Below are 57671 nucleotides of genomic sequence, written 5' to 3'. Positions count from 1 at the left end.
GCTTTTTCGGCGACGGTCTTGATGCCGAAGCGTTTCATGGCCCGGCGCAGGGCGGCGGCGTAGGCCTGGTCGTCGGGCGTCTGGCCGACGATCAGCAAAGCCCGCTGCCATTTGCGCACGACGCTGAACTGCACCAGGGCATCGGCGAGCATGGCCCGGTCGGGCAGGCTGTGCAGCACGTTGCCCAGGCAATCGGTGGTGCGCAGGCTGTCGTCGGGACTGCCGGCATTGAACAGCAGGCTGTCGGGCAGGGCGGCGCTGAGCTGGCGCAGGCTGTCGGCCGGGGCGTTGACCACGAACAGCCGCAGGCCCTGTTCATGTTGCGCGCGAGCGGCTTGCACCAGCGCTTCGGGGCTGTCGACGCTGGCGCTTTGCAGGCGGTAATCGTGCTTGAGGAAACGCCCGGTACTGTTGCTGTCGACGATCGCCAGCTCGGCGCCGCGCAGCCCGGCGTCGGCAGGCTCGGTAATCACATTGGACAACAACGGTCCTGGATCGGGGCGATAACCCAGGTAGCCGATGCGCACTTGCAGTGGCGCGGCATCGTTCGCGTGAGCGGTTGCCGCTGCCAGCAGTGAAACCAGGGCGTAACTGACGAGCCGGCGCATGACATCCTCCATTGCGGGTAGCGCCAGCATAGGAAGGCCGGGGGCATGGGGAAATATGCAGAAAGTACCGCCGGGGCAGTACCAAGGTAGTAGCTCGCCGTCGCCGCCAGGGTTTTAGGATGCAGGCAATCGTCATCGACCAGGAGTGGACAGACCGTGCGGATTTTAAAGGCCCTGCTGCTGCCGTTTCTGCTGATCCTGAGTCTGATCGGGGTGGATCGTCCCAAAGCCTGTCACCGCCCAGGCCCTCCTGTGGGAGTGAGCTTGCTCGTGATAGCGGTGGTTCAGTCGGCCTCGGTATTGGCTGTGCCGCCGTCATCGCGAGCAAGCTCGCTCCCACAGGGTATGGGTGTCAACTTCGGGGCGGAACGCTAGTCATGTCGGCCCTCTGGCGCATCAATCTCTGGGTCACGGTGTTTTTCGCCCTGGTGACCCTGGCGTGCTCCCTGTTGTCGCTGCAGCAGGCCATGACCGATGTGAAGCGCGAGCTGCAATCGGCCGAATCGGTGGTGCATTACCTCAAGGAAACCGCCGAGCGCGACCCGGCCAGCCTGCAGACACGCCTGACCGGCAGCCTGCGGCATGTGCGGATACGCTGGCTGACACCAGGGGAAGAATTTCCGGCAGGTGCCGACAGCGGGCTGCAGGCCTGGCTCGGCCATCGACTGCTCGCCGATGGCCCGGCGCCGCAGGTGGTGGATCTGCGTGATGGGCGGCGGGCCTGGATCGCTGTCGATCCGCGGGACGAAATCGACGAAATCCTCGATTCACTGGTGCAACTGCTGGGCGTCTGCGCCATGGCCCTGTTGCTCAGCCTGTTGGTGATTCGCTGGGCGGTGCGCCGGGTCATGTCGATGCTCGACCAACTGCTGGGGGCGTTGCGCCAGGTGTCCAACGGCGACCTGAATGTGCACTTGCCCGCCGAAGGCATACCGGAGGCGCGGCAACTGGCGGGGCACTTCAATCGGATGACCGCCGCCCTGGCCCAGTCCCAGGCCGATAACACCCGGCTAACCCAGGCACTGCTGGCCGTGCAGGAGCAGGAACGTACGCATCTGGCCCAGGCGCTGCACGACGACCTGGGCCAGTATGTGACGGGCATCCGCGCCCGGGCCTGCCTGCTGCGCCTGGTCACCGGCCAGCCGACCGTGCTGGAGCAGACCGTCAGCCAGCTCGAAGCGGATTGCGAACACCTGCAACAGGGCTTCCGGGCCTTGGTGCACGACTTGTATCCGGTGGTGCTGCAGCACTTGCCGCTGGAAGAAGCCGTCGAATTGCTGGCACGGCAATGCCGCGATACCCATGGCATTGCCTGTGATTTGCGCATCGAAGGGGCCTTGCCGGCATTGTCCGGCTCGGACAAGACCCACCTGTATCGCCTGTTGCAGGAAGCGCTGACCAATGTCGCCCGCCATGCCAATGCCACCCGGGTAAGGATCCGCCTGGGCCAGCGTGCCGGCCGCTTGCGCCTGCTGGTGCGGGACAACGGCCGAGGGGCACAGCAGCCGCCCCGACCGGGTGTCGGCCTGCATTCGATGTGCGAACGGGCCCGCAGCCTGGGCGGCGAGCTGCGGGTGATCTGCCAGCCCGGTGCCGGCTGGGCGCTGGCCTTGAATATTCCCCTGGAGGCACGATGAACATTTTGTTGGTGGATGATCACGCGGTGGTCCGGCAGGGCTACGCCAGCCTTCTGCGAGCCTTGATGCCGGACCTGCAGGTTCGGGAAGCGACCACCGGCGAAGAGGCGTTGAGCCAGGTGCAGGAGCAGGTGCCGCATCTGGTGATCATGGACTTCGGCCTGCCTGGCATCAGCGGGCTGGAAACCACCCGGCGCCTGCGTCAGCGCCTGCCGCAACTGCGGGTGCTGTTTTTCAGCATGCATGACGAACTGCCATTGGTACGCCAGGCGCTGGATGCCGGCGCCTCGGGGTACCTGACCAAGAACTCGGCGCCCCAGGTGCTGGTGGAGGCGGTGCGACGGGTATTGGCCGGCCATGCCTATATCGAACAGTCCCTGGCGACACAACTGGCCTGCGCCAGCTCCCGGCATGACGCCGACCCGCGCCTGCAATGCATGACCCAGCGAGAGCTGGAGATCTTCGTCATGCTCGCCAAAGGCACGCCTGCGCGCACCATCGCCGAACAGCTGTGCATCAGCGCCAAGACGGTGTCCAACCATCTCACGCTGCTCAAAAGCAAGTTGCAGGTCAGCTCGCATGCCGAGCTGGTGCACTTGGGGATTGATATGGGGGTGGTGCGGGTGGCGGGATGAATCCCGGGTTCCACTGCGACGGTCAACGGTGGTGAGGGGATTTGGCGGAACGTCGCAACGTCCCGCTGGGCTGCGAAGCGGCCCCTCTTCAGTCGGTTCGCCGAGTTAACCGAACTGGGGCCGCTTCGCAGCCCAACGGAGATAAAAAATCCCCTTGCCACAGGTGTGTGCCGAAAGGCTCTCATCGATCCCAGGATTGCGGGCATCCCTTGCAACCCTGCATGTTGGCGTCCTGGAAATTCCCGTAATGCTGACGCGACCCACTCAGGTCAGCCTGCTCCAGGTTGCTTTCTCCCAGCTTGACCTCTTGCAGATTGGCGTCGCGCAGGTCGGCGCCCTTGAGGTCGGCCTTGCTCAGCCAGGCCATTTCCAGGTCGGCGGCTTGCAGGTTGGCATCGTGCAGGCGAGCGCCGGACAAGCGGGCGAACTGAAGATACGCGCCGGTCAGGTCGGCACGCTGGAACTGCGCACCCTGGGCGAACAGCCCCCATCCCTGGATCGCCTTGAGCGTGGCGCCGCTGAAATCGGCCAGGCGCAGATTGCTCTGCTGCAGGCTGGCACGGGTCAGGTTGGCGCCTTGTAGCTGGGCTTTCTCAAGGTTCGCCAGGTCCAGGCGCGCGTGCCGCAGGTCGGCGTCACGCAGGTCGGCACCACTGAGGTTCATCTTGCGCAAGTCCTGGTTCGCCAGTCTTGCGCCCCGCAGGTTGGCGCCGGGGCATTGGCTGGCTTCGGCAATGACGCAGCCGTTGAGGGTGAGCGGGGTGTCGAGGTCGTCGGCGTTGGTACATGCCGCGATCAGCAGCAGTACAAGAGGCAGGTAGTTCATGGCGGCTAGCTCGCAGAGCGGTGTGGGAGCGAGCTAGCCCGCGATGGCGGAGCATGAGCTGGCAGTAATGTTGACTGCCGCGGCGCTATCGCGAGCAGGCTCGCTCCCACAGAGGGTTGGTATATCGATCGCAGTTCAGGTGGGGACGGGCTACTTCTGCGCCGTCGCCTTGTCCCAACTCGGAATCTTGAACACCCAGAACGACCCGCCCTGGGCTACCGGCTTGGTCAGCTCGGCCATGTCGCCGCCCCACAACGGCACCGCGCCGCCATAACCGACAGTCACGCCGATGTACTGCTCACCGTCCTGCTCCCAGGTGATGGGCGGGGAGACGATGCCGCTGCCGGTCTGGAATTTCCACAGCTCCTTGCCGGTCTTGGCATCGAAGGCCTTGAAGAAGCCGTCGCCGGTGCCGGTGAACACCAGGTTGCCCTTGGTGGCGAGCACGCCGGCCCACAGCGGCAGCGGCTCCTTGTGCTCCCAGACCACCTTGCCCGTGGTGGGGTTCATCGCCCGCAGGCTGCCGACGTGATCGTCATACATGCGCTTGATGCGAAACCCCATGCCCAGGTAGGCCGAGCCTTTCTTGTAGTTCACTTCCTCGGTCCAGTATTCCTCCTTCCACTGGTTGCCGGGGACGTAGAACAGTCCTGTGTCCTGGCTGTAGGCCATGGGGTTCCAGTTCTTGCCGCCCAGGAACGGCGGCGAGACTTCCACCGGCTTGCCCTTGGTTTCGCCGGGCAACGGCTTGGCCGGACGCTGGCCGGGATTCTCCACCGGCCGGCCGGTCTTGAGGTCGATGTGGCTGGCCCAGGTGATGTTGTCGACGAAGGGGAAGGCGTTCTGCAGCTTGCCGTTGTTGCGGTCCACGACATAGAAGAAACCGTTGCGGTCGGCATGGGCGGTGGCCTTGATCACCTTGCCGTCCTTGTCCTTGTAGTCGAACAGCACCAGCTCGTTGTTGCCGGAAAAATCCCAGGCATCGTTGGGCGTGTGCTGGTAGAACCATTTCACTTCGCCGGTGCTCGGGTCGACGCCCACCTGGCCGGAGGTGTAGAGGCTGTCATAGTCGTGGGGGTTGCCGTCCTTGGCCGTGCGGGCCCAGGTGTTCCACGGGCCGGGGTTGCCCGCGCCGACGATGATGGTGTTGGTCTCGGGGTCGAAACTGGCGCTCTGCCACGGGGCGCCACCGCCGTGGCTCCAGGCCTCGACCTTGCCGGTTTCGGTGGTCTTGTCGTCTGGCCAGGATGGGGCCTTCACATCGCCGGTGGGCGTGCTGTCCTTGCCGTTGAGGCGACCCATGTGGCCTTCGACGAAGGGCCGCATCCAGACTTCCTCGCCGGTGTCCGGATCGCGAGCGAACAATTGCCCGACCACGCCGAACTCATCGCCGGAACTGCCGTGGATCAGCAGCACCTTGCCGCTGGTCTTGTCCTTGATCAGCACCGGGGCGCCGGTCATGGTGTAGCCGGCGGAGTGATCACCGAACTTCTTGTTCCAGACCACCTTGCCGGTGTTCTTGTCCAGGGCGACCACCCGCGCATCCAGGGTACCGAAGTAGATCTTGTCGCCATAGATGGCTGCGCCGCGATTGACCACGTCGCAGCAAGGACGAATGTTGTCCGGCAGCCGGTGGTTGTAGGTCCACAGACGCTTGCCGGTCTTGGCGTCGAGGGCGAACACCCGCGAGTACGAGCCGGTGACGTACACCACGCCGTCGCTGACGATGGCCTGGGATTCCTGGCCGCGCTGCTTTTCGTCGCCGAACGAATAGGACCAGGCGGGCGTGAGCTTGAAGACGTTCTTGTCATTGACCTGGGCCAGCGGGCTCCAGCGTTGGGCGTTGGTGCCCATGCCGTATTGCAGCACGTCGCGGGTGGTCAGGTGGTCGTTGGCGATGTCCTCCCAGCTGACTCCCGGCGTGGCGGCGCTGGCCATGGGGCTCAACGAGAGACTGCCGGCCAGCAGCAAGGCGTGCAAGGCCACGGTCAGGGGGGAGAGGGCGGGTAGCGTTCTTATTGTCATGGTGGCGGTTCCCAGTGGAGGTTTTGGCCTGACTAGGTTCGGTCGCGCCGGGGGCCGGCCGATACGGAAAAAGTCCCGCCCTTGCCGGGAAGACTTCCTGAACCGGCTGTCTTTGCGACCTGCGTCGGATGACCCGATACCAAGGAACTAGGACCCGGCCACCAAAGCAGCATTCGGCTGGTGCGGCACGGTTCCTAAGATGACGGCACGGCCTCTGCAGAGAGGTCGGCGTGCAATCCAGAGGGCATAACAATGACAACAAAACGCAACGCCATCATCGCTACCGCATTGCTGATGGGGCTGACCGGCGCAGGCTCCGCATGGGCCCATGGCAACGTAGTGCCCCAGGCAGTGGAAACCAAGGGCCTGACCCCGATCAAGGACACCAACCTGCCATTGGACGGCGATGGCTGGGCTTCGCAGAACCCTTATCGCAATTCTCCCGAACGTGAAAAGGCCGTGGAGATCGGCGCTTCGGCGTACAACCAGAACTGTGCCGCGTGCCATGGCCTGGAAGCCAAGTCCGGCGGGATCGCACCCGACCTGCGCATGCTGGACGCCGCCGAAGCCGGTGACGAGTGGTTCGTCGAGCGCGTGCGCCACGGTGCGGTGCGCGATGGCCGGGTCTACATGCCGAAAATGGCCGACTACCTGAGCCAGGAAGCGCTCTGGGCGGTGCGCACCTACCTCGACAGCGTGCACGTCGAGGAGTGACCGCCATGCGCTGGTTCGCCTGGGTAATCTGCTATGTGTTGCTGGGTGCCCAGGCGGTTCAGGCCCAGGTGCGCAGCTTTGACCAGATGATTGCCGCCGGGGAGTTGAAAGTGGCGGTCTACAAGGACTTCGCGCCCTACAGCTTCGAAGAAGACGGCCAGCCCAGGGGCGTCGATGTGGAACTGGCCCAGGCCCTGGCCAAGGCGCTGGGTGTGCGGCTGAAACTGATCTGGGCGCCCCCCGGCGAGAAGCTCGACGACGACCTGCGCGATTACATCTGGCGCAGCAGCCCGCTCCACGACCGACAATTGGCCGACCTGATGATGCGGGTGCCCTACGATCACGATTACGTGCAAAGGCGTAACGATGTCGGTGAGTTGGAAAATGCCCAGGTGGTGATGTTCGGACCCTATCAGCAGGAGTGTTGGCAGGTGGCTTATGACCGCCGTCGGCTGGACTCGGTGGGCAGCGTCGCGGTATTCCAGCAGCACCCTATCGGCGTCGAAGTCGACAGCGTGCCGTCGTTCTACCTGACTTCGGTATTCAACGGCATGCTCAGCGCCAGGACCCGCCATTACCCTGGTGTCGGCCAGGCGTTCAAGGCCATGCACGCCGGGGAGGTCGATGCCGTCATGGCCATGCGCGGCGAGGTGGACTGGCAAGTGCACCAGGCGCGCGACCCGCAGCTGGCCCTCGCCGAGAATGCCTACCCGAACATGGGCAAGCAGCGTTGGGAAATCGGCATGGCGGTGCATGAAAGCAATCGCCAGTTGGCCTATGCGGTGGAAGAAGCACTGGAAGGCTTGATCCGCGACGGCAGCCTCAAGGCTGTCTACGCCCATTACGGCCTGCGTTACGAAGTGCCCGAGATGTACCAATAGGAGCACCAGGATGAAATGGCCTGCTTATCGCTTGGGGTGTTGCCTGCTGTGGTGCGGCCTGTCGTTGATGGCGCAGGCGGCGGTCGAGCCCGGCAAGGATCCGGTGCCCTCGGTGATGTGGGCCTTCTATCACAAGCAATTGCTGGGTGACGCACCGTTCGTGTTCGATGACCGGGTCCGGCTGCTGGCGCCGCCCTTTGCCGAAGATGCGCGCCAGGTACCGCTGGAAATCGATGCGCGGGCTTTTGCCGCAGACGTGGTTCGGATACTGGCCTGGGCCGAGCTGAACCCGTTGCCGAAGATCGTCGATTTCCAACCGGGAGAGCGGGTGCTGCCCTGGTTGTCGATTCGCATCCGTATCGAACAGGCCACGCCACTGCGGGCCGCCGTACAGACCCGCGACGGCCTGTGGCACGTCGGCTCGACCCTGATCGACGCGGCCGGAGGCGGCTGCACCGCGCCCAGTGTGGTGCGGACCCAGCCGGGGTGGGAGGAACACCTGGGCGAAGTGCTCGGGGCGCGCTACCCCCGGGGCGACACCAGCCGCCTGCGCCTGCAGGTGGCCCACCCGATGGACAACGGCCTGGTGAGTGGCATCCCGGAATTCTTTCTCGACCAGGCCCAACTGCTGGACGCCGAAGGCCGGGTGCTGGCGCGCCTGGAACTGTTCCCGGCGGTCAGCGAAAACCCCAACCTGGGCTTCGACATCCAGGGCCCCGGACAGACCCGCCTGTCGCTGCGCGACAACAGCGGCAACACGTTCGAGGCGGCGATCCCCTGACCACAAGGAGCGCGCCATGCGTTGGCTGCTGCTGATCTTCATCTGCCTGAACGGGCCAGCCTGGGCCGGGGCAGACTATACCCTCCAGCCCCGGCGGATCGCCGAGGGCACCTGGCTGCTGGAAGGCAGTACGGAGAATTTTGCCAAGGGCAATGGCGGCAACATCGTCAACACCGGTTTCATCGTGACTGATGCGGGGGTGGTGGTGATCGACACCGGGCCGTCCAGGCGTTATGGCGAGGCCTTTCGCCGGGCCATCGCGGCGACCACGGATAAACCGGTGATTCGCGTACTGCTGACCCATCATCATCCCGACCATGTCCTGGGCAACCAGGCGTTCACCGACGTGCCCATCGCCGCCCTGGCGGGGACTGGGGAGCTATTGCGCCAGCAGGGCGACGCGATGGCCGAGAACATGTACCGGCTGGTAGGCGACTGGATGCGCGGTACCGAGGTGGTATTGCCTACCCAGGTCCTGGAGCCCGGCAGGCTGGTGGTGGGCGATCATTCCCTGCGCCTTCTGCAACTGGCCGGGCACACCGGGGCCGACCTGGCGATCCTGGACGAGACCACCGGCGTGTTGTTCGCCGGCGACCTGGTGTTCTACGAGCGAGCCTTGACCACCCCCAACAGCCCGGGGCTGGAGGTCTGGCTCAAGGACCTGGACACCTTGCAGGCCTTGCCCTGGAAATTGCTGGTGCCCGGCCATGGTCCGGTGGCAGGCGACCTCCGGCCCTTTGCGCAGATGCGCGATTACCTTGGCTGGCTCGACCAACTGATGCGCGACGGCGCCGCCCGGGGCGACGACATGGCCGAGATGATCCGCAGCCCCATCCCCGAGCGATTCGCCGGGATCAGCCTGACCCGTTATGAGCTGATCCGCAGTGTCAGCCATCTTTATCCGCGTTATGAGCGCGCGGGGATGAAGCGGGTGGATGCCCGATGACCCTCGGCTGAACAAACCCTCTGTGGCGAGGGGCCCGTCGCAGGAGTTGTGGGCACAGGCAATGGCCCCACATGTACCAAGGAACTAGGAAACTCAACACAGCGGGCAATTGTTGGCGGCGGCGCCGGGCCCAAGAATCTGCGGCAGACCGGGAAAATTTCCCGGATATAACAATAACCGCAGAGGTAGCCGTCATGACTCATCCCGCACGTCGCCAACCCTTCGCCATCAGCCTGCTGCTCAGTGCCATGCTGCTGTCCGGTTCGGCCCTGGCCGCCGTGACCGACCAGGAAATCCTCCAGGATCCCAAGAACCCACAGCAGGTCGTGACCAACGGCCTGGGCGTCCAGGGTCAGCGCTACAGTCCCCTCGATACCCTCAATGTCGACAACGTCAAGGACCTGCGTCCGGTCTGGGCGTTCTCCTTCGGCGGCGAAAAGCAGCGCGGCCAGCAGGCCCAGCCGATGATCAAGGATGGGGTGATGTACCTCACCGGTTCCTATTCGCGGGTGTTCGCAGTGGACGCCCGCACCGGCCGGAAACTGTGGCAGTACGATGCGCGCCTGCCCGACGACATCCGCCCTTGCTGCGATGTGATCAACCGTGGCGTGGCCCTGTACGGTGACCTGGTGTTCTTCGGCACCCTGGATGCCAAGCTCGTGGCCCTGAACAAGGACACCGGCAAGGTGGTGTGGAGCAAGAAGGTGGCCGACCACAAGGAAGGCTACTCCATCAGCGCCGCTCCGCTGATCGTCAATGGCAAGCTGATCACCGGCGTGGCCGGTGGCGAGTTCGGCGTGGTGGGCCAGATCAGCGCCTTCGACCCGAAGAACGGCGAACTGCTGTGGACCCGTCCGACCGTGGAAGGCCACATGGGCTACGTCTACAAGAACGGCAAGGCGGTCGAGAATGGCATTTCCGGTGGCGAGGCCGGCAAGACCTGGCCGGGCGACCTCTGGAAGACCGGTGGCGCGGCGCCCTGGCTGGGCGGCTACTACGACCCGGAAACCAACCTGTTGCTGTTCGGCACCGGTAACCCGGCCCCGTGGAACTCCCACCTGCGCCCTGGCGACAACCTCTATTCCTCGTCGCGCCTGGCCCTGAACCCGGACGATGGCAGCATCAAATGGCACTTCCAGAGCACGCCTCACGATGGCTGGGACTATGACGGCGTCAACGAGCTGATCTCGTTCAACTACAAGGAAGGCGGCAAGGACATCAAGGCCGCGGCCACCGCCGACCGCAACGGCTTCTTCTACGTGCTGGACCGCACCAACGGCAAGTTCATCCGTGGCTTCCCGTTTGTCGACAAGATCACCTGGGCCAGCGGCCTGGACAAGGACGGGCGGCCGATCTACAACGAGGCCAGTCGTCCGGGGGCGCCGGGCAGTGAAGCGAAGGGCAGCTCGGTGTTCGTCGCTCCGGCCTTCCTCGGCGCGAAGAACTGGATGCCCATGGCCTACAACCAGGACACCGGGCTGTTCTATGTACCGTCCAACGAGTGGGGCATGGACATCTGGAACGAAGGCATCGCCTACAAGAAAGGCGCGGCCTTCCTCGGCGCCGGTTTCACCATCAAGCCGTTGAACGAGGACTATATTGGAGTGCTGCGTGCCATCGATCCCAAGACCGGCAAGGAAGTGTGGCGCCACAAGAACTTCGCGCCACTGTGGGGCGGGGTGCTGACCACCAAGGGCAACCTGGTCTTCACCGGTACGCCCGAAGGTTTCCTGCAGGCCTTCAACGCCAAGACCGGGGAAAAGGTCTGGGAATTCCAGACCGGTTCCGGCGTGCTGGGCTCGCCCATCACCTGGGAGATGGACGGCGAGCAATACGTGTCCGTGGTTTCCGGTTGGGGCGGCGCGGTTCCCCTGTGGGGCGGCGAAGTGGCCAAGCGGGTGAAGGACTTCAACCAGGGCGGCATGCTCTGGACCTTCAAGCTGCCGAAGGACCTGGTGGCCAAGCGCTGAGCCAACCTTGGTAAATGCAGAACCTGTGGGAGCGAGCTTGCTCGCGATAGCGGTCGATCAGCCACCCTCCATGCTGGAGCTGCCGACCTCATCGCAAGCAAGCTCGCTCGCACAAAGAAGCCCCGCTCATCCTCGGATCGCAGCAAAACCTACGACCAAATAACGAGAGCCCCCCCTGCCAACGACGCATTCGTCCGGCTTCCGGGGCTCTCTACCATCGGCCTATCGCCTGTCCCGTGACAGGCATCGACCAGGCAGAGGCTCAATCATGATCTATGCACAACCCGGAACCCCAGGCGCCGTCGTTTCCTTCAAACCGCGCTATGGCAATTTCATCGGCGGCGAATTCGTCGCGCCGGTCCATGGCGAATATTTCACCAACACCTCGCCGGTCAATGGCGAAGTGATCGCCGAATTCCCTCGCTCCAGTGCCGCCGACATCGACAAGGCCCTGGATGCCGCCCATGCAGCCGCCGACGCGTGGGGCAAGACATCTGTCCAGGACCGCGCCCTGGTGCTGCTCAAGATCGCCGATCGTATCGAGCAGAACCTGGAGATCCTCGCGGTCAGCGAAACCTGGGACAACGGCAAGGCCGTTCGCGAAACCCTCAACGCCGACGTGCCACTGGCCGCCGATCATTTCCGTTATTTCGCCGGCTGCATCCGCGCCCAGGAAGGCGGGGCGGCAGAAATCAACGAGTTGACCACCGCTTACCATTTCCATGAACCGCTGGGCGTGGTCGGGCAGATCATTCCGTGGAATTTCCCGCTGCTGATGGCGGCCTGGAAACTGGCGCCGGCCCTGGCCGCCGGTAACTGCATCGTGCTCAAGCCGGCGGAGCAGACGCCACTGTCCATCATGGTTTTCGCCGAGCTGATCGCCGACCTGCTGCCGGCCGGTGTGTTGAATATCGTCCACGGTTTCGGCCGCGAAGCGGGCGAGGCCCTGGCCACCAGCAAGCGTATCGCCAAGATCGCCTTCACCGGTTCCACCCCGGTGGGCTCGCACATCATGAAATGCGCCGCCGAAAACATCATCCCGTCCACCGTGGAACTGGGCGGCAAGTCACCGAACATCTTCTTCGAAGACATCATGCAGGCCGAGCCGGCCTTCATCGAAAAGGCCGCCGAAGGCCTGGTGCTGGCGTTCTTCAACCAGGGCGAAGTCTGCACCTGCCCATCCCGGGCCCTGGTGCAGGAATCGATCTACGCGCCGTTCATGGCCGAAGTCATGAAGAAAATCGCCAGGATCAAGCGCGGCAACCCGCTGGACACCGAGACCATGGTGGGGGCCCAGGCCTCCCAGCAGCAATACGACAAGATCCTTTCCTACCTGGACATTGCCCGGGAAGAGGGCGCCGAGCTGCTCACCGGCGGCGCGGCCGAGCGCCTGGAAGGCGACCTGTCGAGCGGTTACTACATCCAGCCGACCCTGCTCAAGGGTCATAACAAGATGCGCGTGTTCCAGGAAGAAATCTTCGGCCCGGTGGTGGGCATCACCACCTTCAAGGACGAAGCCGAAGCCCTGGCGATCGCCAACGACAGCGAGTTCGGCCTTGGTGCCGGCCTGTGGACCCGTGACATCAACCGGGCCTACCGCATGGGCCGGGCCATCAAGGCCGGGCGCGTCTGGACCAACTGCTACCACCTGTACCCGGCCCACGCCGCGTTCGGTGGCTACAAGAAGTCCGGTGTCGGCCGTGAAACCCACAAGATGATGCTCGACCACTACCAGCAGACCAAGAACCTGCTGGTGAGCTACGACATCAATCCGCTGGGGTTCTTCTAACCCGATAGCACAGCTGCACCTGTGGGAGCGAGCTTGCTCGCGATAGCGGCCGATCAGTCAACCTGCGTGTTGAATGTCTCGACTTCATCGCGAGCAAGCTCGTTCCCACAAGGGCTAGGTAGTGGCATGTCATCCACCCCATACCAACGCACCCCATCCACCGCTTCGAAAGTAGCATTCGAGCCTGGGGCGCTGGATGCCTTAATGACCTTGCCGGAATCGCCCGGTACAAGAAGAGGAAAGACCCATGTGGACTAAACCCGCGTACACCGACCTGCGTATCGGCTTCGAAGTGACGATGTACTTCGCCAACCGATGAGTGCCGGCCCGGCCTGACGCGTTCAGGCCGGGCTACCCAATGGTCTGATTGCAATCACGGTGGGATGCTTTAGGCTCAGGGTATCCCAAGACAATAACAACAGGCTTACCAATGAGCCATGCACCTGTGAAGATGAGCCTCAGTCCACTGCGCAAGTTCGTATCCCCAGAAATCATGTTCGGTGCCGGCTGTCGGCACAATGTCGGCAATTACGCCAAGACCTTCGGCGCGCGCAAGGTGCTGGTGGTCACCGATCCAGGCGTCATCGCCGCCGGCTGGGTGGGGGACGTCGAGGCCAGCCTCCAGGCCCTGGGCATCGATTACTGCATCTACAGTGACGTTTCACCCAATCCCCGGGTCGAGGAAGTGATGCTCGGTGCCGAGCTGTACCGGGAGAACCACTGCGATGTCATCGTCGCGGTCGGTGGCGGCAGCCCCATGGATTGCGGCAAGGGCATCGGCATCGTCGTTGCCCATGGTCGCAACATCCTCGAGTTCGAAGGTGTCGACACCCTGCACATACCCAGCCCACCGCTGATCCTGATTCCCACCACGGCCGGCACCTCGGCGGACGTGTCGCAGTTCGTGATCATCTCCAACCAGCAGGAGCGGATGAAGTTCTCCATCGTCAGCAAGGCGGCGGTGCCCGACGTGTCGCTGATCGACCCGGAAACCACCCTGAGCATGGACCCGTTCCTGTCGGCCTGTACCGGTATCGACGCGCTGGTCCACGCCATCGAGGCCTTTGTGTCCACCGGGCACGGACCGCTGACCGACCCCCACGCGCTGGAGGCGATGCGCCTGATCAACAACAACCTGGTGCAGATGATCGCCAACCCGGCGGATATCGCGCTGCGGGAAAAGATCATGCTCGGCAGCATGCAGGCCGGACTGGCCTTCTCCAACGCCATCCTCGGCGCGGTACACGCCATGTCCCACAGCCTGGGCGGTTTCCTGGACCTGCCCCATGGCCTGTGCAATGCGGTGCTGGTGGAGCATGTGGTGGCATTCAACTACACCTCGGCGCCGGAGCGGTTCAAGGTGATTGCCGAGACACTGGGCATCGATTGCCGGGGGCTCAACCACCGGCAGATCCGCACCCGGCTGGTGGAGCACCTGATTGCTCTCAAGCGCACCATCGGTTTCCACGAAACCCTGGGGCTGCACGGGGTGAGCACCTCGGATATTCCGTTCCTGTCGCAACACGCGATGGATGACCCGTGCATCCTTACCAACCCTCGGGAGTCGAGCCAGCGGGATGTCGAGGTCGTCTATGGCGAAGCCCTCTGACGAGCAACAGAAAGCCCTGGCAGGGCTGCTGGGCCTTGGCAACCACTCGACACGCAAGAGCCATTATCCGGAGCTGGCGGCACGCCTGGAGGAGCTGGAGCAGGCCAAGCACCGCCTGCAGCAGCTCAACGACCAGCTGGAGCAGCGGGTGGCCGAGCGCACCGATGCACTGCTGGAGGCCAACCACAACCTGCAGCAGCAGATCGCCCAGCGCAAGCTGGTGGAGCAGCAACTGCGCCAGGCCCGGGACGCCGCCCAGGCCGCCAATCGCAGCAAGGACAAATACCTCGCCGCCGCCAGCCACGACCTGCTGCAGCCGCTCAATGCCGCACGCCTGTTGATCGCCACCTTGCGCGAGCGCGCGTTGCCCACCACCGAGCAATTGCTGGTGGAGCGCACCCATCAGGCCCTGGAAGGCGCGGAAGACCTGCTCACCGACTTGCTGGACATTTCCCGGCTGGACCAGGCGGCGGTTCGTCCCGACCCGGCGTCGTATCGGCTGGATGAGTTGCTGGCACCGCTGGTGTCGGAGTTCCAGTCGGTGGCCGGCGCCGCGGGCTTGGAGCTGCGGGTGCGCTTTATCGATGAAGCGGTGTTGACCGACCTGCGGCTGATAACGCGCATCCTGCGCAATCTGCTCAGCAACGCCTGTCGCTACACCGATCATGGCGGCATTCTCCTGGCGGCGCGGCGCAGGGGCGGTTGGGTGAGCCTGGAGGTCTGGGACACGGGACGCGGTATCGCGGCGGATAACCTGGAGTCGATTTTCCTCGAGTTCAACCAACTGGACGTGGGGCGGGCCGCCGATCGCAAAGGGGTAGGGCTGGGGCTGGCGATCGTCGAACGGATCGCCAATATCCTCGGTCATCGGGTCCAGGTACGCTCCCGGCCGGGACGCGGCTCGGTGTTCAGCATCGAGGTGCCGCTGTCCGTGGACAAGCCGCTGCCCGTGTCGCAGATGCCCATACAGGCGGTGTCCGGCAACCCGTTGCCGGGCCGCCGTTTGCTGGTGATCGACAATGAACTGAGCATCCTGCAAAGCATGGCCGCGTTGCTGGGGCAGTGGGGTTGCGACGTGTTGATCGCGACAGACGAAGCCGGGGCCCTGGATGTATTGCAAGGGCATGCACCGGAGTTGATCCTGGCGGATTTTCATCTGGATCATGACATGGTGGGCTGCGAAGTGGTCAAGCACCTGCGTGAGCACTTCCAGCAGCCGATCCCGGCGGTGATCATCACCGCCGACCGCAGTGACCAGTGTCGTCGCGCCTTGCGCAAGCTGAACGCACCGCTGCTCAACAAGCCGGTCAAGCCCGGCAAGCTGCGGGCGGTGTTGAGCCAGATGCTCGGGTAAGGCCCAGGGTTGATGGGTAAAGCGGATTTCATGTTATGTTATCCGCTTTCGTTTGGCAGGGATTCTCATCCTCGCCAGGCGTGGACCCCCCACGATCCCTTTGCATCCGAGTAATGCCATGAGCCTATTCCCAAGCGCGACGAGTCCGTCCGGCGTCAGCGCGCCCACCCTGGCCTCCAGCGCCGCCGCCACCCACGTCCGCATGCTCGCCATCGATGCGTTGCGCGGTTTTGTCATGCTGTTGATGCTGGTGGACCATGTCCGCGAGACCTTTCTGCTGCACCGCCAGGTCAGCGACCCCATCGACGCACTGAGCGTCACCCCGGACCTGTATTTCACCCGCCTGCTCAGCACGCTCTGCGCCCCGGTGTTCATTTTCCTCACCGGCCTGTCGGCGTGGCTCTACAGCCAGAAACACACCGCGGGCCAGACGTCGTTGTTCCTGCTCAAGCGCGGCCTGTTCCTGGTGTTCCTGGAACTGACCTTTGTCTGTTTCGCCTGGAACGCCGAATTCCCGCCCAGGACCTTATGGCTGCAGGTGATCTGGTGCATTGGCCTGTGCATGATCGTCCTGGCCGCTCTGTTGCACCTCAAGCGCAGTTGGCTGATTGCCCTGGGGGTGGTCATCGTCGCGGGGCACAACCTGCTCGATGGCGTGGTGCTGGGGCCTGACTCGCCATTTTTCGTGCCTTGGTCGATTCTTCACCAGCGCGCGTTCATCGATATCACCGAGTTCACCCGGGCTCGCACCACTTATCCGGTATTGCCATGGATCGGCGTGATCCTGCTGGGCTGGGCCATCGGGCCGTGGTTCGGCAAGGACACTGCGCCTGCGGTGCGGCTGCGCCGGCTGTTGCAGGTCGGCATCGGCCTGCTGCTGGCCTTTGTCTTGATCCGTTACCTGAACGTGTATGGCGACAAGCCCTGGGTCCAGACCGGTGATGCGCTGCGTACCGTCATGAGCTTCCTGAGTGCGACGAAGTATCCGCCGTCCCTGATGTTCCTGCTGCCGACCCTGGGCGTGGGCTTGATACTGCTGGCGCTTTTCGAGAAAGCCCGGCAGCGGGGCAGCATCGCGCTACTGGCGATCTGTGGCGGCGCCCCGATGTTTTTCTATCTGCTGCACCTTTACGTGCTCAAGGCGCTGTACCTGGTGGCGGTGGCCATCTGGGGGACCAACCAGGGCGCCTATTACGGCTTCGACCACCTGCCGATGGTCTGGCTGTGGAGCGTGCTGCTGGCGGTCGTGCTGTTTTTCCCCACGCGTTGGTTCGCAGGTGTCAAACAGCGCCGCCGTGACATCGCGATCCTGAAATACTTCTGAAGGCCAGGATCTGCGGGGCTTGCGCGTCAATGCCAGTCCCGCTGGGCCATCAAAATGCCCGATTTTACCCAGCGCTTTTGTCAGGAATATGAAAAAGGGGCTTCGGTCTCGTTATTTCATTATGTAAACTCCCCCCGCTGCGACAATCGGGCACGGCCACGCCAGGCCCGATGACGACCGTTTTGCAGTGTCCCTCACCCAGCTGAAGCCAAGACCTACAAGAAGTCAGCGCCGGAGAGACATAAATGAGAGGCCGACGCACTGCTCGGCCCTGTAGGTCCTTCCTCCAGTCCTTCTCGATAACCGCCATGCTGGCGCAGCCGGCCATGGGCGTGGTCTATCCTTGAGCAGACGGGAGGACGGAATGGCGTTCCATCCTAGGGATACACACATGTTGAAGAAAACACACACGGCGCTACTGGGCCTGGCGATGGCGATGGGTCTTGCGACCACGCACGCCGCCGAGCCAAAAAAAGTGGATGTCTTGCTCATCGGTGGGGGCATCATGAGCACGACTCTCGGCGTCTGGCTCAATGAGCTGGAGCCGGGCTGGACCATGGAAATGGTCGAGCGCCTGGACGGTGTTGCCGAAGAGAGCTCCAACGGCTGGAACAATGCCGGTACCGGCCACTCTGCGCTGGCTGAATTGAACTACACGCCGGAAGACAAGAACGGCAAGGTCGACATCTCCAAGGCCATCGAAATCAACGAGGCCTTCCAGATCTCCCGTCAGTTCTGGTCCTGGCAGGTCAAGAACGGTGTACTGAAGAACCCGCGCTCGTTCATCAACTCCACGCCGCACATGAGTTTCCTGTGGGGCGAGGAGAACATCGCGTTCCTGAAGAAGCGCTACGAAGCGCTCCAGGCCAGCCCGTTGTTCGCCGGCATGCAGTACTCCGAAGATCCCGAGCAGATCAGCAAATGGGTTCCGCTGATGATGCAAGGTCGTGATCCGAGCCAGAAAGTGGCAGCCACCTGGAGTCCCCTGGGCACCGACGTGAACTTCGGCGAGATCACCCGTCAGTTCGCGACCTACCTGCAAACCAAGCCGAACTTCTCCCTCAAGCTGTCCAGCGAAGTGGAAGACATCACCCGCAATGAAGACGGCAGCTGGCGCGTTTCGTACAAGAACCTGAAGGACGGTACCGAAACCGAGACCGACGCCAAGTTCGTCTTCATCGGCGCCGGTGGCGGTGCGCTGCACCTGCTGCAGAAGTCCGACATTCCGGAAGCCCGTGAATACGCCGGTTTCCCGGTAGGTGGCTCGTTCCTGGTGACCGAGAACCCGACCATCGCCCAACTGCACCTGGCCAAGGCCTACGGCAAGGCTTCGGTCGGCGCGCCGCCGATGTCGGTGCCGCACCTGGACACCCGCGTGCTCGATGGCAAGCGTGTGATCCTGTTTGGCCCGTTCGCGACGTTCTCCACCAAGTTCCTCAAGAACGGTTCGTACTTCGACCTGCTGACCAGCACCACCACCCACAACGTGTGGCCGATGACCAAGGTCGGTATCGAGCAGTACCCTCTGGTCGAGTACCTGGCCGGCCAGCTGATGCTGTCGGATGAAGACCGTTTCAATGCCCTCAAGGAATACTTCCCTGAGGCCAAGCAGGAAGACTGGCGCCTGTGGCAAGCCGGCCAGCGCGTACAGATCATCAAGCGTGACGAGGAGAAGGGCGGTGTCCTGAAGCTCGGTACCGAAGTGGTCGCGTCCCAGGATGGCAGCATCGCCGGCCTGCTGGGTGCCTCGCCAGGCGCTTCGACCGCTGCGCCGATCATGCTGACCGTGCTCGAGAAAGTCTTCAAGGACAAGGTCGCCACCCCGGCCTGGCAGGAAAAACTGCGCCAGATCGTGCCGAGCTACGGCACCAAGCTCAACGAAAGCCCTGAGCGCGTCGCTCAGGAATGGGCGTACACCAGCGAGGTCCTGCAACTGGACCCGCCGCCGGCAATCGGCAATCCAGGCGCTGCCGTGGTTCCGGCCAAACCGGCTGCCGCCCGTGACGCCAATCCGGCGGCCGACATGGCGCTGTAAACCGGACGCTGTCTGGTCAGGAAAAAAACGCCGCTCATCGAGCGGCGTTTTTTTATGGGCGATGGCGGCGCGATCGTGACAGCGGCGCTCAGCCTTCTCAATGCCCGTTGCGTTCCACAGGGGAAAGGCCATCGGTGCCTGCCCCGCAACCCTCCCGAAAACGCTGGTCGAAATCCTCCGCCAACTGCGCCAGGGTAATGCTTCCCAGGCGTTTGAGCAGCAAGGCTTGCGCCTCATCGAACGCATCCGTCAGCGCCGCGTTGACGGCTTGCTCCACCAGGCACTGCGGGTGATCGGTGGACAGGCCGATGGCAAAGATCGTGGTGTTGCCCAGGGCCTGGTGGATGTCCAGCAAGGTCATTTCCGACAAGGGCTTGCTCAGGGTCCAGCCGCCACGGTGGCCTTTTTCCGAGGTGACGTAGCCCTGCTCCTTGAGCAGGGCCATGGTGCGGCGCACCACGACGGGATTGGTACCCAGCATCTGCGCGATGGTGTCGGAGGTGGCCGATTGCTGATGGCGATCCATATGGATCAGGACGTGAAGCATGCGGGACAGGCGGGTGTCGTTTCTCATGATCGCTTGGGGTTCTGAAGTCGAGGCGGTGCCGAGTATCGCCTGTAATTGCAAAAGTTACGAGATCGTTGACAGCTGCTTTTCAAGAAACTTACGATGTGTCGAGACTTTTGCAACGCCTTCCAAATCACTCTGGAGAACGACCATGGATTACGACGTCATCATCGCCGGCGGCAGCTATGCCGGTCTGTCCGCAGGTCTTCAACTGGCTCGCGCCCGGCGCAGGGTGCTGGTGATCGATGCCGGCCAGCGTCGAAACCGCTTCGCCGCGACGTCCCATGGCTTCCTTGGCCAGGACGGTCGTGCCCCCGGAGACATTGCCGAGGATGCTCGTCGGCAGTTGATGGCCTATCCAACGGTGCAATGGCTTGCCGATTGCGCAGTCAGCGCCCGCAAGGAAGGGGATGGCTTCAGCCTGGAAACCGCCGGCGGGCAATGCTACAGCGCCCGGCGCCTGCTGCTGGCCACGGGAGTGATCGATGAGCTGCCGGCGGTGCAAGGCCTGGCCGAGCGCTGGGGCAGAAGTGTTTTCCATTGCCCGTACTGCCACGGCTACGAGCTGGAGCAAGGGCCCATAGGCGTGCTGGCGACTTCGCAAATGTCGCTGCACCATGCCTTGATGCTGCCGGACTGGGGGCCCACCACCTTCCTGCTCAACGGCGCGTTCGAGCCTGACCCCGAACAACGGGCGAGCCTCGAGCGGCGCGGCGTGACACTGGTATCGCAACGGGTGCGGCGCATCGAGGGCGAGCGGGCCGACGCCGTACTGGTCGATGGGCGTGTGGTGGCCCTCGATGGCCTGTTCGTCTTGCCGCGCACCCGCGTCGCCGGCACCCTGGCCGCGACCCTGGGCTGCGATTTCGAAGACGGCCCGCTTGGCGCCTTCATCCAGAGCGACATGACCCGGGAAACCAGCGTGCCGGGGGTGTTCGTCTGTGGTGATGCGGCCATGCCCTTCGGCTCGGTGGCGCTGGCCGTCGGTGATGGCGTGCGGGCGGGGTCGGGGGTGCACCGGTCGTTGATTTTCGACACGCATTGAAATCGGCACGCCTGGTTGGGCTCACACCTGGATCGCCCCGGTCGCCACGGCGAAAGCCAGCATTACCAGGCTGACGCCCCAGGCCCAGAAAAAGGTGTACGCCATGTGCTTGCGCAGTTCCACGCCGCTCAGGGCCAGTGCCAGGTAGACGCTGGGTACCACCGGGCTGATGGAGAAACCGGTGTTCTCGCCGATCAGCATGGCGCGAGCCACGGCCTCGAGGGGGACCCCGGCAGCGGCGGCCACGTCCTTGATCACAGGCAACAGGGCGAAGTAGTAGGCGTCCGGCGAGAAGATCATGCCCAGGGGGACGCCGAACATACCGATGATCACGTGCAGGTACTGGGCCGAACCGGCTGGCAGGATATCGATCAATGCCAAGGCCATGCCATCGGACATCTTGGCGCCGGAAAGCACGCCCAGCAGCACGGCGGCGGCCATCATCACCAGCACCATTTGCAGCGCATCGAACGCATGGGCCTTGAGACGCTCGGCCTGTGCATCCAGGGAGGGGAAGTTCAATGGCAAGGCGATACCCAGGCCGACCATGAAACAGGCATAGAGCGGAAAGATGCCGGTGAACAGGCACGCCAGGATCCCGCCGGTCAGGATCACATTCAGCCAGTAGCGCAGGTCCCGGGGAGAGAGGCTGAACTCACGGCCCTGGAGTTGCAGTTCATCCAGGTCGCATGTGGCCGCCGCGCCCAACGACAGGGGGCGACGGCGCTGGGCCCGCAGCCCCAGCACTGTCGCCACCAGCAGCATGCAGGCCAGACCCACCATCTGCACCGGCAGCAGCCCCAGCCACAGCTCGGTGGCATCCAACCCGGAGACAGCGGCGGCCCGGGCCGTGGTGCCGCCCCAAGGCACCATGTTCACGACCCCCGCCGTGGTACCCACCAGGCACAGCAGCATGGCGGGGCTCATGTTCAGCCGCTTGTACAAAGGCAGCAACGCCGGAATGGTCAGCAGGAAAGTGGCGGCGCCGACCCCGTCCAGGTGCACGACGGAGGTCACCAGTACCGTGACCCATGCCACGGCGAGGGGCTTGCCGCCGGTGCTGCGGATCAGCAGGCTGACCAGCGGGTCGAACAATCCACGATCGCGCATGATGCCGAAAAACAGGATGGCGAACAGGAACAACGCGGCCGTCGGGGCCACCGTGGCCAGCCCGGCCTTGATGAATTCACCGATCTGTCCAAGGTTGAAACCGGCCAGCAGGCAGATGGCGACGGGCAGGGTGGTGAAAGCCACCACGGGGCTGATTCGGCGCATCAGTATCAGCCCGATGATGCCCAGCATCATCGTGAATCCCAGGAGAGTGATCATGTTGCGACCTCGCTTTTTATTGTTGTCGGCGGTTCGGGTGGAAGGGCGGTCAGCCCGGCGGTTCGGGCAGGCACAGGGCCAATAACAGGTAGCTCAGGCTCTTGCCGTGGCGGTCGAGGCCGCAGCTCAGGTTCACGCCGCCCTCCAGTGCATCTTCGAGCACGAAGTTGAGTGCCTTGAGGTTCGGCAGCTCGTAGCGATGGACCCGGGAGGGCCGTCGCGTGGCGAATTGCGCGGCGACGCGCGCCGCGCTCAGCTCGCGTACCAACCATGGGTAGTGCGCCGGATCGTGGGGAAACACCGCGACACTGAGGATGTTGCCTTTGTCTCCGGCGCGGGCGTGGGCGTAGTCGGCGAGCAGGACCGTGTTCATCAGTGCCACTCCAAGGTCGTATGGATTTCGCTTCGCGGCAGAAGGAAGCTGCGGGTCGTGACGGCTTCGCTGAGGTGGCGACGAACGCCTCCGCCACCGGCCGGTCCGTTGGTATAGAGCGACTCCACCTCGGCCAGGAGAGCTTCGACCAGAGATCGCTGGGAATGGGTCAGGCCAACCCGCACGCGTACATCGTCGAGCGCTGGGGCCTGGGCCAGGCGTTGTTGCAGATAGCGGCCATCATGGTCGTTGAACAGGCTGGCGATGCCGGATAAGTCGATCCAGGGCTGCACGCCGGGTGCCAACCTGTCGAAGCGCTGCAACAGGATTTCCCGGGCCAGGGCCGCACGGGCCACGGCGCCAGGGCCGGCATAGGAGATTTCCGCCTCGCCGAACCAGAGGCCGCGCACGCCCACCAGGCCCTTGAGTGTGTCGGGACGCGGATGCCCGAGCAGGCTGCTGATTTCCACCCGGTCGTCGCCCAACGACCGCACCTGTGCCTGGCCCAGGTCCAGCACGACGTCTGGTGTCAGGTATCGCTGTGGGTCGTGCACTTCATACAGCAGTTGCTCCTTGACTGTCTGTTCGCTGACCCGTCCACCACAATGGCGGGTCTTGCCGAGGATCAGGCGACCGTTCTCATGGATCTCGGCGATCGGGCAGCCGAGGTTGGCCGGATCCGGAACATCTTTCATCCCTGGATGGGCAAAATAGCCGCCGGTGACTTGGGTGCAACACTCCAGCAGGTGCCCGGCCGCGGTCGCAACCGCCATCTTCTGCCAATCGTCGGCGGCCCAACCCAGCCCGTGTCGTATCGCCCCCACCGCCAGCGACGGATCGGCTACCCGACCGCAGAGCACGACACCGGCGCCTTCGGCCAGCGCCGTCGCGATGCCGTCGGCGCCGGTATAGACATTCACCGACACCGGGTCGTGTTCCGCCGGAGCCAGGGACAGCCAGCGATCGTAGCGTGCTGGCTTTTGCTCCAGCAGGTCGTCGCCCAGCACGCAGGCGATTTTCAACCCGGGGTAGCGTCCCCCGAGGCTGTCCCGCAACCGTTGTGCCGCCGCCCTGGGGTTGGCGGCGCCGCCGTTGGTGATGATGGGGATCCCGGCTTCGATGCACACCTGCATCATCGGTTCGAGGAAGTCGAACAGCCGGGACGCGTATCCAGCCTGGGGATCGAGCCTTTTGCGCAGTTGCGCCTCGGCCAGGGTCCGCTCGGCCAGCAGCTCGAGCATGATGTAGCGCTGGCCGCTTCGTTGCGCCAGGTCCTGGGCCAGGCGCAGCGCGGCATCTGGACGGTCATTGGCGAAACCGGCGCCGCACCCGACGAGGATTGTTTTTGTCATGTCCATGTCCACTGAGGCGATGTCTCATGGTGGCTGCAACGCATTGTTCTGTGAATTTTAAAGGTAAGATAAATTGATCCAGTATCTTTATAAGTGCGCCCATGAACGTTTCCTTCAGACAGCTTCGCGCCTTCATCCTGATTGCCGAAACCTCCAGTTTCACCCGTACCGCCGAGCAGTTGCATCTGTCCCAGCCAGCCCTGAGCTACAGCATCCGCAGGCTGGAAGAAACCATGGGGCTGGCGTTATTGGCGCGTAACACCCGCAGTGTCGAGTTGACGCCGGCCGGCGAACACTTCCTGCCCCAGGCCAGGCGGATGCTCAGGGACATGGACGATGCCGTGCGCGACGCTCGCGATACTCTCAGCCTGAGCCGCGGCACCCTGCGCCTCGGGGCGTTGCCCACCGCTGCCGCGTCCTTCCTGCCCGTGGTCATTGCCTCGTTCCAGCGCGAGCACCCGGGAATACGAGTGAGTGTGCTGGACGGCCGTGCGGGGGAAATCATGGGCTGGGTTCAGCGCGGCGAGGTGGACGCAGGCATCACCTCATTGCCGGACGACCTGTCCGGGCTGAGCTTCGTACGCCTGTTGGATGACAACCTGGTATTGCTGGCGCACAAGGATCATCAACGCGACAGCCTGGACGGCTGGAAGCGCCAGCCCTATATCGCCCTGACACCCGATACCAGCATCCGTCCCCTGGCAGATGCGGCGTTGCGCTATTTGAATGTCGAGCCGGAACCGGCGTGGGAGGTGGCCCACATGAGCACGGCCACTGGACTGGTGCGCGAAGGCCTGGGATTTTCCCTGCTGCCGGCCAGTTGCACGGCGGTGTTCAACATCGGTGAGCAATGCTCGGTGATTGCCATCGACCAGCCCGGCAAGCGCTCCATCGGACTGCTGCAGCGCAAGCCGGTGGCCCAGTCACCGTCGTTGAGCCGGTTCATGCAGCATTTGCGGCAGACGTTGCGGCAGGAGCCGCTTTGATGGGGTGGGATGCCGTTGCGCGGGGTACGCGATAACGGCGCCCGGGCCAATCCCTACTGCGTGCCAAACATGGCCGTCCAGTAGATTCCCGCATCACTTTTCGGATCGGTGGCGTACCCGGCGCCCAGCTCGCGGTATTGCGGGTTCATCAGGTTGGCGCAGTGTCCTGGGCTCGCCAGCCAGCCGTCCACCACCTTGAGGGCGGTGTCCTGTCCGGCAGCAATGTTCTCGCCGATCAGCTGGCCGAGATAGCCGGCCAGTTCGGCGCGGTCGCCGGGCATGCGGCCGTCTCGGTCCTTGTGGTCGAAGAAGTTGTTGTTGGCCATGGCTCGGGCGTGGCTCACGCCAGCGAGGGCCAGGGTGGCGTTCCACGACAGCGGTGTGGTGGCCGAGAAGGCTTGCGTGCCACAGCGGCGCGGCTGTGCGCGGGCACTATTGATCAGCTTCAGCAGTTTCTGGCCTTCGGCCTGCCAGTCGCCCAGGCGCGCCGACAGCAGCGGGCGCGCCAGTACGATGCGCCATTCGCGGTCCATGCGGCTGACCCCGATGTCGACGAACTGCGGGTCGAGCACTACCTGGCAGAAACTCTCCTGCACGGCTTTCATCGCCGCTTGGGCATCCCGCGGGCCCGACAGGCTGATGGCCTGCACGTTGACCATCGGATAGGCCGCCCGCGCCAGCGCTTGCTGCAGATCGCCAATGCCATTGGCCGACAGGATCAGTCGCGAATCCATCGCCAGCGGCGGCAACTCCAGCGAGGCCTGGCCGGCGCAGCTCTGGGATTGGCTGCGGTAGAGATTGATGGACTCGACCAGTTGCGTTTCTTCGGTGGCACCGGCACCGGCGGCGAAGGCCAGGCCCAGCGACAGCACCACAAGACGCATGGCGGATGAAATGGCACGCATGTAAATCTCCCTTGAGCGGACGGCGCCTATGATGCGCAATTTTTGCCCCGCTGGGGCAACGGTTTCACGCTCTGTTGAAGTCCCTGGCACGATACCGTCCGGCACCGCTTGGGACACTCCTCATCGTATGGGATCGATTTTGTGCCAAATAAGTCCATTTCCGTGGTTTTTAGCCAGCCAATCATAAAGGATTCGACTGCAGCGGCGGCTGTTGAAAGCGCCCTGGGACGCCGACCTTCGACAAATCCCCCTGAATCTGCGTTCATGCTGGCTGTCAAAGTCGTGAGCCGCCCATGAAAGCGGCTCGCCCATCGAACAGAAGCCGGACCATGGAAGAAAGAACCTACGAACTGCTGGAAGTCGCCAATGGCAAGCCCGTCAAGCTCTGGACCCAGGGCGTGCCGGTTCAAGCCGAGGCCCGCCAGCAACTGATAAACACGGCGAAGATGCCCTTCATCTTCAAGCACCTGGCGGTGATGCCCGACGTGCACCTGGGCAAGGGCTCCACCATAGGCAGCGTGATTCCCACCGTGGGTGCGATCATTCCTGCCGCGGTCGGGGTGGACATCGGTTGCGGCATGATCGCCGCCCGTACCTCGCTGACCGCGACCGATCTGCCGGACAACCTCCATGGCCTGCGCAGCGCCATCGAGAAAGCCGTGCCCCACGGGCGTACGGTCAGTCACGGCGGGCGGGACAAAGGCGCCTGGAACAGCATTCCCCCACAGGCCGACCAGGCCTGGGGCGCGCTGGCCGAGCGGTTCAAGGCGATTACCGACAAGTACCCGAAGCTGGCCCGGAGCAACAATCGCCAGCACCTTGGCACCCTGGGCAGTGGCAATCATTTCATCGAGGTATGCCTGGACGAAGCCAACCGGGTCTGGTTCATGCTGCACAGCGGCTCGCGCGGCGTGGGCAACGCCATCGGTACCTTGTTCATCCAATTGGCCCAGGCCGACATGCGCCAACACCTCGCCAACCTGCCGGACCGCGACCTGGCCTATTTCGAGGAGGGCAGTCGGCATTTCGACGATTATGTGCAAGCGGTGGACTGGGCCCAGGATTTCGCCCGGCAGAATCGCGCGCTGATGATGGACGCGGTGATACGCGCCACCCGCCAGGTCATCACCAAGCCGTTCGAGGTGGCGCTCGAAGCGGTCAATTGTCATCACAATTACGTGCAGAAGGAACGCCATTTCGGGCGCGACGTCCTGGTCACTCGCAAGGGCGCGGTGTCGGCGCACAAGGGCGAGCTGGGGATCATTCCAGGTTCGATGGGGGCCAAGAGCTTTATCGTCCGGGGGCTGGGCAACGAGCAATCGTTCTGCTCCTGCAGCCATGGCGCGGGCCGGGTCATGAGCCGCACCCAGGCGAAAAAACGCTTCAGCGTCGAAGACCAGGTTCGCGCCACCGCTCATGTGGAGTGCCGCAAGGATGAGGCGGTGATCGATGAGATCCCCATGGCGTACAAGGATATCGATCAGGTCATGCACGCCCAGCGTGAGCTGGTCGAGGTCGTGCACACCTTGCATCAGGTGGTGTGTGTCAAAGGTTGAGGAAGCCCGTCATGTTGAATGTGGTTGAAAGGCAAGCCAGCGCCGCCTTGCGCCAGCGGATGGAAAAGGCCGGCTGCGCCTTCGATTTCCTGGTGCTCGCTCCCGAACCGGGTGAGGCGGTCACCCCAGCGCTCCACCGCGAGGCGGTGGACCTGCTGTTCCGGTCCATCATGAACCTGTGGCTGGAGCGCCATCGCCAGTTGATCCTTGATCCTCGGTTTGCCGGCGCCACGCCTCCCGATATGCGCTGGGATCTGGACAAGGCCAGGCCCAGGCCCCTGGACCGGCAAGAGATCGAGCAACTCCTGCATGCTGACAAGGCGGCGCACGACCCGCCGCCTTTTGCCTTGTACGAAGCATTTTGCGAGCCGCCCTACGGCACTCGCTTCGTCGACGACAGCCCACAGGCGCTGTTCAAGGACTGGCTCGATGTGCTCGGGCTCGAGGAGGGGGCCGAGGTGCTGACCTGGGTCGACAACTTCAACCTCGACTGGCTGGCCAGCGACGAGCCCGATCCGGCACGTGATCCCTGGAGCAATTACTTCGAAGATGGGCTGGAGTGGTGGGGCGTGTGGTGCCTCAGTATCTGGAATCCCCGGCGCCGCACGCTGAGCGTGCTGGCGGCCAGCACCACGGATTGACTCCATCGGCCCTCGTCCTGCCTCCTTGTCAGCGCGCGGCTTGCACCTCACCTGCCGACACCGCGCGGGTCATCACACCGATGGCCGCCAGGGCGGCGATCACCAATCCGGGGGACGTCGCCAACAGGACGCCGGTCGTTCCTGCGCCGGCCGCCAGGATCTGCCCGGCGGCCAAGGGGCCTGCCACCGAGCCCAGGCGCCCGATGGCCACCGCCGCCCCGACGCCTGTCGCCCGCACGGCGGTGGGGTAGGAGGGCGGCGCCAACGCATAGAGCACCAGTTGCGCCGCCATCACGAACAGTCCGGCGGCGAATCCGGCGATGGTCATCGGCACGATGCCGACTGAAAAACCCACTCCGGCCAGTGCGCTCAACAAGCCGGCATAGACGAACAGCACCACCTTGATGCCGTTGCAGCGGTCCAGCAACCAACCGCCGAGCAACGACCCGAGGGTTCCGCCAATGTTGAACAGCATCTGCACCAGGCCGGCCTGGGGCTTGCTGAAACCTTGTTCCAGCAGCAACGAAGGCAGCCAGTTGAGCAACATGTACATCACCGTCAGGGTGAAGAAGTAACTCATCCAGAGGGACAGGGTGGTCCGGCTGCGACCCTCACCGAACAGCGCCTGGCCAGTGGAGCCGCGAGTTTGCGGGCCAGCAGCCCGTGCCTGGCGAAAGGCACTGGATTCCGGCAGCCACAGCAGCATCAATGGCACCACCAGCAGCGGCGCCAGGCCGCCGATGAAAAACGTCATCTGCCAATGTTCGCCCGACAGCATGGCGACCACCGCCGCCAGCGCTCCTCCCAGCGGAACGCCTGCGTACATCACGCTGATGGCGGTGCCGCGTCGCTGTTCGCCCACCGCCTCGGCACACAGGGCAATGAGGTTGGGCAGGGCGGCGCCAAGGCCCAGGCCTGTCATGAAGCGCACCAGCAGCAGGCTGGATACGTTTTCGACATGGGCTGTGCCGAGGGAAAAGACCCCGAACAGCAGCACAGCACCCACCAGGATTTTCTTGCGGCCGATGTGATCGGCGATCCAGCCGCCGAAGAAGGCGCCTGGCAGCAGCCCGATGATGCCGGCGCTGAATACCCAGCCCATCATTTTCGGGTCCAGGGCAAACGTCTGTCGCAGACCGGCGGCAGCGGTGCCGGCCGATTGCAGGTCGAAACCTTCGATCAACGCAACGATGAAACACAAGGCAATGGTCAGCGTTGCACGACGCGCCGGATGGTTCATGACAAGTCCTCTTATTGTTTTTGTCGGGGGCCGGTGATGGAGTCGGCGAGGCAGCGGGATTTAGATTAACAAAGCTAACTAAAAAATGAATGGCCTGAAGAAACGGGCTGGAAATCGATATTTTTTCCGTTAAATCATGGCCTTGAGGGAAAAAGGCACTAAAACGGCCAAACAAGTTAATGATATTAATGTTCGATTATCGGTCATTCTGGATTGACGAGAATGCCGAGGGGTTTCCATTCTCTTGTCCGGCATCCCTTCCAGCCGGAGGGGTGCGAACAAAACAACAACAATAATGGACGTCGAACATGCCCAATCTTGCCCGGGGCGCTTGTGTAGCGGCCCCTGTCACACGTTTCGCTCATCTGCTGGCCTGTTTCGGGCTGAGCCTGTCTTCGGTCACCGCGTCAGCCCAAGGATTGATCGACGACAGCCATGGCACCCTGACACTGCGCAATTACTACATGGATCGCGACTACAAGGATGACGGCGCCAAGACCGCCGCCAGGGAGTGGGCCCAAGGGGTGATCATGAACGTGGAGTCGGGATTCACCCCCGGCACGGTGGGGTTCGGCCTGGATGCCCGGGGATTGATGGGCATCAAGCTGGACTCCTCGCCGGACCGCAGCGGTACCGAGCTGTTGCCGGTGTCCAGTGGCGACAGGCGGGCACCGGATGAGTATTCGCGCCTGGCCCTGACCGGCAAGCTGCGTTTCGGCCAGACCACGGTGAAGACAGGCGATGTGTCGATCTTCCTGCCGTTTGCGTTCGCCAGCCCGTCGCGGCTGCTGCCACAGACCTTCCGAGGAACGACGCTCAGTTCCAAGGACATCGACGGTTTGACACTCAATACTGGCTATATCGATCGCATCAACCGGCGCGATTCCACCGACTACCAGGCAATGAGCATCGCGTCCCCCAACCGGCGCTTCAATGGCGCGGCCACTTCCTCGCACCTGGTTTACGCCGGGGGGGACTACCAGGTCGACAAGGCGCTCAGCCTGCGGGTCTATCACGCCGAAGTGGCGGACCTGTACCGGCAGGAGACCCTGGCGCTATTGCATAAGCTGCCCCTTGGCGACGGCGTACTGACCACCGACCTGCGCAGCTTCTTCAGTGGCGAAGACGGCGCCGCCAAGGCCGGGAAGGTGGATAACCGCAACGTCTCGGCTCTGTTCGGCTACCGCTGGGGCGGGCACAGCGTCAGCCTGGGTTATATGCATGCCAGTGGTGATACCGCCACGCCTTATGTGTCCGGCACCGAGTTGATGGGCCTGAGTGAAATGACCATGAGCTCGGATTTCCTCAACGCCCGTGAACGCACCTGGCAAGCGATCCATGATTATGATTTTGCCGCAGTAGGCGTGCCGGGCCTTCGGACCCGATTGCGCTACGTGCGCGGCGATCACATCGAGCTGGCCGCCTACAATGCCGAGGATCGCAAGGAGCGGGAATTGCAGATGGAGTTGGGTTATGTGATCCAGAGTGGCCCGCTGAAAAACGTCGGGCTGCTGGCGCGCAAGTCCATCTATCGCAATGATTTTCCCGCGGCTGCGGCGTTTCGCGACGAGAACCAGACCCGCTTTCTGGTGACCTACAGCGTGCCGATCTGGTAGGGCTCCAGGCCACTGTGGCGAGACCGTTCAGCCTCTCGCCACAGTGCGTTCTTCATGACTGGTAGACCTTCTTCAGCAACCGCAGCAGTTCTTCGCGCTCCGTGCCCGAGAGGGCCGCCGTGGAGTCCAGGTCGCTCTGGGCGGCGATCTGCTTGAGTTCCTTGAGCAGGTTTTCGCCGGTCTTGCTCAGGAAGATCCCATAGGAGCGCTTGTCCGGCTTGCAGCGTACCCGCACGGCCAGCGCCCGGCTTTCCAGCTTGTTCAGCAGCGGCACCACCTGTGGTGGTTCGATGGCCAGGGCCCGGGCCAGGTCGGCCTGCATCAGGCCCGGATTCTGATCGATGATCGCCAGCGCCGAGAACTGGGCAGGCCGCAGATCGTGAACGGCGAGCCGGCCGATCAGGTTCTGGAACAGTTTCAACTGAGCGCGGCGCAGGGCGTAACCGATCAGCTCGTCCAGCGCGGAGTCCAGCGGCGCCTGCACGGCAGCGACATCGGTCACGGCCTCGGCGGCTTCGGCAAGTTTTGCAGACTTGGCCATTGAAAAGAGCGTCCTCAAGGTGAGTGATTAACAAGGCTATCCAGTTTGCCGGGGTTAGGCGGCCCTGGCTACGGTGGATTACAGATTTGTTGATCCGGCCTGCAGCGATCCTGAGAACGGCACACTGATAAATTGATTAATGGTTAATTGACATAACTAAATTGGCGGTTTAGTTTCAGCTCATCTTCAGCCCAGAACAAGAGAGCACGTGTCATGAGCAACTACGAAGGTCGCTGGACAACCGTCAAGGTCGAGATCGAGGAGGGCATCGCCTGGGTCACTCTCAATCGCCCGGAAAAACGCAACGCCATGAGCCCGACCCTCAACCGCGAGATGGTCGACGTGTTGGAAACCCTGGAGCAGGACCCGGCCGCCGGTGTACTGGTACTGACCGGCGCCGGGGACTCCTGGACCGCGGGCATGGACCTCAAGGAATACTTCCGCGAAGTGGACGCCGGTCCGGAGATCCTCCAGGAAAAAATCCGCCGCGAGGCGTCCCAATGGCAGTGGAAGCTGCTGCGCATGTACGCCAAGCCCACCATCGCCATGGTCAATGGCTGGTGCTTTGGCGGCGGTTTCAGCCCGTTGGTGGCCTGCGACCTGGCGATCTGCGCCGATGAAGCTACCTTCGGCCTTTCGGAAATCAACTGGGGCATCCCGCCTGGCAACCTGGTCAGCAAGGCCATGGCCGATACCGTCGGGCATCGCCAATCGCTGTACTACATCATGACCGGCAAGACTTTCGGCGGGCAGAAAGCCGCCGAAATGGGCCTGGTCAACGAAAGCGTGCCCCTGGCGCAACTGCGGGAAGTCACCGTGGAGCTGGCGCGCAACCTGCTGGAGAAAAACCCGGTGGTGCTGCGAGCGGCCAAGCATGGCTTCAAGCGCTGCCGCGAGCTGACCTGGGAGCAGAACGAAGACTACCTGTACGCCAAGCTCGACCAGTCGCGCCTGCTGGACAAGGAGGGCGGCCGGGAGCAGGGCATGAAGCAGTTCCTGGACGACAAGAGCATCAAGCCGGGCCTGCAGGCTTACAAGCGCTGAACGAGCAGGGCCCGGCGGCTGTTCGCCGAGGGCCCTCGACGCTACTGTGAACGTATTCCCGATAAAGACAATAAAGAGGAATCACCATGCTGGACGTGCCCCTGCTGATCGGCGGCCAGTCGTGCCCCGCCCGTGACGGTCGGACTTTCGAACGTTGCAACCCGGTCACCGGCCAAGTGGTGTCGCGCGTGGCCGCCGCTACCCTGGAAGACGCCGACGCCGCAGTGGCTGCCGCGCACGCTGCGTTTCCGGGCTGGGCGGCGTTGTCGCCCAATGAGCGACGCACCCGACTGTTGCGCGCGGCCGAACAGTTGCAGGCCCGCAGCGCCGAGTTCATCGCCGCTGCCGGCGAAACCGGAGCCATGGCCAACTGGTACGGTTTCAATGTGCACCTGGCGGCCAATATGCTGCGCGAAGCCGCTTCCATGACCACGCAGATCAATGGCGAAGTCATCCCCTCGGACGTGCCCGGCAGTTTTGCCATGGCCTTGCGTCAACCCTGTGGCGTGGTGCTGGGCATCGCACCGTGGAACGCGCCGGTGATCCTCGCCACCCGCGCTATCGCCATGCCCCTGGCCTGTGGCAACACCGTGGTGCTCAAGGCCTCGGAAGTCAGCCCGGCGGTGCACCGGCTGATCGGCCAGGTGCTGCAGGACGCCGGCCTGGGGGACGGTGTGGTCAACGTCATCTGCAACGCACCGGCCGATGCGCCGGCCATTGTCGAGCGGCTGATTGCCAACCCGGCGGTACGTCGCGTCAATTTCACTGGCTCGACCCACGTCGGGCGTATCGTCGGCGAGCTGTCGGCACGTCATCTCAAGCCGGCGTTGCTGGAACTGGGAGGCAAGGCCCCGTTCCTGGTGCTGGACGATGCCGACCTGGACGCCGCGGTGGAAGCGGCAGCCTTTGGTGCGTATTTCAACCAGGGCCAGATCTGCATGTCCACCGAGCGGCTGATCGTCGATGCGAGCGTGGCCGAGGCTTTCATCAGCCGATTGACGGCCAAGATCGCTACGTTGCGTGCCGGCGATCCCGCGGCCGACGGCTCGGTGCTGGGTTCCCTGGTGGACGCCAGTGCCGGCCAGCGCATCAAGGGCCTGATCGACGATGCCCTGGCCAAAGGCGCGAGGCTGCTGGCGGGCGGGCAATTGGACGGCAGCATCCTGCAACCGACCCTGCTCGATGACGTCACCGCTGACATGCGCCTGTACCGTGAAGAGTCCTTCGGTCCGGTGGCGGTGGTATTGCGCGGCGAGGGCGATGAAGCATTGCTGCGCCTGGCCAATGACTCCGAGTTCGGCCTGTCGGCGGCGATCTTCAGCCGCGACACCAGCCGGGCGCTGGCCCTGGCCCAACGCATCGAGTCCGGCATCTGCCATATCAACGGACCGACTGTGCACGACGAGGCGCAGATGCCTTTCGGTGGGGTCAAGTCCAGCGGCTACGGCAGCTTTGGTGCCAAGGCCTCCATCGAGCACTTCACCCAGTTGCGCTGGGTGACGCTGCAGAACGGACCTCGGCATTACCCGATCTGAAATCCGTTGCGTCGCCGGCGGACAGGCTTGAAGACCTCCGCCGCGACGCAGGCCAATAATAATGACAAGGCCGCAGCCAGACGCTGCCACGCTCCGCTCGCTCAGCGCGACCCGAGCGTGCCTTGGTGGAGGAAATGCACGTGAGTTCCGAGTCCAGATCGTCCTCCCGACCCGACGCCGGGCGTTATCGCCAGGTGTCGATCGGTCATCCCGCCGTCGAGGTCAGCGAGGCGCAGGGCATCCTGCACATGCGCTCCCTGGAGGCCCTGGAGCCCTTGCCGGCGCGCCTGCTCGACCGCCTGGTGCATTGGGCCCGGGTCCGTCCGCAACAGACGTTCATCGCAGCCCGCGTGGCCGGTGGTGACTGGCGTCGAGTCAGCTATGCCGAGATGCTCGACAGCGTCAGGGCCATCGCCCAAGGCCTGTTGGGCTACGGCTTGTCCGCCGAGAGACCGTTGGTGTTGCTATCGGGCAACGACATCGAGCATCTGCAGATGGCCTTCGGGGCCATGTATGCCGGTATTCCCTATTGCCCGGTGTCACCGGCTTATTCATTGCTGTCCCAGGATTTCGCCAAGCTGCGGCACGTCTGCGACCTGTTGCAGCCGGGCCTGGTATACGTCAGCGACGCGGCGCCTTTCGAACGCGCGATCAATGCAGTGTTACCCGCCGGCGTTCCCTTGATTACCGCGCGTGGAGAAATCCCCGGGCGCGCCCGGACTCGTTTCGCCAGCCTGCTGGCGCAACCCGGTGGTGTCGAGGCCGAGCGCGCCTTTGCCGCCACCGGGCCCGACAGCATCGCCAAGTTTCTCTTTACCTCCGGTTCGACCAAGCTGCCCAAGGCAGTGATCACCACTCAGCGTATGCTCTGCGCCAATCAGCAGATGCTGTTGCAGACGTTCCCGGTGTTCGGCGAGGAGCCGCCGGTGCTGGTGGATTGGTTACCCTGGAACCATACCTTCGGCGGCAGTCACAACGTCGGCATCGTGCTGTACAACGGCGGTACGTTTTACCTGGACGACGGCAAGCCCACCGCCCAGGGCTTCGCCGAGACCTTGCGCAATCTCAAGGAAATCTCCCCGACCGCCTACCTGACCGTGCCCAAGGGCTGGGAAGAGCTGGTCAGCGCCCTGGAGCAGGACGGCGAGTTGCGTGAGCGTTTCTTCGACCGCATCAGCCTGTTCTTCTTTGCAGCGGCGGGATTGTCCCAAAGCACCTGGGACCGGCTCGACAAGGTGGCCGAGCAGCATTGCGGCGAACGGATCCGCATGATGGCGGGGCTGGGCATGACCGAGGCGTCGCCGTCCTGCACCTTCACCACCGGGCCGCTGTCCGTGGCCGGCTACATCGGCCTGCCGGCACCGGGTTGCGAGGTACGGCTGGTACCGGTGGACGGCAAGTTCGAAGGGCGTTTTCGCGGGCCGCACATCATGCCGGGCTACTGGCGCTCGCCGCAGCAGACCGCCGAGGTGTTCGACGAGGACGGCTTCTATTGCTCGGGAGATGCCATCAAGCTGGCCGATCCCGGCAACCCGCAGTTGGGGCTGATGTTCGATGGGCGCATCGCCGAGGACTTCAAGCTGTCTTCCGGGGTCTTCGTCAGTGTGGGGCCGTTGCGTAACCGCGCGGTCCTGGAAGGGACGCCGTACGTCCAGGACCTGGTGGTGACCGCGCCGGATCGCGAGTGCCTGGGGGCGCTGGTCTTCCCGCGGTTGCCCGAATGCCGGCGCCTGTCGGGCCTGGGCTCGGCCGCCAGCGATGCCCAGGTGCTTGCCAGCGCACCGGTGCGCCAATGGTTCGCCGACTGGCTGCAGCGCTTGAATCGCCAGGCCAGCGGCAACGCCAGCCGCGTGGAATGGATCGCATTGCTCGATGAGCCGGCCTCCATCGACCGCGGCGAGATCACCGACAAGGGGTCGCTCAATCAGCGGGCGGTATTGCAGTGGCGAGCGGCGAAGGTCGAGGCGCTGTATCGCGGCGAGGACCCTGCGATCCTGCGGGCATGAGGCTATGCCCGTACCTGGAGGAACGGGCTGGCTCGCGAAGGTGGACATCTCCAATGTCCCTGTAGAGGGATCTTCAATGGGCCTTCGGTCCAGGTGTTTTTCCGATCCAGTTCAGTCCCGCCGTGACACACTGTCCCGGGCCTTCTACTATGGCGGCTGTCTGATTGCCTGGAAGTCCCTGGATGAGTAAGCCCGGCCAAACGGTGCTGATTGCGTTGCGCAAGATGATCGCTTCTGGCGAGTTGGCGGCCGGTGAACGGTTGATGGAGATCCCTACTGCGCAACTGTTCGGTGTCTCGCGAATGCCGGTGCGCATGGCGTTCCGGACCCTGGAGCAGGAAGGGCTGCTGGTGCGTTTTGGCGGGCGGGGCTTCCAGGTGCGCTCGGTCAGCGCCCAGGACATTGCCGGGGCCGTGGAAGTGCGTGGTGTGCTGGAGGGACTGGCCGCGCGGCAGACGGCCGAGCGGGGGTTGAGTGACGAGGACCGTGCCACCCTGGAGCAATGCCTGGCCCAAGGCGACGCGTTGTTCGCCAAGGGCTATGTGACCGAGGAGGACCTGGAGGTCTATCACGATCTCAACATGCGCTTTCACCGGGTTATCGTCGAAGGCAGTCACAACCCGGCGATTGCCCATGCGCTGGCGCGCAACGACCACTTGCCGTTCGCCTCAGTCACCGCCCTGGCGGTAGACCGACAGAACATGGCTGGCGAGTATCGGCGCTTCAACTATGCCCACATGCAGCACCATTCGGTGTTCGACGCCTTGATCCATGGCCAGGGGGCCCGGGCCGAGGCCATCATGCGCGAACATGCCAATGCCACTTTGCGTTACGCCGAAGTGTTCGGCTCGTCCTCGGCGGATGAGCGGATGACGGTGATACTGCGTCCTGAATAAAGCAGCCCCTGGGGTCTTGCACCGGGCGACAAGCCGACCGAGGCGGCGCATCCAGCCGCCTCGTCGACTGATGGGACGCCATTGCGAGCAGGCTCGCTTCCACAGGGGCGCGGGGTTGTCCGGCAGGTCAGAGATCCAGCACCAGCAAGGGAGTCTTCGAGCGGGAGCAGCAGGGGGTGAACTGATCGTTGCAGGCTTGCTCCGCCTCGGTCAGGAACATGTCCCGGTGTTCCGGCACGCCTTCCAGTACACGGGTCAGGCAGGTGCCGCAGACGCCCTGTTCGCAGGAGATCGGAATCTCGATGCCATGGCTTTCCAGCACTTGAACCACACTGCGGTCCGCCGGAATGTCGAACACCTGACCGCTGCTGGCCAGCTTCACCGCAAAGCTGCCGTCATCGCCGGTGTCGACAGGCGTCGCGGCAAAGTATTCTCGGTGCAAGCAGGGTTCCTGCCAACCCTGGGCTTTTGCCGTGTCCAGCACATGTTGCATGAAGCCGCCGGGGCCACACACATAAAGGTGCAGATCATCGTCGGGCATCGCCAGCACCTGGGCGGCCTGCAGCGCCGTTTCGGGCGCTTCGTCGAAGTGCAGGAACACCCGATCGGCATACGCCGATCGCCGCAGACGCTCGACAAAGGCCGCCCGATCCAGGGACCGGGCGCAATAGTGCAGTTGGAAGTCCGCACCGTCCTGGGCAAGGTGTTCGGCCATGCACAGGATCGGTGTAATGCCGATGCCGCCGGCAAACAGCAGATGACGGCGGGCTTGGCTCGAGAGGGGGAACAGGTTGCGTGGTTCGCTGATGGTCAACCGCGTACCCGGCTGAACCTGCTCGTGCAGGCCGCGGGAGCCGCCGCGTGACGCCGGGTCCTTGAGCACGCCGATGAGGTAGCGGTGCCGCTCCTCGGGATGATTGCACAGCGAGTATTGGCGAACGAGGCCGTCGGGCAAGTGCACATCGATATGGGCACCGGCAGTGAACGCCGGCAGTGGCTGGCCATCGACACGCCTGAGCTCATAGCTGCAGATGTCCAGGGCTTCTTCGCGCCGTGCGGCGACCAGGACTTCGATCATGACCGGCCCTCCGCGAGCTGGGGTTGGGCAGTGCTGGCGATCAGTCCGGCCCGGGCCTCACGCTCTCGGGCAATCCAGCGCTCCAACACCCGGCGCGACTGTACGCCGCCAGCGTCGATATTGAGCTTGAGCAGGTTGCGTTGCGGGTGGTCCAGCAGGTTGCGTTGCTGGCGTTCGAGCATTTCCAGGTCTTCGCTGAAGATCTTGCCCTGGCCTTCGCGAATGCTCGCCGTCAGCGCCTCGTCCTGCGGCTGGAAATGCCGGGCCATGCCCCAGAAATACCAGATGGAGGTCTCGGTTTCCGGTGTGATGAAATCCACGACGATGCTGGACGCCTTGAACTGGGGCGCCGCGTGGTAACCGCCGTGACCGGCATGGGCGACGCCGACTTCGATCATGACGTGGCTGGGGGGCGTGAAGCGGCAGATCTGCCAGCGGTCCACCGGCACGTCGTCGGCCAGGTTGTTGCCGCGCAGGGCCATGCGCCAGAACGGCGGGGCCATGATGTTCTCCATATGCCGGGCGGTGATGACCTCGTCGCCCTCGACCGTGGTGACCGGGGGCGCTTCGTCGATCTCCTTCTGGCCGATGCTGGATGCGTGCACGTAGGTTTCGTGGGTCAGGTCCATGAGGTTGTCGATCATCAGGCGATAGTCGCACTGGATGTGGAACAGGCCGCCGCCATAGGCCCATTCAGCGTTCTGCGCCCATTCCAGTGGGTGTATCGATGCCGGGTCGGCCAGCGCCTGGTCACCGGGCCAGACCCAGATGAACCCGTGGCGCTCCTGCACTGCGAAAGTCTTGTTGCAGGGGAAGCCACGTACTCGCTGGCCGGGCATCTCGACGGTCCTGCCATCGCCTCCCATCATCAGCCCGTGGTAGCCGCACACCAGGTTGCCATTCTCCACGTAGCCCAGGGAGAGCGGGGCGCCGCGGTGTGGGCAGAAGTCTTCGACGGCGGCGACCTTGCCTGCCTGTCCTCGGTAAAAAACCATTTTCTCGCCACAGATCTGACGACCCAGTGGTTTGTCGGCGATTTCATCGGGGGTGCACGCAACGTACCAGGCATTCTTGGGGTACATGATGGATCTCCAGGCTGATTTTGTTATTCTGTGGATCCATTAACTCTCTTAACTAGTTTTTCTGTCAAATGATTATTGAGTGAGTGGCGATAATTTTCTGATCAATGGATCCATTAGCGGGGAGGGATCCTGAATCGAACCTGTGGGCGGCAATGGGTTGGCTCCAATGTCCTCACAGGACATACTTTGATGCGGACCCTTGCGTTGCCATCGGAGTGTTTCATGAAGATCAAAGCTGTACTGACCGAGCAAGACGTTGCGCAGTTGCTGGTTGCCGCCAAGGAGCTGGCTCACCAGCGCCAGTGGGCAGTGTCGGTTTGCGTAGTGGATGACGGCGGCCACCCCCTGGGGCTGTTGCGCCTGGACGAGGCTTCGGCGTTGTCGGCCTACATCGCCACCGAAAAAGCCCGCACCGCCGCCATGGGCCGGCGTGACAGCAAGTTCTACGAAGACATGATCAATGGCGGTCGCCAGGCTTTTCTCAGCGCACCGCACCTGCAGGGGATGCTCGAAGGCGGGGTGACCATCCGCCATGACGGACAGTGCATCGGCGCCATTGGCGTGTCCGGGGTCAAGGCCGAGCAGGACGCCGAGCTGGCGCGCCTGGCGGTGGAAACGGTGCTGCCGGCGCTTGCCCCGGATGCCTGATCGCTGCACAAATCTTCCAGACGCCGTCGCCCGTGGCGTTTAACCTGTTCCGGGCCAATACACACGACAGGGCCAGCCCATGACCTCGCGCAACTGGATCGATCTCAAGCAGGACGTCACGTCCGGTATCGAGACCGTGCGCGCGCATTTCGAGGGGCATGCGTACGATCCCCACTGGCATGACACGTACCTGGTGGGGGTGACCGAGCAGGGCGTGCAGCAGTTTCATTGCCGTCGCCAGCAGCACAACAGCACGCCGGGCAAGGTGTTCCTCCTCGAACCGGGGGAGCTGCACGACGGCAATGCACCCCACATCGACGGTTTCACCTATCGCACCCTGTACCTGGAGCCCCATTGGCTGGAGCGTGAATTGCGTTCGTTGTTCGACGTGGCGCCAGACAACGCGCAGCTGGGGTTCGCCACCACGCTGGCCGAGGACACCCGACTGGCCCATGCCACCGCCATGGCCTTCCAGAGCCTGCACCAGCAGGAAATCCGCATTGTTCGCCAGACCGCCCTCGACACCCTGCTGGCCGAACTCACCGGACATCTGCATTGGCGGGCACGGATCAACCCCGATCCACGGTTGCCGCTGGTGGCGCAACAGGCCCGCGACTACCTGCACGCCCACTTGAGTGAAGACATCGGCCTGGATGACCTGGCGCGGGTCACTGGCGTGGATCGTTTTCGCCTGACCCGTGCCTTCAAGGCGGCATTCGGCCTGGCGCCGCACGCCTATCTGATTCAACTGCGGCTGGCCCGTGCCCGGCGCCTGCTGGCCCGTGGCGACAGTGCCGTGGCGGTGGCGGCGTCGCTGGGGTTTGCCGACCAGAGCCACCTGGGCCGCTGGTTCCAGCGGGCCTATCGCATGAGCCCGGCGGACTACCGCAAGCGCTGCTCAAACGTTCCAGACTGAACATCGCGCCCTTGGGGATGATCGACTCACGATCATTCACCGAGACGTTGTCCCATGGACCAGTTGCTGCCGTTTGCCCTGTTCGCCTTCGTTGCCTCCATCACCCCGGGCCCCACCAATATCCTGGTGTTGAGCCATAGCTCGCGCTTCGGTCTTTCCAACACCGCGCCCATCATCCTGGGTGCCTGCGCCGCAGCGGCGCTGCTGGTGCTGCTGGTGGGCACCGGCCTGGGGGACGTGCTGGCGCGCCATGCCACCCTTCAGGCACTGCTGTCCTGGGCCGGCATCGCCTGGTTGAGCTGGATGGCCTGGCAGATTTTCAGCGCGCCGGCCCAGGCCATCGACCCCGACCGCCCGGTGGAAGGGCCTCGGCTTGGCCTGGCCGGGGCGGCTGCCTTGCAGTTGGTCAACCCGAAGACCTGGATAATGGCCCTGGCGGTGGTCAGCGTGTTCGCTGGCGCCGAGATCGATCGCACGACCCGGGTGCTGTGGTTGTCCCTGGCGTTCTTCGCGATCTCGATCCCATGCATGACCGTCTGGGCATTCCTGGGCCGCGGGGCCGCGAGATTCTGCCGCTCCGCTGTGGCGATGGGACGGTTCAACCGGGTCATGGCGCTGTTGTTGCTGGCGTCGACCTGGCTGACCTTGCTGGTGTGACGATGGACACGGACCCGCAACCCCTTGCAACGGTTGAACGGTTTCAATACCCGATCTTTTTCGCGAGGATCCTGGGTTCGTTGCATGTCGATATCCCAATCGCCCCCAAGGATGGAGGTCCACCATGTCTACCCTCGATACTCATGTCGAGTTTATCCAGGCCAGGCTGCCCGCCTGGCTGAAAAACGCTTCGCGGCCCCGGCAGGAACGCTTCAAGGTGCTGGTCCGGCAACTGCAGCGCGACAGCGATGCGCTCAATGCGCTACTGATCGACCTGCCGCCCCCCGAGATTTTCGCGCGCCACTTGCTCCAGGCCCAGCCGGAGGTGCGGGCGTGGCGGCCGGTCAATGGCAGCCGGCATGCTTCGGATGCGGTACGTCGGGCACGGGTCAGGCGCGGCCCCTACGTGACCGATCCGGCGCTGTCGGTGGTCGAGGCAGCCATGCGCAACTATCCGCCGGCGGACGCCCGCCCGGGCAGCGAGTTCGACAAGCACGGCCGTCTGTATATCCAGGGGCGGCGCGGCGAGTTCTCCCGCGACGGCATTGCGTCGGACACCACCGCGTTGCCCATCACGCCGGCCAGCTTCGCGAGCCTGTGCCGACGGGTGGATGTGGGGGGCGCATACCAGCGTTTGCTGGAACAGTGGCTGCCACGCATCGGCACCGGCATTCCAGCGGTCGCCCAGGCGTACATCGCCTATGCCCGCAGCCTGCTTGCCTACGACGCCTATGAGGCGAAGCTGGATGGTCGCCTCGATGAAACCGGCGAGCGCCTGCTGACCCATGCCGGTGTACGGCTGGAGGACACCGTCGTCGCCCTGGCCTGTGAGGTCAAGGCGTTGGAGGTGCTGTCCGCGCCACTGTTCGGTGCCCGGGTGTATTGGGGCCTGGAAAGGGACGCCAAGGGCAATCGGCCGGTGGTCTTGCACTTGCCCCACGATGAGGTCGCGCCCCTCAAGCAATTTCCCAGCATCCACGCCATGGCCAGAGAACTGACCGAACGGGTCCGCAAGCGCAGCTACCGCCAGGGCCTGATGCGGTACTTCCCGGTGCGGTTGCAGGCCAGTATTGGCGCAACCCTGCATGATCAGGTGGAGTGGGAAATCAAGGACAACCCCAACCTCTTCGAGGAGATCCATGCCCGTATCGTCGGCTGGCGCGACGGCGAGCCTGGGGAGGACCGGGACACGCGTCGCATTCGGGTGCCTGCGCCCCGCGTGGCCTGGAACGTCGGTCATCTGCGAGAAGACCACTGGCATGGCCGTTACCACGAATGGCGGGCCCACACCCTGGGCAACGCTTCGGCCCTGATGGTGCCGACCCGCGACCAGGACTGGCAGGCCTGGATGGCCCGGCTTGAATACTGGGAAAGCCTGGCCGAGCGCTCGCTGATGCTCGCGGCGAGCTTCATCCCGTTCTGTGCCCCGGTGGGGATGGCTGCGGCGGCGGTCGGCGGGGTCCGCCTGATCTATGAGGTATTCGAGGGTATCCAGGCTTTCAACGAAGGGCACGCCCAGGAGGGGATCGAACACATTTTCAATGTGCTGTTCGGAGTCGCCCAGGGCGCTTACCTGGGGTTCGTCGGCGGCGCGGTGGAACCCATGCCGGTGCGTGATGGCAGCACGCGGCTGTGGAATGGCGATGTCACGCCATATCGGGCGCGGCGCTTGCCGCCCGTGGAGGCCGAGCAGGACGCCTGGGGTGTCTGGCGTAACGAAGACGAAGCCTGGGTACAGGTCGACGGCCACTATTACGAAGTGCAGGGCACCGGCGATGTCCTGCACCTGCGTCTGCCTGCCGACCATCGGGGCGTGACGCCACTTCTGGAATGGAGCCGTAGTCGCGGCTGGCAATGGGCGCACCGCAATCCGTTGCAGCGGGGCAATCTCCAATTGCTGCGAAACTTTGCCGAAACCCCGGGTGAACTGGACGACGATACGGTCCTGACCGTACAGCGGCAGACTGGCATCAGCGAGGATCACCTGCGTTATCTGCAAGTGGGTGGGCAGCCGATGCCGGCCCTGCTTGCCGAGGCCCTGAACGAGGCCCGAAACTGGCAGTGGGTGCAGCATGCCATCGCACGTTTGCGTCGCGGCGAGGCGCCAGGGAATAACCTGCCTTATCAGATCGTCCACACGCTGGTGGACTTGCCAGGTTGGCCGGGCAAACTGGCGCTGCGCTATCGCGACGGCATGGGCGTTCACATCGCGGGCGAAGCGAGCGCGACGCGTCTACTGGATTTGAGCAACCTGGACCTGGAGCAGGACGCCTGGGCCGAGTGCATCCTGGTTGGCCTGAGCGTGGAGGAGCGGGACAGGTTGCTGGGACAAAGCTCCATCGGCCCGCGGCCGGCCGAGCTCAGCGACCTGTTGGCTGAACGCTGGGCCGATCATCTGGAGCGCCATGCCGGGCGGATAAGTTCGGCCATGGTCCCGGCCCCTGAGCTTGATCCATTGGCAGCCCCGGTGGGGCGGGCCTTTGCAAGCCTTTCGCGCGCCATGGCCAACGAACTTGCGCGTCAATCCCATGGCCAGGAACGGATGCGACTGCGGGAGGGGCGGGTGACGGGAAGCCTGGGCAAGCAGTGTGCGCAGGCCCAGAGCGAACTGCGCCTGACCCAGGCCCTGCGCGACCTGGAACGCGGTGAAAGCGGTGCTGACCGGGACCGGATCGTCATGGGGCTGCTGGGCGACATGCCTGAGTTGCAGGGCAAGCTTCACCTGAGCCTGGCGTCCGGGGAACTGGCACAGCCGCTTGTGATGGGCAGCGATGGGCCTCTGAAAGTGATCCGTCAGGAAAACGGACAATACTGGCCTTTCGATGAGGAGGGGGCCGAGCTGGCCGGAGCCTCGAGCCTGGAGCAAGCACTGCTCAGGGCAATGCCGGACGGGGCTCGCACGGCGCTGGGCTTGAATATCTGGGAGGCGGCACGGCTTCGCAGGAAACTGCTGGACCTTGCCCTTGAAGATCGCCAGGGCCTGCGCCCCTACCTGGCGCTCAAGCACCTCGACAGCGGCGCCTATCGGCCGCAATGGATGAACGGGGGGCTGGGATATCCCCTCAGCGGCCGTGGGCGTTTGCCATTGCTGCGCTGGCGCGCCAGCCTGGCGGCGCGTCTGGAGCAACTGTTTCCCTTTTACGCAGGCGAGGCCCTCGAAAGACTCCAGTGGAGCCTGACCGAACAGGCCGAACGCGAAGGCATCAGCCTGGACGACCTGGTCATCCGGCTAGGCACCGAGTGGGTCACGCTGGACACGGGATTACAGCAATGGGAGGGCTTCGAGGGCATCCATCATCCTGCCGAAAGTCAGTATGAACGGGCAGACGTGCTCTTTTCGCGCCGCGGCGTGGCGAATGAAATCCGGCGGGCGTGGCGGCGTGAGCCCGAGCCGGGCAGGGAAGACAGCGAGCTGATATTGCGCCTGTCCGGGTGGGACATCGGCCGGCTTCCTCCCATCAGCGTCCGTTTCGAACATATCGAGGAACTGACCCTGGCCCATATGAACCTGAATGAGGACCCTTCGGATTTCCTGCGGTTGTTCCCCAATCTCGATACCTTGCGCCTGCACGGCAATCAACTCACCGCGGTCCCCGTGGCCGTGGGCGAGTTCTCGTCCTTGATGGAGCTTTCGTTAGGGGCCAATCCCCTGGTCATGGACGCCAATGTCTTTGCCCCGCTTTTGGGCGAAGGGCGTGCAGTCAGCCTGCGGGAGCTGCACCTGTCGCAGATAGGCAGCGCAGGAGATGCCATGGCCAGCGCCAACCTGGTCGCAGCCATCGGCCGCCTGGCCGAGTTGCCCGCGCTGCGTGAGCTGGTATGGTCGGACAACCTGAGCTTCACCCTCGAAGAACTGCGGGCCATCACCGCGTTACCCGGTTTGCGAGGGCTGGACCTGGTGCGTTGTGGCCTGCGCCTGGATGAAGAGGGCAGCGCGTTCCTGCGTACCGCCAACGGCCTGCAAGACCTGCGCTTGAGTGGCAACAACTGCCGCGAACTGCCAGACCTGCCGGAACTCGCGTCCCTGACCGAGCTGGAACTGTCCAATGCCGGGCTCGATCGGGTGCCACCCCTGGCGCTCGCCGTACTCTCGAGGCCCTCGGCCGACCCGATTTTCGTCGACTTGAAAGGCAACCGTATCACCAACATCCAGGATGACCTGATCCCGACCCTTGCGAACATGCCGAGGGAAAACACCCTCGGTCTGTGGCTGGAAGACAATCCATTGCCCAGCGCGCAGATCCAGGCCCTGCGTGCCTTGGACGCCGAAGCTTTCCGTTATACCGCCGATGACTGGCTGAATATCTTTCCCGACCTTCAGCGCTCATTGGAAGCCGCCCGGGACGATGCTGGAGGGCGCCGGTTCATCGATTGGTTCTCCGGGGCCATCCGCGATGCCGATGCCGATGCGCCCGATGGGCTGTCGCTGGGCGATCGCCAGCGGGCGGCGGCCATCCTGCAGTTCTATATCGGCTCACCAGCGCTCTATGCCGATCTGGCCGCCCGGCTGCCGGACTTCGATCTGCAACTGGGGCAGTTGCGTACCCGCCTGCAAGCGCGGATTCTGGACAGGCAACAACCGGATGTCGCCGAACTGGAGCTGCACTTCCTGTCGTTCGAATCGATCCAGCGGGCTCGCCTCGAACACCAGGGCGTGCCTTTCGCCAGGTTCGTGAGTGATCACTACAGCTATTGGAACCAGGTATTGAGGGGCCGTTATCCGGACGATGCCCAGCGTTACGCAGCCATCACCCGGGAAGGGTTCATCGATTGGCTCAGCGACGCCCAGGACACCTTCAACAGCAACGACCAAGCACCTCGGGTAGGAGAGATGACCTGGCGTCCCTACCTGGGGTTGATGTCTCACGAATGGTCAGAAGGGTTGGCCATATGGGACCGGGTGGAGGAGGACCTGGTGGATGCTTTCAGCGAGCCGGTGGACCCGTCCCATTGGCCTCGGGTACTGCTGGATAATCTAGCCCGGCCGGAAGCTGGCCTGCCCAGCGCTCTCGAAGAGATACCCCAAGCCAACGGCACGGTCTGGCGACGCGTCGCGCTCGAAGGCGTCGCGGATGTGAACTGGGCGGCTGGCGAGCCGGTGATGCTCACCGAGGACCAGTTGCGCAGGACCATGGCGATCTATCGTTCGGTCAAGAGCCGGGAGATCGAAGTATTGGCACGCCGCCTGACCACTGATCTGGTCGATCCCTGGTGGCCATTGCGACCGCCATCGCCGCCCACGGCGAGCGTCTGATCGATCCTGTGGCGAAAGGGGGGCGAGCCCCTTCGCCGCAACGGCTTTGCGGGGCGGCGCCAGTGGGCAATTGTCCTCAGGGGGCCTGGAACACCAGGGCCTTGAGGCCGCAGGCCATATCGGCGTCGGGAAACTCCGGTGGGTTGTCCAGGCGCTGCACGAACGCCAGGCCTGGCGCTTCCCGGGTGACCCCTTCGATGAGGAAGTCCGGGCCGGTGGCCGGATCGTTGCTGCACGCCAGCACCGTGCCGTGGGGTGCCAGCAACTCCGGCAGCCGCCGCAGGACGCGCTGGTAGTCCTTGGTCAACAGGAAGCTGCCTTTCTGGAAGGTCGGTGGGTCGATGATGACCAGATCATAGGGGCCGCTGTTGATGACCTTGCCCCAGGATTTGAACAGGTCGTGGCCCAGGAAACTGACCTGGCCCAGGTCATGGCCGTTCAGGCGATGATTGTCGCGTCCGCGACTCAGTGCCGCCCGCGACATATCCAGGTTCACCACCTGCCGGGCACCGCCGGCGATGGCCGCCACCGAGAAACCACAGGTGTAGGCGAACAGGTTCAGCACGCGTTTACCGCTGGCATGGGCGCGAACCCAGTCTCGACCATAGCGCATGTCCAGGAACAAGCCGTTGTTCTGCTTCTTGCCCAGGTCGATGCGGTAGCGCAGGCCACCTTCGGTCAGCGTCCACTCATCCACCGGTTCCCCCACCAGCCACTGGGTCAGGCTCTGGGGCAGATAGCGGTGCTGGACCGCCAGGGTATGGGCGGTGCTGTGCTGCCAGGTGGACGAGGCAGCGAGGGCGAGCAACATGGACATCAGATCGTCCAGTTGCGTCGGCTCGGGCTCCTTGAACAACGAAACCAGCACCACCCCTTGCAGCCAGTCGACCGTGACCTGTTCCAGCCCCGGCCAGCAGCGTCCGCGGCCATGGAACAGGCGCCGGGTTTCGTCGGGCAGGGAGGCCAGGGCCGTCAGCAAATGCGTTTGAAGGGTGTGAAGGGCTTCAGGGTTCATCGGACAACGCCAGGGATTCGAAAGGCCGGCATTTTAACCACCGGCCGTTCGACTGCAACCCTGGCCCGAGCAAGCCTGTGCGGGTCAGCCGCCACTGCTGGCCAGGATGCTGGCAACCTGTTGCGGCTGGCAGTTCAGATACGCCGAACGCTTCAGCCAGCCCGGATCCGGATACCAGGAAAACATGAACTGCCCACCCTTGAGTCGATCGATCACCTGCCGCGCCACCTGGGGACGTACGGCGGGACAGCCCTGGCTGCGCCCGATACGGCCCTGGCGCGCGCTCCACAGCGGGTTCACGTAGTCGGCGGCATGGATCACGATGGCACGGTCCCGGGCCAGGTCGTTGAAGCCAGGTTCCAGGCCGTCCATGCGCAACGAATAGCCGTGGGCGCCCTGGTAGCTTTCCTGGGTACGAAACAGTCCGAGGCTGGACTGGTAGCTGCCCAGGCGATTGGAAAACTGAGTGGCGAAGTTTTCCCCGGACTTCTGCCCGTGGGCCACCAGGTCGCGCAACACCAGCTTCTTCTGACGCAGGTCGAAGATCCACAGCCGCCGGGCCGTGGAGGGTTGGGAATAATCGATCACAGCCAGGTGGCGGGCCTGGCGCGCGCCATTGGCGACCGCGCATTGCATGGCGCTCAAGGCACTTTTGAGCGCCTGGGGATTGAGTTCCGGCGCTGCGTGGGCGAGGCTGTTGTAAAGGGTTTGAGCATTTGCCTTCTCCGCCAGCGCCGGGCTGCACAGGACGCCCAGGCCGGTCACAAGCAGACAGAATCGACGAGTGAAGGTCAGCGCCGACGAAAAATGTCCACGCAGGTATTTATTCGCGGCATCCCGTCCGTATTTGTTGGTTTGTATCATGATGGCGGGTCTTACCTGTCGCAAAAGTCACCGTCATCGAGACGGCCATGGATTGGAGTTAAGCAGTTGTTCAAAAAGTCCGCATGTTACTTGAGCTTCCTATGCCTCGCTTCGCCATTGGTCGCGACGGCCGGTGATGTTTCGTTCGGCGATCCGGCCCCTGTACACACCACGCTGGCGCAATTATCGGTCACTTGCCCGGCTCTGGCGGCGGCTGTCGACTTTCCGACGATCATGAACCTGCAGGCGTTCTATGAGCAAAACGCAGGCCAGGCAGTCTGGTCGAGCGACGAACGACGCGCGGCGCTGGGAACGCAGCTTCAGCAACTGGCCGACGACGGCCTGGACCCGTCTCGTTACAGCCTGCCGGCCGAAGCCTTCTCGAACGATGCCTGCGCTGACATCGCCATCAGCCAGCGCTACCTGCAAGCGCTGCGGGATCTGCGTTTCGGTTATCTGCCCCAGGACCGCCTGGAGCCGGTATGGAAAGCCGACCCGCAGCCTCAGGACCGTCAGGCGGTCCTGCTGAACATTGCCGTGGTCGGCCTGCACGACCTGGCGGGCGCGTTCGAACAAGCCCGGCCGAGCCTGGCGCTGTATCGCAACTTGCGTCAGGCCTACGCCTTGCAACGGCAGCAACCCCTGGCCGACTGGCAACCGGTGCCCGGCGGCGCTCTGTTGCAGCCGGACAAACGCGACGCCCGCGTCCCGGCGCTGGCCCAGCGGCTGTTCAACGAAGGTTACCTGAGCGCGTTGCCGCCGGATGTCGACGAGCATTACAGCCCCAAGCTGGTGGCGGCGATGAAAAGTTTCCAGCTGCAGCATTCGCTACAGGCCGACGGCGTGGTCGGACCGTGGACCGTCACCGAGTTGAATATCAGCCCGGCCATGCGCCGCGAACAGTTGCGCATCAATCTGGAGCGCATGCGCTGGATGGCCCAGGACCTGGAGCCGGACAGCGTGCTGGTCAACGTGGCCGCAGCCCAGTTGACGGTTTACCAGGGCGGCGTGCCGGTATGGCAGACCCGGACCCAGGTCGGTCGCGCGGGGCGGGAAACGCCGTTGCTCAAATCCCGGGTCACACGCCTGACGCTCAACCCCACCTGGACCATTCCCCCGACGATACTGCGGGAAGACAAACTGCCCGAGATCCGTCGCGATCCGGAATTCCTGGGGCGGCAGAACCTGAGGGTGATCGACCGGGACGGCCTGCCATTGGCGGCGGCCGATATCGACTGGGACCATCCTGGCGATCTGATGCTGCGCCAGGACCCCGGGCCGAGGAACCCGTTGGGCAAGATGGCGATCCGTTTTCCCAATCCGTTTTCCGTCTACCTGCATGACACCCCCAGCCAGGCGCTGTTCAGCAAAGGCCCGCGGGCGTTCAGTTCGGGCTGCGTGCGCATCGAACAAGTGATGCGCCTGCGCGACTGGTTGCTCAGCCCCGCCGAACGCGCCCGCACCGAGACGCTGCTGGCCAGCGAACAGACCCATGAGTTCAGGCTGGCCAAGCCCGTGCCGATCCTGATGGGTTACTGGACCGTGCAGGCGGACAGCCAGGGACAGCCGGTGTACATCCCGGATATCTACAAGCGCGATGCCGCCCTGTCCGCCGCCGGCAGTCGCACGCTCTGATCCCGGCCCGTGATCAGGCACATTCGGCGTCGGCCTGTTCCCGTGCGGTTTCCCCTGACCGGGCGAACAGGCGCTGGCCGAGGGCCTGGGCAGCCTCCAGGTGCGCCGCCGGATCCAGGGTTTCCGATTCGAGCAAGCGCTGGGAACTGATCACCCGCGCACCGCAGTAGTCGAAGATGCCGTGGTCGATCTGGACGGTCATGGCCTCGTCATAGCCGTGACGCCGGAACGAGTCGGCATCGGCACCACCGACCGCCACCAGATGCACCTTCAGGCGCTGCAGTTTCTTGACAAAGGGTTTGTCGAGGCTGAAGTCGAACGCCCAGCCGTTGGAGAATACCCGGTCGATCCAGCCCTTGAGCAATGCCGGCATCGACCACCAGTAGATGGGGTACACCAATACCAGCGCGTCGGCCCGGTCGATCCTGGCCTGTTCGGCCAGCACGTCCGCGGGGGGCAAGGCTTCGCGATGATGGACCGCATGGTCGGCGAAACCGAAGCGTGGATCGAAGCCTTCGGCGGCCAGGTCGGCGATCTCGAACGTATCGGTGTCATGGGCGAGGGTGATGCCTTCGGCGATCTTCGCCGCCAGGCCATGGGTCAGGGAGTGGGGATCATGGTGGGCAACGACAATGAGTGCATGCATGGTCAATCTCCTGCTGCGGTAAGGACGGGAAAGCGTTATGCTTCGATTAAGTTACCTTTAGTAAGTTACGGTTGGTAAAGTAAGCATGTCAAGCCTTGAACAACCCTCATCTTCCGTTCCTCCCCGTCGCCGTCTTTCCCGGGAGGACCGGCAACGGCAGTTATTGGATGTCGCCTGGCGGCTCGTGCGCGAGGAGGGCAGCGAAGCGCTGACCCTGGCGCGACTCGCGGAACAGGCCGGCGTGACCAAGCCCATCGTGTACGACCACTTCGTCACCCGGCCAGGGCTCCTGGCCGCGCTTTACCAGGATTACGACGCGCGCCAGAGCGCCCTCATGGAGACGGCCCTGGAGGCGAGCGAACCCACCCTGCAGGGCCGGGCGGCGGTGATCGCTTCTGCCTATGTCGACTGCGTACAGCAACAGGGTCGGGAGATTCCCGGGGTGGTGGCGGCGTTGGAAAGTTCGCCTGAGCTGGAGCGCATCAAGCGCGAGTACGAGGCGGTTTTCCTTAAGAAATGCCGTGATGTCCTGGCGCCGTACGCCGGCCCCCGGGGCATCGGCCAGGCGGCCCTGCGGGCCATGCTCGGGGCCGCGGAGGCGTTGTCCAACGCGGCGGCCGGCGGTGAGCTCAGCGCGGCGCAGGCCAAGGAGGAGCTTTTCGTGAACATCGTCGCGATGGTCACGCGGACCCTTGGCGCGCCCGCAAGCTGACCCGCCGCCTCATCGGATCACCATCCGGATCCGCCGCGTTCCACGGGGATTGTCCGGATGGCTTGCCCCGTCGCAACCCGGCCTGCGCATCAAAAAATGAACCCTCGGTTCGTTTCCCGGTTCTTAACCAAGGCCTGCAATACGGTCTGTGACACGGGGGACGCCAGGCGGGGCTGCGGTCTTGCGCTCCCGACATCGCGATAAAAGGAGGCGACATGCCCAACTCCTTCCATTCGCCCTGGTGGAAGAGCGCTGTGGTCTATCAGGTCTATCCTCGCTCGTTTGCCGATGCCAACGGCGATGGCGTAGGGGACCTTGCCGGACTGATAACGCGCCTGGATCACTTGCAACGCCTCGGGGTCGACGCCCTGTGGTTGTCGCCGATCTATCCTTCACCCATGTGCGATGCCGGCTACGATATATGCGACTACACCGATGTCGATCCGTTGTTCGGCAGCCTGGCCGACCTGGACGAGTTGATCGCCCAGGCCCATGAGCGCGGCCTGAAAGTGCTCCTGGATTTCGTGCCCAATCACACCTCCGACCAGCATCCGTGGTTCATCGAGTCCCGGGCCAGTCGTGATAATCCCAGGCGCGACTGGTATATCTGGCGCGACCAGCCCAACAACTGGCGCGCTTCCATAGAGGGTGGCAGCGCCTGGACCTGGGATGAAACCAGTCAGCAGTACTACCTGCACTTCTTCCTGCCCCAGCAGCCCGATCTCAATTGGCACCACCCCCAAGTGGTGGCGGCCATGCACCAGGTGCTGCATTTCTGGCTGGCGCGCGGGGTGGACGGCTTTCGCGTCGACGTCGTGCATTGCGTGGGCAAGGACCAGAGTTTCGCCGACGACCCGCGCTGCCTGGCCGGCGAACCCATGGTCAAGATCAACGACCAGCCATACAGCCATGAGGTGCTGCGCGGCCTGCGCCGGCTGGTGGACAGCTACCCCGGAGACCGCGTCCTGATCGGTGAGGTGAACATTCGCTCCACCGCCCGGGTGGCTGCCTATTACGGCGCCAGCGACGAATTGCACATGTCCTTCAATTTTCCGCCTTTGGACGCCCCCTGGGATCCGGTGGTGTTGCGCATGTGCATACGCGAGGTGGAAGCCGACCTCGGACCGTTGCAGGCTTGGCCGACCTGGGTGCTGTCCAATCACGACAACAGCCGTCATCGCAGCCGCTATGGTGGCTCCCTGCGCCGTGCCCGTGCGGCCGCCGTGATGTTGTTGACCTTGCGCGGCACGCCCTTCATCTACCAGGGCGAGGAACTGGGCCTGGAGGATACCGTCGTTACCGCCCGGACGCGCGTCGACCCTGGCGGGAGGGACGGCAGCCGGGCGCCATTGCCATGGACCGTCCAGGCACCCCATGGCTGGGGACCGACGCCTTGGCTGCCCTTTGCCGCGGATGCCGACGTTCTTTCAGTACAAGCCCAGGAGAGCGCCGCCGATTCCACCCTGGCGCTGTACCGACGGCTCCTGGCTTGTCGCAGGCGCAGCACGGCCTTGTGCCTGGGGGACTGGGAAGAGCTGCCGTCGCATCCACAGGTCCTGGCCTACCGGCGCCATCACGAGGCTGACGAAAGGTTGGTGTGCATCAATTTCGCCGACAGTGAACACGCCTTTCCCCTGGCCACCCCCTGGCGAGTGGAAATCGCCAGCGACGGGCAGGGCGAAGGCCAGCCGTTCAGCGGTCGATTGAACCCTGAGCAGGCGCTGATCCTGTGCCGTTGAGGAGTCTGCAATGAAAGCCAATTGGCACCGCAACACCTTGATCTACCAGATCGATCCTTCCTTGTTCTACGACAGCAACGGTGATGGCCGGGGCGACCTCAAGGGCATCATCCGCCAGCTCGATTATCTGCAGGCACTGGGGGTAGGCGCGCTCTGGCTGATGCCGCTGTACCGCTCGCCATTCAAGGATGCGGGCTACGATGTCAGCGACTTCCTGGCGCTGGACCCTCGTTTCGGCAGCGAAGAGGACTTGCGCCAGTTGATCGTCAAGGCCGGGGAGCGCGGCATACGGGTGATCCTCGAGTTGGTGGTGCAGCACACTTGCGACCAGCATCCCTGGTTCCAGCGGGCGCGGCGCGATAGAAACAGTGTCTATCGCAATTATTACCTGTGGTCCGATACCCCCGTGGACGATGGCAACCAGCCGATCTTTCCCTCGGTGGAGGACAGCATCTGGCAGTGGGACGAAGAGGCCGGACAGTATTATCGCCACCTGTTCTATCGGCATGAGCCGGACCTCAACCTTGCCAACCCGCGAGTTGTCGAGGACATCGAACGGATCATGGTCCACTGGCTGGAGCTGGGGATCGCCGGTTTTCGCCTGGATGCCGCTTCGCACCTGGTGGAACAGGCCGGCGGCGGTAACGAGGAGCAGGGGGTCTGGCTGCTCGAAAGGCTTTACAGATGCATGATCCGTATCAACCCCGAAGGGATCTTGATGGGGGAGGTGGATGTCGAGCCAGAACGTTACAGCCACTACTTCGGAGCGGGGGAGCGTCTGGGGCTGGTGCTGGATTTCTGGGTCAACAACCATATTTTCCTGGCGCTGGCCCGGGGCGAGGCGCAACCGTTGCAACGCGCCATTGCCCGCCGCCCCGCCCCGCCGGACGGCGCCCATTATGCGGTGTGGTTGCGCAATCACGACGAGCTGGACCTGGAGCGTCTGAGCGAAGAGGAACGTGAGGAAGTGATGCAGGCCTTCGCGCCGGAGCCGGACATGCGCCTGTATGGGCGCGGGATTCGCCGGCGCCTGGCCCCCATGCTCGAAGGTGACGTGCGCCGCCAGGCACTGGCTCAGTCGCTATTGTTGTCGCTTCCCGGTACGCCAATCGTGCGCTATGGCGAGGAGATCGGCATGGGCGATGACTTGTCGCGCCCCGAGCGGCTTTCGGTGCGCACTCCCATGCAATGGAACGCCGAAGCCAACGCGGGATTTTCCTCGGCCCATCATTTGGCTGCTCCTTTGATCGAACACGGGCCGTTCGCCTATACGCACCTGAACGTCGCACGGCAGCAGGACGACCCCGAGTCGCTGCTGGCTCGCACACGTCGCCTGCTATGGGCTCGCTCAGGGCTGTCGGAAGTGGGGAACGGCGAGGCGCAGTTGTTGACGGCAGACCATCGCGCCGTGTTCGCCATTGCCCATGTCGGCCAGGCCACTTCGGTGATGCTGGCCAATCTCGGCCCAGAGACTGTCGAGGTACGTTTGCAGACGGACCTGGAGGGCTTCGAGGAAATCGTTTCAGACAGCCCATATCCCGCGCCCGAGGGTGCCAGCATGAGTCTTTGTGGCTATGGTTATCGCTGGTTTCGCTACGCAGGCTCAGAACAGCAGCAGGGTGACCGCCAGGAGACCGCAGACCACCAGTAGCAATGCGGACACTTGGGTGGAGCTCAAGGCCAGTGCGTCTGCCCGTGATTGCCCGCTGAACCGGCCCTGGATCCGGTGCAGCGATTGCTGCGACTCGAACAGATTGTCCGGCCGTTGCCCGTCGTCGTCTTCCCGGGTCATCTGGCCGGTGCAGGCCCTGCGGGCAAGCAGGCGGTCGAGCAGGCCGGGCATCAGGCAAGTACCGACAATGGCCTTCACTGACGCCGCGCCCAACCACAGTTCCCTGGGCGTGCGTCGTACCACGCTGAGGATCGCCCGGGCGGCGACGTCCGGATCGTGGATGGGCGGAACCGGTTGCGGGCGCTTGTCGAGTTTATTGCGTGCCCAATCGAACTGTGGGGTATTGATGGCGGGTAGCTGGACCATGCAGACGCGGATACCGCTGCGGGCATCAAGCAGTTCGCAGCGCAGTGAGTCGGTAAACCCGCGGACGGCGAACTTGGCCCCGCAATACGCCGCCTGCAACGGAATGGCGCGGTAGGCCAGTGCCGAGCCGACCTGGATGATCACCCCGCGATCACGCGGCTCCATGAGCGCCAGTGCCGCCATCGTGCCGTGGACGGTGCCCAGGTAGGTCACCGACGTCACCCGCTGGATTTCCTCGGCGCTGAGTTGGCGGACAGGGGAAAACACCGTGGTCATGGCGCAGTTGATCCAGACCTGCACCGGGCCCAGCTCGTGCTCGATGCGTCGCGCCGCTTCGAGCACGGCCGCGGCGTCGGCCACGTCGACGCCGATGCCCAGGGTCCGCGTGCCGCGCTGCTGCAGTTCATCTTCGGTGTCGGCCAGGGCTTGGGCGCCCCGGGCCAGCAGGCCGACCCGATAACCGGCGGCGGCGAACCGGTGGGCCGTCGCGCGACCGATACCGGCGCTGCCGCCGCAGATCACCACCACCGGCGGGTTTGGCTCATCCATTGCGTTTCTTCCAATTCAATGATCTCTGCCCGATGGCCGGTGCGGTAGCGTCAGTGAGGCCTTGCCACGCCCCGCAGCAGGTTGGCACTGAGCTTGTCGGCGTTGCAGCTGGCGACGTTGGCCAGCGACACCATGCCCACCAGCCGCTTGTCGCGGTTTACCACCGGCAGGCGACGTTTTTCCAGCTGGGCCATGTTCTTGGCGACATGGTCGACTTCTTCGTCTTCGAAGCAGTAGCGCACCTCGTCGCTCATGATCCGGCTGACCGGGGTGTCCAGGTCCATGCCGTCGGCCATGGCGCGAATCACCAGGTCGCGGTCGGTGATCATCCCGGCCATGCGGTCGTCCTGGTTGATGATCAGCGCGCCGATGTCGGCCTGGCGCATGATCAGTGCGATCTCGCGCAGCGGCGTATCGGGTGAAACCGTGCGAATTTCCCGACTCATGATTTCATTGACTTTCATCGTTGATCTCCTCTTTCGGGTTGGACAGTAACCTGGCCTGGCGGCTGCGCTGGGTCTGGGCAGTGCCGTGGCCGGCTCCTGTCTATTGTGAAAATCCGAGTTGGCGATGGTTCAGCATTTTTTGCCCAGGCAGGGATAGCTGCACTTTTATGAAGCCGCAGGTGAGGATTCGCACCATGGGAAGGCAGGCGTCGGCGGTGGCGGCGCAGGTCCTGGCCATGGCTCACCAAGGCGACAGGTTCGCTGCAGGACCCGATTCCAAAAGGGGCGGCTGGGCACTCTGGGCATGACCGAGGCGTTGCACACAAGGTTTGGCACGCTCGCTGCAAGAGGGTGACCAGGCCCACCGCGAACGCAATCGAGTGGGCAGCCCCGTCGGTCAACGAAGATCGAACGCCAGCAGGTCGGGGAAATAACGGTAGGTCGAGGCGCAGTCGCCGGGCCGATACCGCACAGAACAGGCAAAGACGCCTGGAACCGCAAGGTTTCAGGCGTCTTTTTTTTTGCTTCCAAAAACCGTGATGGGCTTTTGTCGGGTGCTTTATATGAATTCCAACGTCGCTTCCCTGAACAAGCTGCAAACGCTGATCGTGATCGGCAATGGCATGGTCGGCCATCACTGCGTCGAGCAACTGATCGAGCGCGGTGCCCTCAACCATTACCGCGTGCACGTGTTCAGCGAAGAGCCGATGCGTGCCTATGACCGTGTGCACCTGTCCGAGTATTTTTCGGGTCGTGATGCCGAGTCCCTGGCCCTCGGCGAAGCGTCGCTGTACCAGACGCCAGGCGTCACCCTGCACCTGGGCGTACCTGTCCAGGAGATCGATCGCCAGGCGCGCCAGGTGGTGATTGCCGGGGATCGCATCAGCTATGACAAGTTGGTACTCGCCACCGGGTCCTACCCGTTCGTGCCACCGATCCAGGGTGCCCAAGGCGATGCCTGCCTGGTCTATCGCACCCTCGAGGACCTCGACGCCATTCGCGCCGCTGCCGGCAATGCCCGTCGCGGCGTGGTGGTCGGTGGCGGCCTGTTGGGCCTGGAAGCGGCCAATGCCCTCAAGACCCTCGGCCTGGAAGCCCATGTGGTGGAGTTCGCGCCACGGTTGATGCCGGTGCAACTGGACGAGCGGGGCGGCCTGGCGCTCAAGGCCCGTATCGAGATGCTGGGTGTCGGTGTGCACCTGTCCAAGGGAACCCAGTCCATTACCGCCGGTGAGCAGTATCGCTACCGGATGAATTTCGGTGACGATGATTTCCTGGAAACCGATTTCATCGTGTTCTCCGCCGGTATCCGTGCCCAGGACGCCCTGGCGCGCCAGAGCGGATTGCCCATCGGCCCACGCGGTGGCGTGGTCATCGATGACCAGTGCATGACCTGCGATCCGGACATCTACGCCATCGGCGAATGCGCCGCCTGGAACGGCAGCATCTTCGGCCTGGTCGCTCCGGGTTACCAGATGGCCCGCAGTGTCGCGGCACGACTGTGCGGTGAAAATGCCGAGCCGTTCACCGGTGCCGACATGTCCACCAAGCTGAAACTGCTTGGCGTGGACGTCGGTTCCATCGGTGATGCCCATGGCAACACCCCAGGCTCGCGCAGCTTCCAG

The 57671-nt window shown here is 63.9% G+C and carries 48 protein-coding genes (2 of these 48 cut by a window edge); 31 read left to right on the top strand and 17 right to left on the bottom strand.

What is annotated here, in order from left to right; all coding sequences use genetic code 11:
• Positions 1-608: the 5' portion of an ABC transporter substrate-binding protein gene (locus BLP99_RS16655; RefSeq protein WP_072391447.1), read on the bottom strand. 559 nt of this gene lie to the left of the window's left edge; the window shows 608 of its 1167 coding nt (coding positions 1-608); the start codon lies at positions 606-608; the stop codon falls past the left edge of the window.
• Between the two features lie 377 nt (positions 609-985).
• Between BLP99_RS16655 and BLP99_RS16645 the strand changes: the two genes are divergently transcribed.
• The gene (locus BLP99_RS16645) at positions 986-2245 is read left to right on the top strand and encodes a sensor histidine kinase (protein WP_072458801.1); all 1260 of its coding nucleotides are present in this window, start codon (positions 986-988) and stop codon (positions 2243-2245) included.
• Positions 2242-2880, top strand: a complete 639-nt coding sequence (locus BLP99_RS16640) for a response regulator (protein WP_072391455.1) — start codon at positions 2242-2244, stop codon at positions 2878-2880. Before BLP99_RS16645 ends, BLP99_RS16640 begins: the two co-directional genes overlap by 4 nt.
• Positions 2881-3061: 181 nt before the next feature.
• Here BLP99_RS16640 and BLP99_RS16635 read toward each other — a convergent pair whose 3' ends face one another.
• Together BLP99_RS16635 and exaA are read right to left on the bottom strand one after the other, a co-directional pair.
• Entirely contained in the window at positions 3062-3706 is a 645-nt protein-coding gene (locus BLP99_RS16635; protein ID WP_072391458.1) for a pentapeptide repeat-containing protein, read from the bottom strand.
• 150 nt (positions 3707-3856) lie between these two features.
• Positions 3857-5731 (bottom strand): quinoprotein ethanol dehydrogenase, encoded by a 1875-nt coding sequence (gene exaA / locus BLP99_RS16630; protein WP_072391461.1) that lies wholly within the window; start codon positions 5729-5731, stop codon positions 3857-3859.
• A gap of 252 nt (positions 5732-5983) precedes the next feature.
• On the opposite strand from exaA, the gene pedF reads away from it, so the two are divergent.
• The 11 genes from pedF (at position 5984) to mqo (ending at position 19134) form a co-directional block, all read left to right on the top strand.
• The gene (gene pedF / locus BLP99_RS16625; protein ID WP_072391462.1) at positions 5984-6445 is read left to right on the top strand and encodes a cytochrome c-550 PedF; all 462 of its coding nucleotides are present in this window, start codon (positions 5984-5986) and stop codon (positions 6443-6445) included.
• A gap of 5 nt (positions 6446-6450) precedes the next feature.
• On the top strand, positions 6451-7326 hold the full coding sequence (locus BLP99_RS16620; RefSeq protein WP_092181064.1) for a substrate-binding periplasmic protein: 876 nt from the start codon (positions 6451-6453) through the stop codon (positions 7324-7326).
• 10 nt (positions 7327-7336) lie between these two features.
• Positions 7337-8107, top strand: a complete 771-nt coding sequence (locus BLP99_RS16615) for a quinoprotein dehydrogenase-associated SoxYZ-like carrier (RefSeq protein WP_072431033.1) — start codon at positions 7337-7339, stop codon at positions 8105-8107.
• Positions 8108-8123: 16 nt separating this feature from the next.
• The gene (locus tag BLP99_RS16610) at positions 8124-9053 is read left to right on the top strand and encodes a quinoprotein relay system zinc metallohydrolase 1 (protein WP_072391465.1); all 930 of its coding nucleotides are present in this window, start codon (positions 8124-8126) and stop codon (positions 9051-9053) included.
• 194 nt (positions 9054-9247) lie between these two features.
• The gene (locus BLP99_RS16605) at positions 9248-11023 is read left to right on the top strand and encodes a PQQ-dependent methanol/ethanol family dehydrogenase (protein WP_072391466.1); all 1776 of its coding nucleotides are present in this window, start codon (positions 9248-9250) and stop codon (positions 11021-11023) included.
• Between the two features lie 268 nt (positions 11024-11291).
• Complete coding sequence (gene exaC, locus BLP99_RS16600; protein ID WP_072391467.1) at positions 11292-12812, top strand: acetaldehyde dehydrogenase ExaC; 1521 nt, start codon at positions 11292-11294, stop codon at positions 12810-12812.
• 247 nt (positions 12813-13059) lie between these two features.
• A complete protein-coding gene (gene pqqA, locus BLP99_RS16595) occupies positions 13060-13131 on the top strand; it encodes a pyrroloquinoline quinone precursor peptide PqqA (RefSeq protein ID WP_003243383.1) in 72 nt (23 codons plus the stop codon).
• A gap of 132 nt (positions 13132-13263) precedes the next feature.
• A complete protein-coding gene (gene ercA / locus BLP99_RS16590; RefSeq protein ID WP_371128607.1) occupies positions 13264-14421 on the top strand; it encodes an alcohol dehydrogenase-like regulatory protein ErcA in 1158 nt (385 codons plus the stop codon).
• Positions 14405-15775, top strand: a complete 1371-nt coding sequence (locus BLP99_RS16585; RefSeq protein ID WP_092181058.1) for an ATP-binding response regulator — start codon at positions 14405-14407, stop codon at positions 15773-15775. The genes ercA and BLP99_RS16585 overlap by 17 nt, the downstream gene beginning before the upstream one ends.
• A gap of 118 nt (positions 15776-15893) precedes the next feature.
• Entirely contained in the window at positions 15894-17099 is a 1206-nt protein-coding gene (locus BLP99_RS16580; protein ID WP_092181055.1) for an acetyltransferase domain-containing protein, read from the top strand.
• A gap of 391 nt (positions 17100-17490) precedes the next feature.
• Positions 17491-19134 carry a malate dehydrogenase (quinone) gene (gene mqo, locus BLP99_RS16575; protein WP_092181052.1) on the top strand — a complete coding sequence of 548 codons (1644 nt, stop codon included), beginning with the start codon at positions 17491-17493 and terminating at the stop codon, positions 19132-19134.
• A 97-nt stretch (positions 19135-19231) separates the two neighbouring features.
• Here the strand turns inward: mqo and BLP99_RS16570 are convergent, their stop codons facing one another.
• Positions 19232-19708: an Rrf2 family transcriptional regulator gene (locus tag BLP99_RS16570; protein WP_076407053.1), complete on the bottom strand. Its 477-nt coding sequence runs from the start codon at positions 19706-19708 to the stop codon at positions 19232-19234.
• Positions 19709-19853: 145 nt separating this feature from the next.
• Between BLP99_RS16570 and BLP99_RS16565 the strand changes: the two genes are divergently transcribed.
• On the top strand, positions 19854-20747 hold the full coding sequence (locus tag BLP99_RS16565; protein ID WP_092181049.1) for an NAD(P)/FAD-dependent oxidoreductase: 894 nt from the start codon (positions 19854-19856) through the stop codon (positions 20745-20747).
• Between the two features lie 21 nt (positions 20748-20768).
• Here the strand turns inward: BLP99_RS16565 and BLP99_RS16560 are convergent, their stop codons facing one another.
• From BLP99_RS16560 to BLP99_RS16550, 3 genes are read right to left on the bottom strand one after another with little or no spacing between them, the layout of a single operon-like run.
• On the bottom strand, positions 20769-22076 hold the full coding sequence (locus BLP99_RS16560) for a CitMHS family transporter (protein WP_092181046.1): 1308 nt from the start codon (positions 22074-22076) through the stop codon (positions 20769-20771).
• Positions 22077-22125: 49 nt separating this feature from the next.
• Positions 22126-22449 (bottom strand): AtuA-related protein, encoded by a 324-nt coding sequence (locus tag BLP99_RS16555; RefSeq protein WP_176776514.1) that lies wholly within the window; start codon positions 22447-22449, stop codon positions 22126-22128.
• Positions 22449-23801, bottom strand: coding sequence for an acyclic terpene utilization AtuA family protein (locus BLP99_RS16550; RefSeq protein ID WP_092181158.1), 1353 nt, complete (start codon positions 23799-23801; stop codon positions 22449-22451). The genes BLP99_RS16555 and BLP99_RS16550 overlap by 1 nt, the downstream gene beginning before the upstream one ends.
• Positions 23802-23902: 101 nt before the next feature.
• Between BLP99_RS16550 and BLP99_RS16545 the strand changes: the two genes are divergently transcribed.
• Positions 23903-24787 (top strand): LysR family transcriptional regulator, encoded by an 885-nt coding sequence (locus tag BLP99_RS16545; protein ID WP_072431026.1) that lies wholly within the window; start codon positions 23903-23905, stop codon positions 24785-24787.
• A 53-nt stretch (positions 24788-24840) separates the two neighbouring features.
• Here the strand turns inward: BLP99_RS16545 and BLP99_RS16540 are convergent, their stop codons facing one another.
• Entirely contained in the window at positions 24841-25692 is an 852-nt protein-coding gene (locus tag BLP99_RS16540) for a CAP domain-containing protein (protein WP_092181043.1), read from the bottom strand.
• A gap of 329 nt (positions 25693-26021) precedes the next feature.
• Between BLP99_RS16540 and BLP99_RS16535 the strand changes: the two genes are divergently transcribed.
• Both BLP99_RS16535 and BLP99_RS16530 read left to right on the top strand, forming a co-directional pair.
• The gene (locus BLP99_RS16535) at positions 26022-27248 is read left to right on the top strand and encodes an RtcB family protein (protein WP_092181040.1); all 1227 of its coding nucleotides are present in this window, start codon (positions 26022-26024) and stop codon (positions 27246-27248) included.
• 11 nt (positions 27249-27259) lie between these two features.
• Positions 27260-27889, top strand: coding sequence for a hypothetical protein (locus BLP99_RS16530; RefSeq protein ID WP_072391502.1), 630 nt, complete (start codon positions 27260-27262; stop codon positions 27887-27889).
• Positions 27890-27917: 28 nt separating this feature from the next.
• Here the strand turns inward: BLP99_RS16530 and mhpT are convergent, their stop codons facing one another.
• On the bottom strand, positions 27918-29129 hold the full coding sequence (gene mhpT / locus BLP99_RS16525) for a 3-(3-hydroxy-phenyl)propionate transporter MhpT (RefSeq protein WP_092181037.1): 1212 nt from the start codon (positions 29127-29129) through the stop codon (positions 27918-27920).
• 308 nt (positions 29130-29437) lie between these two features.
• Between mhpT and BLP99_RS16520 the strand changes: the two genes are divergently transcribed.
• Complete coding sequence (locus BLP99_RS16520; protein ID WP_072458794.1) at positions 29438-30745, top strand: OprD family porin; 1308 nt, start codon at positions 29438-29440, stop codon at positions 30743-30745.
• 52 nt (positions 30746-30797) lie between these two features.
• On the opposite strand, the gene BLP99_RS16515 is transcribed toward BLP99_RS16520, so the two are convergent.
• Positions 30798-31286, bottom strand: a complete 489-nt coding sequence (locus BLP99_RS16515) for a MarR family winged helix-turn-helix transcriptional regulator (RefSeq protein WP_072391511.1) — start codon at positions 31284-31286, stop codon at positions 30798-30800.
• A 213-nt stretch (positions 31287-31499) separates the two neighbouring features.
• Here BLP99_RS16515 and BLP99_RS16510 point away from each other — a divergent pair, with 213 nt between their 5' ends.
• From BLP99_RS16510 to BLP99_RS16495, 4 genes are all read left to right on the top strand, one after another.
• Entirely contained in the window at positions 31500-32330 is an 831-nt protein-coding gene (locus tag BLP99_RS16510; protein WP_072391514.1) for a p-hydroxycinnamoyl CoA hydratase/lyase, read from the top strand.
• An 86-nt stretch (positions 32331-32416) separates the two neighbouring features.
• Positions 32417-33865 carry an aldehyde dehydrogenase gene (locus tag BLP99_RS16505; protein ID WP_072391517.1) on the top strand — a complete coding sequence of 483 codons (1449 nt, stop codon included), beginning with the start codon at positions 32417-32419 and terminating at the stop codon, positions 33863-33865.
• 140 nt (positions 33866-34005) lie between these two features.
• Complete coding sequence (locus BLP99_RS16500) at positions 34006-35871, top strand: feruloyl-CoA synthase (protein WP_072391985.1); 1866 nt, start codon at positions 34006-34008, stop codon at positions 35869-35871.
• Between the two features lie 182 nt (positions 35872-36053).
• Positions 36054-36767, top strand: coding sequence for a GntR family transcriptional regulator (locus tag BLP99_RS16495; protein ID WP_072391520.1), 714 nt, complete (start codon positions 36054-36056; stop codon positions 36765-36767).
• Between the two features lie 127 nt (positions 36768-36894).
• On the opposite strand, the gene BLP99_RS16490 is transcribed toward BLP99_RS16495, so the two are convergent.
• On the bottom strand, positions 36895-37845 hold the full coding sequence (locus BLP99_RS16490) for a PDR/VanB family oxidoreductase (RefSeq protein ID WP_092181035.1): 951 nt from the start codon (positions 37843-37845) through the stop codon (positions 36895-36897).
• The gene (locus BLP99_RS16485; protein ID WP_072391526.1) at positions 37842-38927 is read right to left on the bottom strand and encodes an aromatic ring-hydroxylating dioxygenase subunit alpha; all 1086 of its coding nucleotides are present in this window, start codon (positions 38925-38927) and stop codon (positions 37842-37844) included. The genes BLP99_RS16490 and BLP99_RS16485 overlap by 4 nt, the downstream gene beginning before the upstream one ends.
• A gap of 222 nt (positions 38928-39149) precedes the next feature.
• Between BLP99_RS16485 and BLP99_RS16480 the strand changes: the two genes are divergently transcribed.
• The 4 genes from BLP99_RS16480 (at position 39150) to BLP99_RS16465 (ending at position 46402) form a co-directional block, all read left to right on the top strand.
• A complete protein-coding gene (locus BLP99_RS16480) occupies positions 39150-39575 on the top strand; it encodes a GlcG/HbpS family heme-binding protein (RefSeq protein ID WP_072391529.1) in 426 nt (141 codons plus the stop codon).
• Between the two features lie 79 nt (positions 39576-39654).
• Complete coding sequence (locus BLP99_RS16475) at positions 39655-40491, top strand: AraC family transcriptional regulator (RefSeq protein ID WP_072391532.1); 837 nt, start codon at positions 39655-39657, stop codon at positions 40489-40491.
• Between the two features lie 54 nt (positions 40492-40545).
• Positions 40546-41148 (top strand): LysE family translocator, encoded by a 603-nt coding sequence (locus tag BLP99_RS16470; protein WP_092181033.1) that lies wholly within the window; start codon positions 40546-40548, stop codon positions 41146-41148.
• A gap of 124 nt (positions 41149-41272) precedes the next feature.
• Positions 41273-46402 (top strand): leucine-rich repeat domain-containing protein, encoded by a 5130-nt coding sequence (locus BLP99_RS16465; RefSeq protein WP_092181031.1) that lies wholly within the window; start codon positions 41273-41275, stop codon positions 46400-46402.
• 76 nt (positions 46403-46478) lie between these two features.
• On the opposite strand, the gene BLP99_RS16460 is transcribed toward BLP99_RS16465, so the two are convergent.
• Both BLP99_RS16460 and BLP99_RS16455 read right to left on the bottom strand, forming a co-directional pair.
• Positions 46479-47417 (bottom strand): class I SAM-dependent methyltransferase, encoded by a 939-nt coding sequence (locus tag BLP99_RS16460; protein WP_072391542.1) that lies wholly within the window; start codon positions 47415-47417, stop codon positions 46479-46481.
• An 84-nt stretch (positions 47418-47501) separates the two neighbouring features.
• On the bottom strand, positions 47502-48182 hold the full coding sequence (locus BLP99_RS16455; RefSeq protein WP_092181155.1) for a murein L,D-transpeptidase catalytic domain family protein: 681 nt from the start codon (positions 48180-48182) through the stop codon (positions 47502-47504).
• A 165-nt stretch (positions 48183-48347) separates the two neighbouring features.
• Here BLP99_RS16455 and BLP99_RS16450 point away from each other — a divergent pair, with 165 nt between their 5' ends.
• Complete coding sequence (locus BLP99_RS16450; RefSeq protein WP_092181029.1) at positions 48348-49916, top strand: L,D-transpeptidase family protein; 1569 nt, start codon at positions 48348-48350, stop codon at positions 49914-49916.
• Positions 49917-49929: 13 nt separating this feature from the next.
• On the opposite strand, the gene BLP99_RS16445 is transcribed toward BLP99_RS16450, so the two are convergent.
• A complete protein-coding gene (locus tag BLP99_RS16445) occupies positions 49930-50562 on the bottom strand; it encodes an NAD(P)H-dependent oxidoreductase (protein WP_072391548.1) in 633 nt (210 codons plus the stop codon).
• An 85-nt stretch (positions 50563-50647) separates the two neighbouring features.
• Between BLP99_RS16445 and BLP99_RS16440 the strand changes: the two genes are divergently transcribed.
• The 3 genes from BLP99_RS16440 to BLP99_RS16430 all read left to right on the top strand — a co-directional run bounded on the left by BLP99_RS16440 (position 50648) and on the right by BLP99_RS16430 (position 54664).
• On the top strand, positions 50648-51274 hold the full coding sequence (locus BLP99_RS16440; RefSeq protein ID WP_092181027.1) for a TetR/AcrR family transcriptional regulator: 627 nt from the start codon (positions 50648-50650) through the stop codon (positions 51272-51274).
• A 215-nt stretch (positions 51275-51489) separates the two neighbouring features.
• A complete protein-coding gene (locus BLP99_RS16435; protein WP_072431012.1) occupies positions 51490-53013 on the top strand; it encodes an alpha-amylase family glycosyl hydrolase in 1524 nt (507 codons plus the stop codon).
• 10 nt (positions 53014-53023) lie between these two features.
• Positions 53024-54664, top strand: coding sequence for an alpha-amylase family protein (locus tag BLP99_RS16430; protein WP_092181025.1), 1641 nt, complete (start codon positions 53024-53026; stop codon positions 54662-54664).
• Here the strand turns inward: BLP99_RS16430 and BLP99_RS16425 are convergent.
• The gene (locus BLP99_RS16425; RefSeq protein WP_092181022.1) at positions 54617-55600 is read right to left on the bottom strand and encodes an SDR family oxidoreductase; all 984 of its coding nucleotides are present in this window, start codon (positions 55598-55600) and stop codon (positions 54617-54619) included. The genes BLP99_RS16430 and BLP99_RS16425 overlap by 48 nt on opposite strands.
• A 50-nt stretch (positions 55601-55650) precedes the next feature.
• Positions 55651-56064 carry a CBS domain-containing protein gene (locus BLP99_RS16420; protein ID WP_092181019.1) on the bottom strand — a complete coding sequence of 138 codons (414 nt, stop codon included), beginning with the start codon at positions 56062-56064 and terminating at the stop codon, positions 55651-55653.
• Between the two features lie 545 nt (positions 56065-56609).
• Here BLP99_RS16420 and nirB point away from each other — a divergent pair.
• On the top strand, positions 56610-57671 hold the 5' end (the start) of the coding sequence (nirB, locus tag BLP99_RS16415) for a nitrite reductase large subunit NirB (protein ID WP_092181016.1). Its footprint extends 1500 nt past the window's final position; the window shows 1062 of its 2562 coding nt (coding positions 1-1062); its start codon is at positions 56610-56612; the stop codon falls past the right edge of the window.

The organism is Pseudomonas sp. NFACC32-1 (assembly GCF_900101215.1).
GTDB lineage: Bacteria > Pseudomonadota > Gammaproteobacteria > Pseudomonadales > Pseudomonadaceae > Aquipseudomonas.
This window is presented reverse-complemented; position numbering and strand designations above follow the sequence as displayed.

Coding starts and splice junctions, on each gene's coding strand:
- BLP99_RS16645 (WP_072458801.1), top strand. CDS start 986: ATGTCGGCCCTCTGGCGCATCAATCTCTGGGTCACGGTGTTTTTCGCC.
- BLP99_RS16640 (WP_072391455.1), top strand. CDS start 2,242: ATGAACATTTTGTTGGTGGATGATCACGCGGTGGTCCGGCAGGGCTAC.
- BLP99_RS16635 (WP_072391458.1), bottom strand. CDS start 3,706: ATGAACTACCTGCCTCTTGTACTGCTGCTGATCGCGGCATGTACCAAC.
- exaA (WP_072391461.1), bottom strand. CDS start 5,731: ATGACAATAAGAACGCTACCCGCCCTCTCCCCCCTGACCGTGGCCTTG.
- pedF (WP_072391462.1), top strand. CDS start 5,984: ATGACAACAAAACGCAACGCCATCATCGCTACCGCATTGCTGATGGGG.
- BLP99_RS16620 (WP_092181064.1), top strand. CDS start 6,451: ATGCGCTGGTTCGCCTGGGTAATCTGCTATGTGTTGCTGGGTGCCCAG.
- BLP99_RS16615 (WP_072431033.1), top strand. CDS start 7,337: ATGAAATGGCCTGCTTATCGCTTGGGGTGTTGCCTGCTGTGGTGCGGC.
- BLP99_RS16610 (WP_072391465.1), top strand. CDS start 8,124: ATGCGTTGGCTGCTGCTGATCTTCATCTGCCTGAACGGGCCAGCCTGG.
- BLP99_RS16605 (WP_072391466.1), top strand. CDS start 9,248: ATGACTCATCCCGCACGTCGCCAACCCTTCGCCATCAGCCTGCTGCTC.
- exaC (WP_072391467.1), top strand. CDS start 11,292: ATGATCTATGCACAACCCGGAACCCCAGGCGCCGTCGTTTCCTTCAAA.
- ercA (WP_371128607.1), top strand. CDS start 13,264: ATGAGCCTCAGTCCACTGCGCAAGTTCGTATCCCCAGAAATCATGTTC.
- BLP99_RS16585 (WP_092181058.1), top strand. CDS start 14,405: ATGGCGAAGCCCTCTGACGAGCAACAGAAAGCCCTGGCAGGGCTGCTG.
- BLP99_RS16580 (WP_092181055.1), top strand. CDS start 15,894: ATGAGCCTATTCCCAAGCGCGACGAGTCCGTCCGGCGTCAGCGCGCCC.
- mqo (WP_092181052.1), top strand. CDS start 17,491: ATGTTGAAGAAAACACACACGGCGCTACTGGGCCTGGCGATGGCGATG.
- BLP99_RS16570 (WP_076407053.1), bottom strand. CDS start 19,708: ATGAGAAACGACACCCGCCTGTCCCGCATGCTTCACGTCCTGATCCAT.
- BLP99_RS16565 (WP_092181049.1), top strand. CDS start 19,854: ATGGATTACGACGTCATCATCGCCGGCGGCAGCTATGCCGGTCTGTCC.
- BLP99_RS16560 (WP_092181046.1), bottom strand. CDS start 22,076: ATGATCACTCTCCTGGGATTCACGATGATGCTGGGCATCATCGGGCTG.
- BLP99_RS16555 (WP_176776514.1), bottom strand. CDS start 22,449: ATGAACACGGTCCTGCTCGCCGACTACGCCCACGCCCGCGCCGGAGAC.
- BLP99_RS16550 (WP_092181158.1), bottom strand. CDS start 23,801: ATGACAAAAACAATCCTCGTCGGGTGCGGCGCCGGTTTCGCCAATGAC.
- BLP99_RS16545 (WP_072431026.1), top strand. CDS start 23,903: ATGAACGTTTCCTTCAGACAGCTTCGCGCCTTCATCCTGATTGCCGAA.
- BLP99_RS16540 (WP_092181043.1), bottom strand. CDS start 25,692: ATGCGTGCCATTTCATCCGCCATGCGTCTTGTGGTGCTGTCGCTGGGC.
- BLP99_RS16535 (WP_092181040.1), top strand. CDS start 26,022: ATGGAAGAAAGAACCTACGAACTGCTGGAAGTCGCCAATGGCAAGCCC.
- BLP99_RS16530 (WP_072391502.1), top strand. CDS start 27,260: ATGTTGAATGTGGTTGAAAGGCAAGCCAGCGCCGCCTTGCGCCAGCGG.
- mhpT (WP_092181037.1), bottom strand. CDS start 29,129: ATGAACCATCCGGCGCGTCGTGCAACGCTGACCATTGCCTTGTGTTTC.
- BLP99_RS16520 (WP_072458794.1), top strand. CDS start 29,438: ATGCCCAATCTTGCCCGGGGCGCTTGTGTAGCGGCCCCTGTCACACGT.
- BLP99_RS16515 (WP_072391511.1), bottom strand. CDS start 31,286: ATGGCCAAGTCTGCAAAACTTGCCGAAGCCGCCGAGGCCGTGACCGAT.
- BLP99_RS16510 (WP_072391514.1), top strand. CDS start 31,500: ATGAGCAACTACGAAGGTCGCTGGACAACCGTCAAGGTCGAGATCGAG.
- BLP99_RS16505 (WP_072391517.1), top strand. CDS start 32,417: ATGCTGGACGTGCCCCTGCTGATCGGCGGCCAGTCGTGCCCCGCCCGT.
- BLP99_RS16495 (WP_072391520.1), top strand. CDS start 36,054: ATGAGTAAGCCCGGCCAAACGGTGCTGATTGCGTTGCGCAAGATGATC.
- BLP99_RS16490 (WP_092181035.1), bottom strand. CDS start 37,845: ATGATCGAAGTCCTGGTCGCCGCACGGCGCGAAGAAGCCCTGGACATC.
- BLP99_RS16485 (WP_072391526.1), bottom strand. CDS start 38,927: ATGTACCCCAAGAATGCCTGGTACGTTGCGTGCACCCCCGATGAAATC.
- BLP99_RS16480 (WP_072391529.1), top strand. CDS start 39,150: ATGAAGATCAAAGCTGTACTGACCGAGCAAGACGTTGCGCAGTTGCTG.
- BLP99_RS16475 (WP_072391532.1), top strand. CDS start 39,655: ATGACCTCGCGCAACTGGATCGATCTCAAGCAGGACGTCACGTCCGGT.
- BLP99_RS16470 (WP_092181033.1), top strand. CDS start 40,546: ATGGACCAGTTGCTGCCGTTTGCCCTGTTCGCCTTCGTTGCCTCCATC.
- BLP99_RS16465 (WP_092181031.1), top strand. CDS start 41,273: ATGTCTACCCTCGATACTCATGTCGAGTTTATCCAGGCCAGGCTGCCC.
- BLP99_RS16460 (WP_072391542.1), bottom strand. CDS start 47,417: ATGAACCCTGAAGCCCTTCACACCCTTCAAACGCATTTGCTGACGGCC.
- BLP99_RS16445 (WP_072391548.1), bottom strand. CDS start 50,562: ATGCATGCACTCATTGTCGTTGCCCACCATGATCCCCACTCCCTGACC.
- BLP99_RS16440 (WP_092181027.1), top strand. CDS start 50,648: ATGTCAAGCCTTGAACAACCCTCATCTTCCGTTCCTCCCCGTCGCCGT.
- BLP99_RS16435 (WP_072431012.1), top strand. CDS start 51,490: ATGCCCAACTCCTTCCATTCGCCCTGGTGGAAGAGCGCTGTGGTCTAT.
- BLP99_RS16430 (WP_092181025.1), top strand. CDS start 53,024: ATGAAAGCCAATTGGCACCGCAACACCTTGATCTACCAGATCGATCCT.
- BLP99_RS16425 (WP_092181022.1), bottom strand. CDS start 55,600: ATGGATGAGCCAAACCCGCCGGTGGTGGTGATCTGCGGCGGCAGCGCC.
- BLP99_RS16420 (WP_092181019.1), bottom strand. CDS start 56,064: ATGAAAGTCAATGAAATCATGAGTCGGGAAATTCGCACGGTTTCACCC.